The following is a 56401-nucleotide window of genomic DNA, read 5'->3' as shown; positions in this document are numbered from 1 at the left end:
CCGATGATGGCCGAAATCAGCGGCACGCGGATGTTCAGGCAGGCTTCGATGGAACGGGCGATGGCTTCGGCCTGGCCGCGCGCCTCGGCCTCGACGCCCGGATAGGCACCCGCGGTATCGACCAGGGTGATGACCGGAATACCGAAGCGGTCGGCCATTTCCAGCAGGCGCTTGGCCTTGCGGTAGCCTTCGGGCTTGGCCATGCCGAAATTGTGGCGCACGCGGCTTTCGGTATCGTGGCCCTTTTCATGGCCGATGACCATCACCGAATGGCCACGGAAACGGCCCAGGCCGCCGATGATGGCGCGGTCTTCGGCAAAGGTGCGGTCGCCGGCCAGCGGCGTGAAATCCTGCACCAGGGCAGAGACGTAATTCGAGAAATGCGGACGGTCGGGATGGCGCGCGACCTGGGTCTTCTGCCAAGGTGTCAGCTTGGCATAAGTGGCGCGCAGCTGCTTCTCCACCTTGGCCTGAAGGCGCGCGACCTCCTCAGCGATATTCATCTCATCGCTGTCGCTCAAATGGCGCAATTCCTCGATTTTGCCTTCCAGTTCGGCAATCGGCTTTTCGAAGTCGAGGAAGTTCATGACCGTCTCCTGGCGTAACTCTTCGTCCCCGAAAAAGGAACGGGGCGGCGCGGTTTATAGCACGCGCCGCCCCGAGAGCAAATGTTGCGACCAAAAATGCAGCGTCAGAATTCTCTTGTCACAGTCCATAGGCTTCGGCCAGGGCCGGATCGCGGGCCGCAACCTGCCGGGCGAGATCGACGATGACCTTGGCCTGCTTCCAGGTGGCGTCGTCCTGCATCTTGCCGTCGATCATCACCGCCCCCGTGCCGTCGGGCATGGCTTCGAGGATCTTCCGGGCGAAGCGCACTTCCTCCACGTCGGGACTGAAGACCCTCTTGGCAATCTCGATCTGCTTGGGATGCAGCGACCAGGCGCCGACGCAGCCCAGCAGAAAGGCGTTGCGGAACTGCGCCTCGCAGGCGGCATCGTCGCTGAAATCGCCGAAGGGGCCGTAGAAGGCCTTGATGCCCTGCGACTGGCAGGCATCGACCATCTTGGCGACGGTATAGTGCCACAGGTCCTGCTGGTGGAAGCCGCGCGCCCCGCCATCGCCGCGCGGATCTTCCAGCACGCCGTAGAAGGGATGGCCGCCGCCGACCCGCGTGGTCTTCATCCCGCGCGAGGCGGCGAGGTCGGCCGGACCCAGGCTCATGCCGTGCATGCGCGGGCTGGCGGCCGCGATGGCCTCGACATTCGCCACGCCCAAAGCGGTTTCCAGGATGGCGTGGATCAGGATGGGCTTCTTGACGCCGTGCCGGGCCTCCAGTTGGGCCAGAAGCTGGTCGAGGAAGTGGATGTCCCAGGGCCCCTCGACCTTGGGCAGCATGATCACGTCCAGCTTGTCGCCCGCCGCCGCGACGATCTCGGTCACGTCGTCCAGGAACCACGGGCTGTTCAGGCAATTGACGCGGGTCCACAGGCCTGTGGCGCCGAAATCGACGGAAGTGGCGACCTCGATGAAGCCCCGGCGGGCGGCTTCCTTGGCATCGGCGGGGATGGCGTCTTCCAGATTGCCCAGCAGCACATCCACCTGGGACACCATGTCCGGCACGCGGGCACGCATCTTTTCCACATGCGGCGGAAAGAAGTGGATCATCCTCTCCAGCGCCACCGGCAATTCCCGATAGGGAGAGGGCGCGCCGATGGCCAAGGGCTCGAAAAACTTCTTCGGGGGCTTGATGGTCATGAAAGGGCGCCTTCCGCTTCACGGACGAAAATAAAGTTCGCGAAATATCCAGTCAGAGAAATTATATGTCTACCGCATTGCAGCAGAGCTGTCAACCGAGGGTGAGAAAAGCTCGGGCCGGAAGGGCTGGCGCAAGCCTTCCGCCAGGTCCAGGTAGTCCGGCTCGTTCTCGGGCGTCAGATAGCCATGGCGGATCAGGAAATCGATGATCACCAGATTGACGTTGAACTTGAACGCGTCGCTGGTCCGCACGATCTCGGCCACCTTCTCGACCGGCATCAGCTCGAATCCGGTCATTTCGCCATCCCTCGGAATGGGTTCGAAATCGCGCGGCACTTCCAGGTCGTAGCAGAACATCACATCGGGCTTCAGCCCGCGCTCCGTCTCCATGCAATAGGAGATGACGCCCACCGGCTTGGCCTTGCAGGCCATCTCGCGCGGGATATCGGCTTCCTCCTGGGCTTCCTTGACAAGATTCTCGGCCAGGGACAGGCCCGAGGGCTGGCCGCCCGCCACCAGATTGTCCAGCTTGCCCGGCGCCACCGCCTTGTCCAGGGCGCGCTTGCCGATCCACAGATGCATTCCCTCGCCATAGCGCACGAAGCCGTTCACATGCAGGCCATAGGCGCGGATGCCGAATTCCTGCACCGCCGTGCGGTCGATGCGCATCACCGCCTCGGCCCCGAAGCGGGGCGCCACGTCGTAATCCTCGCCCCGCATCTTGGGCAGAACACCTTCCTGCACCAGCTTGCGCAGCACGCCGCGCACCGCTTCCGTCCGTTCCTCGGGACTGCGCAATTCCTCGTTCAGGCTCACCACATCGTCGCGGACCCGGAAGATGTCGGTGAAGGCCGCCAGGCGCAGCATGAAATCCTTCGCCACCCAGCCGACCCGCTGGCCACCCACCTCGAAGGGACGGTAATTGCCCAGGTCAAAGCGGTTACAGGCATGAATATGATCGAGATAGCTCATGACGATGTCCCTCCTTGGCCCTGCAATATGGTGCTCTGCCCCATACCGCACCAAGAGGCGGGAATCGCGTAACGGAAAAGGCCGACTCGGGCGAGGCAGCCCTTCTGTTCATCTTGTTGTTGTAGACACGAAAGATGTACCCTTTGCCCGCGAAATAAAGAGACGACTTGCGCCGTTGACGGGGAGGAACAAAAGATGGCTTCGACCATCCTGCACATGCTCGAAGAAGAGCACCGTACGCTGGGCCGTGTTCTTAGGCTGATGCGTCGGCAATTGGACAGGCTCGCCCGCGACGGCGACGCCGATTTCGAGATGCTTGGCGAGATCGCCCATTACATCCGCAATTATCCCGACCTTTTCCACCATCCCAAGGAAGACCTGGTGTTCCGCCGCCTGCGTCTGCGCGATGCCGGGGCGGCAGCGGTGGTCGAACGCCTGCTGGAAGAGCATCGCCATGTCGCGGGCATGACCGACGACCTGTCCCGGCTGATCGACGAGGCCCGCGTCCAGCCGGGCCGTCGCCCGGCGCTGCAGGCCGCCGCCGAAGCCTATATCGACTTCCAGCAGCGCCACATGGAATGCGAGAACACCGACGCCCTGCCCCGTGCCCAGGCCGCCCTCCTGCCCGGCGACTGGGAGGAAATCGCGGGTCTGGTCGAAGGGGAGGAAGACCCGCTGATGAGCAAGGCGGGGCTCGGCCAATACAGCCGCCTGCGCGACCGCATCTTCGCCGGGCATTGAACCGCCCGCACCGACAGAAAGCAGCCCTCGCCGAGGAGGGACGAAGGCCCGTGCCGGAGGGCACGGCAGGCCATTAACCTTCCCCGCTCTCGCCTTCCCCCTTCGGAATCGGCTTCACAGCCCCTATGTTGAAGCGGCCCCACCACTATTGGTTCCGCTTTTCCATGAGACGCCGTTCCCCTTCCTCCCAAGACCGCGCGGTCCAGATCGGCCCCCGCCAGGACCTCCACACCATCAAGTCGCTGCTGCCCTATCTCTGGCCCAAGGGGGAGATCGGCCTGCGGGCGCGGGTGGTGGTGGCGATGATCTTCCTGGTCGCCGCCAAGCTGATCAACGTCTATGTCCCCATGCTGTTCAAGCTGGCCGTGGACGCCCTGACCGTCGCTCCGGGGCAGGCGCTGGTCGCCGTGCCGGTGGCGCTGCTGCTGGGCTACGGCATCGCCCGCGTCGCCTCGCAGGCCTTCGGCGAGCTGCGGGACGCGGTCTTCGTCAAGGTGGCGCAACGGGCCATCCGCACGGTGGCGCTGCAAACCTTCCGTCATCTGCACGGCCTGGCCCTGCGCTTCCACCTCGACCGCCAGACGGGCGGCATCTCGCGGGCCATCGAGCGCGGCACCAAGGGCATCGAGTTCCTTCTGAACTTCATGCTCTTCAACATCCTGCCGACGCTGCTCGAAGTCCTGATGGTCTGCGGCATCCTCTGGTATTTGTTCGATTTCCGCTTCGCCCTGGTGACGCTGGTCACCATTAGCGGCTACATCGCCTTCACCCTGCTGGTCACGGAATGGCGGCTGAAATACCGCCGCACCATGAACGAGACCGACCAGGAGGCCAGCACCAAGGCCATCGACTCGCTGCTGAACTACGAGACGGTCAAGTATTTCGGCAACGAGGAGCACGAGGCCCGGCGCTACGACAAATCGCTGCAACGCTATGAAGGCGCGGCGGTCAAGAGCAAGACCACGCTGTCGATGCTCAATATCGGCCAGGGCGCCATCATCTCGGTCGGCCTGATCGTGGTGATGCTGATGGCCGCCGAGGGCGTGGTGGCGGGCCACATGACCATCGGCGATTTCGTGCTGGTGAATACCTATCTGATCCAGCTTTACCTGCCGCTGAACTTCCTCGGCTTCGTCTACCGCGAGATCAAGCAATCCCTGACCGACATGGAGCATATGTTCCATCTGTTGGGCGAGAATGCCGAGATCCGCGACAAGCCCGGCGCTCCAGACCTGAAGATGGAAGGCGCCGCCCTGACCTTCGAGAACGTGCATTTCAGCTACAATCCCGACAGGGAAATCCTGAAAGGCATCTCCTTCTCGGTGCCGGCGGGCAAGACGGTGGCGCTGGTCGGACCATCGGGGGCCGGCAAGTCCACCATTTCGCGCCTGCTGTTCCGCTTCTACGACGTCGATAGCGGACGCATCCTGATCGACGGCCAGGACATCCGGGAGGTCCGGCAGGCCTCGCTGCGGGCGGCCATCGGCATCGTTCCCCAGGACACGGTGCTGTTCAACGACACCATCGCCTACAACATCGCCTATGGCCGTCCGGGCGCGACCAGGGAAGAAGTGGAAAAAGCCGCCCATCTGGCACGCATCCACGATTTCATCACCACCCTGCCCGAAGGCTACGAAACTAAGGTCGGCGAGCGGGGGCTGAAGCTGTCGGGCGGCGAGAAGCAGCGTGTCGCCATCGCCCGCACCATCCTGAAGCGTCCGGCCATCCTGCTCTTCGACGAAGCCACCAGCGCGCTGGATACCCGCACGGAAAAGGAAATCCAGGTCTCGCTGCGCGAGGTTTCGGCCAACCGCACCACGCTGGTCATCGCCCACCGCCTGTCCACGGTGACCCATGCCGACGAAATCCTGGTGCTGGAGGCCGGCCAGATCGTCGAGCGCGGGCGGCATGAACAGCTTCTAGCCGCGAACGGCCGCTATGCCGAGATGTGGCACCGCCAGCAGGAAGCCGCCCATCACCAGGCGGAATTGGCACGGGAACAGGCGGGATGACCCCGCCCCTCCCTGTGGTGTAACATGCGACCTTCTCCATCAAAGGCTAGGGCATGTTCGGTTTCCTGAAAGACCTGTTCCTGACGAAGAAGGCCAAGGCCGCCCTGGAAAAGAAGGCCCGCGCCGAAGCGAGAGCGAAGAAGGCCAAGCCGCGCACGGAGCGCGAGGCCCGGATCGCCCAAATGCAGGACAAGGCCAAGGACCTGGTCACCCCCGACCGTGCCGAACTGATCCGCAAGGCCATGGAAGTGCAGCGGGCCAAGAAAGTGATCCTGGCCGACCTGTCCGACGAACAACGCCAGCGCCTCGTCGCCACCGCTATGAAGCGGCTGCTCAACGAAGGCCGCCAGAAAGACTAGAGACGCCGATAGCGAGAGACGACGACCGTGCTTCTGGACCCAAGCGAGCTTGCGGATAAGGTGCTGGCCGGCGACCGCCGCGCCCTGGCCCGCGCCATCACCCTGATCGAATCCACCCGCCCCGATCACCGCGAGCGGGCCGAGGCGATGCTGCAGCATCTGCTGCCCCATACCGGAAAGGGCGTGCGCCTGGGGATTTCCGGCGTGCCGGGCGTGGGCAAGTCCACCTTCATCGAGGCCTTCGGCCTGCATGTGATCGGCCAGGGCCACCGCGTGGCCGTGCTGGCCGTCGATCCCTCCAGCCCGCGCTCGGGCGGCTCGATCCTCGGCGACAAGACGCGCATGGAGGATCTGTCGCGCCATCCGGACGCCTTCATCCGTCCCTCGCCCTCGGGCGGCACCCTGGGCGGCGTGGCCCGGCGCAGCCGCGAGGCGCTGCTGGCCTGCGAGGCGGCGGGCTTCGACGTCATCATCGTCGAGACGGTGGGCGTCGGCCAGTCCGAAACCGCCGTGGCCGACATGGTGGACATGTTCCTGCTGCTGCTGGTTCCCGGCGGCGGCGACGAATTGCAGGGCATCAAGAAGGGCATCGTCGAACTGGCCGACGCCATCGTCGTCAACAAGGCCGATGGCGACCTCGCCGCCGCCGCCCAGCGCGCCCAGCGGGAATATGCCAGCGCCCTGCACCTGCTGCGCCCGGCCAGCGCCGCCTGGACGCCGCCGGTACTGCGCTGTTCGGCCCTCAGCCGCGACGGGTTGGGCGAGGTCTGGACGATGGTCGAGGAATACCGCCGGGTGATGGGCGAAAGCGGCGAGATCGACTCCCGCCGCGCCGCCCAGGCCCGCGCCTGGATGTGGAACGAGGTCAACGAGACCCTGCTCGCCCGGTTGCAATCCCATCCCGCCGTGACCGGCATCCTGCGCACGCTGGAAGACAAGGTCGCCTCCGGCAGCTGCACCCCCACCGTGGCGGCTCAGACCCTGCTGAACGCCTTCCTGGCAAGCGGCCAGGAGGGGTCCCCCGGGGCCGGAAACGGGTCTTGAATTCAAGACCCTTTCCTTCGCCGCCTCTTGCCGCTAGGCTGGCAGCCTCTAGTTCCGAGCCGAAGTGCTGATGACCCGCAATAGCGACCAAGACGACATCCTCCGCCTCCGCCAGGAACTGGTGGGATTGTTCAACCATATCCGCCAGTTCCGCCGGGAATTGGCCTCCATTCGCCGCCCCGGCTGCGAAGACGACGATCACTTCGCCAAGATGGTCGACCAGTTGGACGCCATCGTCGAAAGTACCGAAGGCGCCACCAACACCATCATGGAGCGCATGGAGGAAATCGATGAATTGGTGAACGCGACGCGCCAGCATGTCAGCGACCCGCAGGCGCTCGCCTTGCTCGACCGCATCACCGACAAGGGCAACGACATCTTCGAAGCCTGCTCCTTCCAGGACCTGACCGGCCAGCGCATCACCAAGGTGGTGCATTCGCTGAAATATGTCGAAGAGCGCATCAATGCCCTGGTGCGCATGTGGGGCCCCGACGCCCTCGCCGCCGAAGAGCCCAAGAAGGAAGAGATCGACCCCGACAAGGCCCTGCTCAACGGGCCGCAGCGCGCCGGCCAGGCTGTCACGCAGGAACAGGTCGATGCCATGTTCAGCCAGGACGATATCGACAAGCTGTTCGGGTGACTCCTTTCCCATTGACTCGCGGCCCGACTCTGCGTAGAAACGCGGCTTCCTGAGTTTTTGCCTGATAGACGAAGAGGATCTAAGGCCATGGCACGACGTTGCAGCATCACCGGCAAGGGCGTCATGAGCGGCAACAATGTCAGCCACGCCAATAACAAGACCCGTCGCCGCTTCCTGCCCAACCTGCAGGACACGTCGGTTCTGAGCGATGCGCTGGGTGGCATGGTGCGCCTGCGGGTTTCAACCCGTGGCCTCAAGACCATCGAGCACAATGGCGGCATTGATGCCTTCCTGCTGAGCACCAACGACAGCAAGCTGTCGGCTGAAGCCCTGCGCCTGAAGCGCCGCATCCAGCGCGCCATGGAAAGCAAGGCTGCCGCCTGATCCTGCTCGGCAAGGATTAGCGATAAAAAAGGCCCGCGTTCGACGCGGGCCTTTTTGTGTTGCCGGGCTAACTCACAGGGTTGAAGCCGGGAACCCCTTTTTCCTCGTCACTCCCGCGGAAGCAGGAGTCCAGGGAACCGGCAGCATCCATATCTGACGGCTCGCATCTCCATGAGCCTCAACATGGCCCCCCGCTTTCGCGGGGGTGACGATTTGCGGCCGTCTGGAGGCAGGCCCGAAGGCCCGCCTTCCTTCTATTCCAGCCCCAGCACGTCCTATTCCAGCCCCAGCACGTCGCGCATGGAATACAGCCCCGGCGGCTTGCCGTGGCCCCAGCGGGCGGCGCGGACGGCGCCGCGGGCGAAGACCGTGCGACTGGATGCCTTGTGGGTCAGCTCCACCCGCTCGCCCTCGGCGGCGAAGATGACGGTATGGTCGCCGACCACATCGCCGCCGCGCAGGGTGGCGAAGCCGATCTCGCCGCGCGGACGGGCGCCGGTCAGGCCGTCACGGGCCTTGCACCACACCTCGTCCAGAGCCACGCCCCGGCCCTTGGCGGCGGCGCGGCCCAGGCCCAGCGCGGTGCCCGAGGGCGCGTCCACCTTGTGGCGGTGGTGCATCTCGACGATTTCGATGTCGTAATCCGGGTCCAGGGCGCGGGCCACCTGTTCGACGGCCGCCAGCAGGATATTGACGCCCAGGCTCATATTGGGCGCCCAGATGATGGCGGTGCGCGAAGCCGCGTCCCGCAATTCCTGCTCCTGCTCGGCGGTCAGGCCGGTGGTGCCGATGACATGGACGCAGCGGCAATCCGCCGCCAGGGCCGCATGCTGCACGGTCGCCGCCGGGGCGGTGAAGTCGATCACCGCGTCGGAGCTGCGGAACAGCTCGTGCGGATCGGTCCCCACCAGCACGCCGGCCGCCCCGGCCCCGACCAGTTCACCGAGATCACGGCCGACGGCATCGCTGCCCTTGCGCTCCGTGCCCCCGGACAGTTCCACGCCCTCGGTCGCCAGCACTTCCTGCACCAGCATGCGTCCCATACGGCCGGCACAGCCGACGATTCCGATCTTCATGCCCTATTCCTTCAAGTCCGACCACAATTCCTTGACCTTGGCGAAGAAGCCATGGCTTTCGGGACTGTGGCTCTGGCTTTCGTCGCCAGCTTTTTCGAATTCCTTCAGCAATTCCTGCTGGCGCTTGGTCAGGTTGACCGGCGTCTCCACCTGGGCCTGGATGAACATGTCGCCGCGCGCGGGGCTGCGCAGGACGCTCATGCCCTTGCCCTTGAGACGGAACTGGTGGCCGCTCTGGGTGCCCGGCGGAATGGTGACCTTGGCCCGGCCGCCTTCGATGGTCGGCACCTCGATGGTGCCGCCCAGGGCCGCCGTGACCATGGCGATCGGCACCCGGCAATGGATATTCGCGCCGTCGCGCTGGAACAGGCGGTGCGGCCGGATGCTGAGGAAGATATAGAGGTCCCCCGACGGCGCGCCGCGCATCCCGGCTTCGCCCTCGCCCGCCAGACGGATGCGGGTCCCCTCCTCGACACCGGCGGGAATATTGACCTGAAGGGTCTTTTCCTTGCGCGTGCGGCCCGAACCGTTACAGGCGCGGCAGGCATCCTTGATGACCCGGCCCATGCCCTGGCAGGTGGGACAGGTGCGCTCGATGGTGAAGAAGCCCTGCTGGGCACGCACCTTGCCGACGCCGCCACAGGTCGGGCAGGTGATCGGCTGGGCGCCACCGGCGCCGCCGGTGCCGTGGCATTCCTCGCAGGCTTCGGAGGACGGCACCTTGATGGTGGCGGTCTTGCCGGCGAAAGCCTCTTCCAGCGTGATTTCCATGTTGTAGCGCAGATCGGCGCCCCGGCCCGAGGACTGGCCGCGCCGCCCACCCATGAACTCGCCGAACATCTCGTCGAAGATGTCGGCAAAGCCGCCCGAGAAATGGAAATCGCCGAAGCCCTGGCCGCCGCCCCCGCCGCCCTGGCTGAAGGCGGCATGGCCGAAGCGGTCATAAGCCGCGCGCTTCTGTTCATCCTTGAGGACGTCGTAGGCTTCCGAGATGTCCTTGAACTTCTGCTCGGCCTCCTTGTCGCCCGGATTCCGATCAGGGTGACACTGCATGGCCAGCTTGCGATAGGCCTTTTTCAGCTCTTCGCTGCTGGCACCGCGATCGACGCCCAGAAGTTCGTAGTAGTCCTGTTTGCTCATTCGTCACGTCCGCAACATGCGACGCGCCCCGGAGGAGGATTCTCTCCCGGAGCGCGTCCAAGGCTAGTGGCACAGACCGGCGCCACCGAAGGGCTTACTTGTTGTCCTTCTTGTCGTTGTCGACTTCTTCGAAGTCGGCATCGACAACCCCTTCCTCGGCCGGGCCCGCTTCGGTGGGACCAGCGTCCCCGCCGGGGGCCGCGCCGCCTTCCTGGGTGGACTTGTACATCGCCTCGCCCAGCTTCATGGCCGCCTGGGCCAGGGCGTCGGTCTTGGACTTGATGGCTTCGGGATCGTCCTTGTCCATCACGCCGCGCAAGTCGGTGATGGCCGCTTCGATGGCCGACTTGTCGCTGGCCGGAACCTTGTCGCCGTATTCCTGGAGATTCTTCTCCGTGGAATGGATCAGGGCGTCGGCATGGTTGCGGGCCTCGACCACTTCCTTGCGCTTCTTGTCCTCGGCGGCATGGGCTTCCGCATCCTTGACCATCTTCTCGATGTCGGCGTCGGACAGGCCGCCCGAGGCCTGGATGCGGATCTGCTGTTCCTTGCCGGTCGCCTTGTCCTTGGCCGAGACGTTGACGATGCCGTTGGCGTCGATGTCGAAGGTGACCTCGATCTGCGGCATGCCGCGCGGAGCCGGCGGGATGCCGACCAGGTCGAACTGGCCCAGCATCTTGTTGTCGGCGGCCATTTCACGCTCGCCCTGGAAGACGCGGATGGTCACGGCCGTCTGGTTGTCCTCGGCGGTCGAGAAGACCTGGCTCTTGCGCGTCGGGATGGTCGTGTTGCGGTCGATCAGGCGGGTGAAGACACCACCCAGCGTCTCAATGCCCAGGCTCAGCGGCGTGACGTCGAGCAGCAGGACGTCCTTGACCTCGCCCTTCAGAACGCCGCCCTGGATGGCCGCGCCGATGGCGACGACTTCGTCGGGGTTGACGCCCTTATGCGGATCGCGGCCGAAGAATTCCTTCACCACTTCCTGGATCTTGGGCATGCGGGTCATGCCGCCGACCAGGATCACTTCGTCGATCTCGCTGGCCTTCAGGCCGGCATCCTTCAGCGCGGCGCGGCAGGGCTCGATGGTCCGCTGCACCAGATCCTCGACCAGGGCTTCCAGCTTGGCGCGGGTCAGCTTGACGTTCAGGTGCTTCGGACCCGACTGGTCGGCGGTGATGAAGGGCAGGTTGACCTCGGTCTGCATCGAGCTCGACAGCTCGATCTTGGCCTTTTCAGCCGCTTCCTTCAGACGCTGCAGGGCCAGACGGTCCTTGCGCAGGTCGATGCCCTGCTCCTTTTTGAACTCGTCGGCCAGATAATCGATGATGCGGGCGTCGAAGTCCTCACCGCCCAGGAAGGTGTCGCCGTTGGTGGACTTCACCTCGAACACGCCGTCGCCGATTTCCAGGATCGACACGTCGAAGGTGCCGCCACCCAGGTCGTAGACGGCCACGATGCCGGACCCCTTGCGCTCCAGGCCATAGGCCAGGGCGGCAGCGGTCGGTTCGTTGATGATGCGCAGCACTTCAAGGCCCGCGATCTTGCCGGCGTCCTTGGTCGCCTGGCGCTGCGAGTCGTTGAAGTAGGCAGGAACGGTGATCACCGCCTGGGTGACCTTCTCGCCCAGATAATTCTCGGCGGTTTCCTTCATCTTCTGCAGGATGAAGGCCGAAATCTGGCTGGGGCTGTATTTCTTGTCTTCGGCCTCGACCCAGGCATCGCCGTTGTCGCCCTCCACGATGTGGTAGGGGACCAGGCCCTTGTCCTTCTGGGTCAGCGGATCGTCGAAGCGACGGCCGATCAGGCGCTTGATGGCGAACAGAGTATTGTTTGGATTGGTCACCGCCTGACGCTTGGCGGCCTGGCCGACCAGGCGCTCGCCCGATTCGGTGAAGGCCACCATCGACGGGGTGGTGCGCGCGCCTTCGGTGTTTTCGATCACCTTGGCGTTCTTGCCTTCCATGACAGCGACGCACGAATTCGTGGTGCCCAGGTCGATACCAATGACTTTGCTCATGACTTCCTCATTGCTCGCGGCAGATCTCCGCAGCCCGATGGAATAGCACCCGCAGAGACCCCCTTCGGTTAGGACGAAAGACCCCTTTGGATGGTGGGTTATTCATCACATGGCGGTTATATAAGGCGCGAAATTTTGACTGCAACCGCGCCTCGCCAGCCTGTGGGGCGGCAATTTAGCACTCTCTTCCTTCGACTGCCAAGTGCAGGCAACGAAAGAAGCGCCCCTTGCACACGGTCCCGCAACTCCCGATGCTGTCCGATCATGATGAACGGCCTCCGTATCCTGCCCGGCTATCTCGACCTTACAGCCCAACAGGCGCTGGTGAAAGAGATCCGCCGTATTGCCACCGTCGCTCCGCTTTATCGTCCGCGCATGCAGGGATCGGGGCGGCCCTTCTCGGTGCAGATGACTAATGCCGGCCCGCTGGGCTGGGTCAGCGACGAAAGCGGCTATCGCTACCAGCCCCATCATCCCGTCACCGGCCAGCCCTGGCCGCCCATCCCCGAGCCCCTTCTGGCCTTGTGGCGAAGCCTCACCCGGTATCCGGCCGAACCTGAATGCTGCCTGGTGAATTATTACGGACAGGGTGCCCGCATGGGCCTGCACCAGGATCGGGACGAAGAGGCGCGGGATGCCCCGGTCCTGTCGGTCTCGCTGGGCGACAGCGCGGTCTTCCGGGTCGGCGGCCCCGAACGTGGCGGGAAGACCACCAGCGTCAAGCTGGACTCGGGGACCGTCCTCGTTCTGGGCGGTGCCGCAAGGATGGCCTTTCACGGAATCGACCGGATCCTGTTCGGCTCGTCCCGCCTGCTGCCCAAGGGCGGCCGCATCAACCTTACCTTGCGCCGCGTGACGCACCCTTTCCTTGCTGACTAAAGAAATATATCCTACTGTATAGGCTCTTTTTTCTTATCGATAATTCAGAGCCTTCCAATGCCTTTCATGCCTTGGACGCCCGAACTTGAAACCGGCGTCGATTTCATCGACAGCGACCACCGTATCCTTGTTGACCAGATCAACATTCTGGCGGCGTCCCTGGAAGAAGACGGCGGCGGGGCCGATGTGGTGGGCTCGGTGCTGAATGTGCTGGCGGATTACACCAAGCGTCATTTCGCCCGCGAGGCCGAGGCATTCGAAGCGGCCGGCTATCCCGAAAGCCCGGCCCATAAGCGTCAGCACGACCTGTTCGTCGCCCGCATCAACAACGAAATCGTTGCCTTCCAGGAAGGCCGACTGAAGGCCGCCGCCCTGCTGGACCTGCTCAAGACCTGGCTGGGCGCGCATATCCTGAAGGAAGACAAGCGCATGGCCGCCCATCTGCGGGCAGGCCATTCCGCCATGCCCGGGTCGGTGGTGGCGCCGCAGAAGCTGGAAGGCGCAAACATCCTGATCGTCGACGACGAATTCAACTTCCGCAACCTGCTGAAGACCGTGATGCGCGCGCTTGGGATCCGCCACATGCAAGAAGCCAAGGACGGCGCCGAAGCGCTGGAATTGACCCAGACCACCCGCTTCGACGCGATCCTGCTGGACGACCGCATGCCCCTGCTCGACGGCCTCGAATTCGCCCGCATGGTGCGCGCCGGCGACGGCCCCTGCGCCCAATCCGTCATGATCCTGGTGCCCGGCTCGAACGTCACCGTTCCGCTGATCCGCCAGGCGCTGGATAACGGCGTCCATGATGTCGTCAAGAAGCCCATCTCGACCGAGGCGATCAAGAGCCGGTTGGAACGCCACCTGCTCAATCCCCTGCCCTTCCAGCGCCGCAACGGGTTGTGGATTCCCCAGCGCCCGAAGCCCCCGGCGGTGACGTCCGCCCCCGCTTCCGGCCTGCCGCCCCGGCCCAAGGTGATCACCGGCTGAGGGCCTTAGCGCTCTCCGTCATAGGTGATCCGCCACACCGTCTGGCCGGTATCGTCGGCCACCAGCAAGGCGCCGTCGGGCATGACCGCCAGGCCAACGGGACGGCCCCAGACCGAGGCACGATGCGTGCCCTCGACCCAGAAGCCGGAAGCGAAGATCTCGTAGGCGTTCTCTTCCGGCCGCCCGTCGCGGAAATTCACCCGTACCACCGTATAGGCCACCGGCTCGTCGGCATTCCACGAGCCGCGCAGGGCGACGAAGGCATCCCCGCGATAATCCTCGGGGAAATGGTCGTGATCGTAGAAGACGAATCCCATCGGCGCGGAATGGGCCTCGAACAGCACATCGGGAAGGATGGTCCGATCGATCAGGTCGCTGGGTGCCAGGGCGGCGAAATCCGGCTGGGGATTGGGGCCCAGATAGGCATAGGGCCAGCCGTAGAAGCCCCCCTCCTGCACCTGGGTCAGGTAATCGGGCACCAGCCTTTCGCCCATGCCGTCGCGCTCGTTGACGACCGTCCACAATTCCCCGGTCTGGGGATGAAAGGCCAGGCCGGTCGGATTGCGCAGGCCCGAGGCATAGGTCCGCTGCCAAGCCCCGTCGACGGAGAATTCCTGGATGGTCGCGCGCGGCTCCGGCTCAATGCCGATATTCCCGCGTGCACCGATGCCCACGAAGAAACGCGGCGCGGTGGGATGGAAGACCAGGCTGCGGGTCCAATGCCCCCCGGCATCGCCCAGGGCGCCCGGCGCCGTCACGGGCTCGAAGGCATCGGCCTTGATCTGGCCCGGCTCGTAGGGCGCCCGCCACACCCGCGCGGTATCGGCTACCCAGAAGAAGCCGTCGCGGATCGCCATGCCATGGGGCCGCGCGAATCCTTCCGCGAAGGGCTGGATCAGGTCGGCCCGGCCGTCACCGGTCTCATCCCGCAACAGCGTGATCCTGCCGCTACGCGATTCCGCTAGGAAGACGTCGCCATTCTCCGCCGCCAGCAGCCAGCGTGCATGGTTCAGGCCCTCGGCGAACAGGGTGGCGGTGAAGCCCGGCGGCAGATTCAGCCCAGCCCCGTCGGGGCGCGGCACTTCACGGGGCGGATTGGTGACGCTGTCCTCGGTTCCCGGCGGGGGCAGGGATTCCACCGTGACCGAAATCCGCTGCCCCGGCATCTGCGTCGCAGGCCCCTGGGCTGCGGCGGCGGAGGACAGCATTACGCCCGCCAGCAGCAGCGCCGGCCTCAGCCATCCTGACAGCATTTTCCGGCCTTCCGTTTCAGAATCCCGGCAAGGGCCGAAGCCCCTGCCCGATGCCGCCGCAGATCAGGCGGTGGTATCGACCTTCTGCTCGCCGCCTTCGCCCGGCCCGGGCTTGGGGCCGCCCTTGGACACGCCGACCATGGCCGGACGCAGCAGGCGGTCCTGGATCACATAACCGGCCTGCATCTCGACCACCACCGTGCCCGAAGGCTTGCTGGCATCCTCGACCTCCATCATGGCCTGATGCAGGTTGGGATCGAAGCGCTCGCCCATCGCCGGCACGCGGCGGATGCCGTGACGTTCGAAGATGTTGAGCAATTCGCGCTCGGTCATCTCGACGCCCGCGATCAGGTTCTTGGCCATGTCGCTGTCGGCCTGATCGGCAGGCAGGGCCTCCAGGGCGCGGCGCAGGTTGTCGGCCACCGCCAGCATGTCGCGGGCGAAATTGGTGACCGCGTATTTGCCGCGTTCCTCGGCCTGCTGGGTCAGGCGGCGACGCACATTCTCCGTCTCGGCGGCGGCGTAGAGCACATCCTTCTTCAGCTTCTCGATCTCGGCCTCGAGTTCCGCCTCACGAGCGGAAGGCTCCGGCGCGGGGGCTTCCGCCGCCTCCTCGGCGCCACCGCCCAGTCCCACCGTCTCGTCGCTCGAGATCGGGTTGGGCGTGGCCTGCTGTTCCGGGGCGTTGGACTGGGGATCGTCCTTCTTTTCCTGGCTCATGGAATCCTGTCTATCCGATAAGGCGCCCGATCACCTTGGAGGTGTAATCCACCAACGGAATGATGCGGGCATAGTTGATGCGGGTGGGGCCGATCACCCCGATGGCGCCGATGATCTGTTCCTGCGAATTGTGGTAAGGGGCAACGATCATCGAGCAGCCGGAATGGCTGAACAATTCATTCTCGGCACCGATGAAGATCTGGATGCCTTCGGCATTGTTGGTCAGATCCAGCAGCCGGACCAGCTGCTCCTTCGTTTCCAGGGCATCGAACAGCACCCGGATGCGCTCGAGGTCGGTGACGGCGGTCACGTCCTCCAGCAGATGGGACTGGCCGCGGACGATCAGCGAGCCGCCCTTGTCGCCGCCCGCCCAGGTCGCCAGACCGGCCTCGACCACCTTGCCGGTCAACTCGTTGAGCTGGCTGCGGTCCTTCTCCAGCTCGGCCAGAAGGGCGTCGCGGGCCTCGTTCAGAGTGCGCCCCGTCAGCCGGGCATTAAGGAAATTGGTCGCCTCCACCAGGGCCGAGGGCGGCAGGTCGCGCGGCACCTCGACCACGCGGTTTTCCACCTGCCCGTCGGCGGTGACGATGACCACCAGGGCGCGGCCGGGATTGAGCAGCACGAATTCGATATGACGCAACTGGCTCTGCGTCTTGGGCGCCAGCACCAGCCCGGCGCAGCGGGCCAGCCCCGACAGCATGGAAATGGCTTCTTCCAGCGCCTGTTCGCGGCTCTTGCCGGCGGCGCGGCACAATTCCTCGATACGCTTCTGCTCGTTGCCGCCGAGTTGGCCGATTTCCAGCAGGCCGTTGACGAAGAGACGCATCCCCGCCTCGGTCGGCATCCGCCCGGCCGAGGTATGGGGCGCGAACAGCAGCCCGGCCTCTTCCAAATCGGCCATCACGTTGCGGATGGTCGCGGGAGACAGCGAATTGGACAGCCGGCGCGAGAGCGTGCGCGAGCCGACGGGCTCGCCGGTCTCCACATATGTCTCGACGATCTGTCGGAAGACCTCGCGCGAGCGTTCGCTCAACTCGACGACGGGCCCTCCCTTGGCGTTCTTCTTCATGTCTGTCATGGCTTTCCGTCAGCGGAATCTAATTGGCCCTTCTCCCCCCGTCAACTTGACCTCTCGGCATCTCCTCTCGCGGAACTGGACGGATGGGACACGAATCGCTAGCTTCCCTCCGTTCCAGCAAGAGGATGCCGTTCCATGAGACCTTCGGGCCGTACCCCCGACGAGCTGCGCCAGATCGTGCTCGAACCCAATTTCTCGAAATATGCCGAAGGCTCCTGCCTGGCCCGTTTCGGCGATACTCACGTCCTGTGCACCGCCTCGGTTGACGAGCGCGTGCCCCCCTTCCTGCGCAACAGCGGCAAGGGCTGGGTGACGGCCGAATACGGCATGCTGCCCCGTTCGACCCATTCGCGCACCGACCGCGAAGCCGCCAAGGGCAAGCAATCGGGCCGCACCCAGGAAATCCAGCGCCTGATCGGCCGGTCCCTGCGCTCGGTCACCGACCTGAAGGCCATGGGCGAAATACAGATCAAGGTCGATTGCGACGTTTTGCAAGCCGATGGCGGCACCCGCACCGCCGCCATCACCGGCTCCTATGTCGCCCTGCATCTGGCCTTCGCCCGCCTGGTGAAGCTGGGCGTGCTGCAAAGCGTGCCGCTGACCGATCAGGTTGCCGCCATTTCCTGCGGCCTGTGGCAGGGCGTTCCGGTTCTCGATCTGGATTATGCCGAGGATTCCACGGCCCAGGCCGATGCCAATTTCGTGCTGACCGGTACCGGCGCCATCGTCGAGGTGCAGGGCACCGCCGAGGACAAGCCCTTCCAGAAGGACGAGTTCTTCTCGCTTCTTTCCCTGGCCGAGAAGGGCGTGGCCGAACTGGCCGAGAAGCAGCGCCAGGCCATCGCCCAGGTGTTGGAGGGCTAGGACCATGCGCCGTTTCACCGAGAAGAAGCTGGTCATCGCCACCCATAACGCCGGCAAGCTGCGCGAGATCGCCGAGCTGCTGGCGCCCTATGGCGTCGAAGTGGTTTCGGCGGGCGAATTGGGCCTGCCCGAGCCCGAGGAGACCGGATCGACCTTCGTCGAGAATGCCGAACTGAAGGCCCGCGCCGCCGCCATGGCCGCCAAGCTGCCGGCCCTGGCCGATGATTCAGGGATGGCGGTGGACGGGCTGGGCGGCCTGCCCGGCATCTATTCGGCGCGCTGGGCCGGGCCGTCGAAGGATTTCGGTTTGGCCATGGCCAAGGTGCATGACGCCCTGAACAGCCAGAATCCCGGCGGGGAAGCAGATCGCAGCGCCCGTTTCGTCTGCGCCCTGTCGCTGTGCTGGCCCGATGGCGAGATCATCACCTTCGAAGGTGTCGTCCATGGCGAACTGGTCTGGCCGCCGCGCGGCGAGAACGGCTTCGGCTACGACCCGATGTTCCTGCCCCAGGGCAGCAGGCAGACCTTCGGCGAGATGGATGCCGATGCCAAGCACGCCATCAGCCACCGCGCCGAGGCCTTCCGCAAGATGGTCGACGCGCTGTTCGCGTGAGTTTGCGAAGGCTTCTGGCCCGCCTTCACCTTTCGAGACGCCGCTTCGCGGCTCCTCAAGATGAGGCTAATTCTCTCCTGAATCAGACCTCATCCTGAGGAGGGCCGAAGGCCCGTCTCGAAGGATGCTTCAGCGCACCTCTCCCATGGCGCCCGGGGCTGCGGCTCCTATCTTGCCTTTCATCATGATCCAATACGGGTTTTCCCATGTCTGACAGCGCCGACGCCGGTTTCGGTATCTATGTCCATTGGCCGTTCTGCCTGTCGAAATGCCCGTATTGCGACTTCAACAGCCATGTCGCCGACAGCATCGACCAGGACCGCTGGCGCCGCGCGCTCTTGACAGAACTCGAGCATTACGCGGTGCTGACGCCGGACCGGCGGGTCAGCAGCCTGTTCTTCGGCGGCGGCACGCCCTCGCTGATGGCCCCCGACACGGTGGCCGAGATCGTGGCCGCGGTTCGGCGCCACTGGACCGTCAGCAACGAATTCGAGATCACGCTGGAGGCCAATCCCGGCACCGTCGATGCCGCCCGCTTCCGGGCCTTCCGCGAGGCCGGGATCGAGCGCCTGTCGATGGGCGTGCAATCGCTGAAGGAGGAAGACCTGCGCTTCCTGGGCCGCCGCCATTCGGTCGAGGAAGCGCTGCGCGCCATCGCCCTGGCCCGCGACACCTTCCCGCGCATGTCGTTCGACCTGATCTATGCCCGGCCGGGCCAGGACGTGCCCTCGTGGCGCGCCGAACTGAGCCGCGCGCTGGACCATGCCGCCGAACATCTGTCGCTCTATCAATTGACCATCGAGCCCGGCACCGCCTTCCATCCCGCCCATGCGCGCGGCGATTTCGTGCTGCCGGACGACGATGCCGGGGCGGCCTTGTGGGACGCCACCCAGGAAATCTGCGAACAGGCAGGCCTGCCCGCCTACGAGATCTCCAATCACGCCCGGCCCGGCGCGGAAAGCCGCCACAACCTCGTCTATTGGCGCGGCGGCGATTATGTCGGAATCGGCCCCGGCGCCCATGGCCGCCTGACCCTGGACGGCACCCATCACGCTTTGCGCCAGCACCGCGCGCCCGATGCCTGGCTGTCGCTGGTCGAATCCCAGGGCCACGCCACCCGCGAGGACACGCCCCTCTCGCTGGCCGAGCGCCGAATCGAGCTGGTGATGATGGGGCTGCGCCTGCGCGAGGGCCTCGTCCGCGAACGTTTTGTCTCCCTGGCGGGCTGTCATCCCGAGGAAGTATTGGACGCCGCCGGCTTGGCCGATATGATTTCATCCGGCTTCGTCATTGCCGACGAAGACGGAATTCGAACGAGTGCGGCCGGCCGGCCGCTGCTGAACGGGGTTTTGACGGCTCTTTTGCCGTAACAGGGGATTGCGGACCATGAACGCGCTGAGAGCCACCGGCCTTGTCCTTGCAGCAACGGCGCTGCTGGGGGCCTGTACCCTGCCTCCGGAGAGCGCAGCCCCCCCTGCCCTGCCACCCGTCGGAAGTCAGCCCCCCGCCGAAGAGGACGTGACCCCGGCCCCTGCCGCCGTCACGCCGCCGCAGGAATTGTTCATTCCCACCCCGTTGCCGCCCGATCCCTGCGACAACGAACTGCAAGCGCTGGAAAGCCTGCCGGTGGGAAATGTCAGCCCCGCCGACCTGACCCATCTGGGCGGCCGCTACGAATTGGGCGAATGCCCCGGCGGCGGACTGGACCGCGCCATTGAGCTTTACCAGCGTGCCGCCGACAAGGGCGACGGCACCGCCAAGCTGCGCCTGGGCGCGCTCTATTGGGACGGGCGCGGCCTTCCCCGCGACCAGACCCAGGCCCGGCGGCTGTTCCAGGAAGGCGTGATGGAACTGGCGGCCGAAACCGATCCGTCGCGGCTGGTCGAACGGGTGCGCCAGGTGATGGCCCGGCGTCCCGTTCCCGAGGCCCTGATGCGGGAAGCGCAAATGCTCCACGAGGTCGAATCCGGCGATGCCGCGCGCCAATACCAGGCCGCCCTGCAATTGCGCAACGGCGATCCGAGCCAGCGCAACGAGGCCCTGGCCCAGCGCTGGATGGAACAGGCCGCGCTGAAGGGCCTGCCCGAGGCGCAATATTCCCTCGCCCAGATGCTGCTGCAGCAGGAAGGCCGCCGCCAGGCCGGGCTGCGCTATCTCTACGAAGCCGCCGTGGCGGGCTATGCCCCGGCACAGAAAAGCGTCGCCGGCCAGTACCGCACCACCCGCGAGGACCAGTTCGGCGCCTTCCGCGCCTATGTCTGGCTGCTGCGCGCCAAGGCCGGCGGCCAGGATGTCGCCACCGAACTGGCGAATGTCGAGGCCCTGCTGGAAGACGACAACCGCAAGCTCGCCCGCGACTGGGCCAACGACCCCAAATTCACCCCGCCGCCCCCGTAAAGGCAGAGAAGTAGATCCTCTTCAGACACCTCTCGCTGTCAGTCTGCTCCGACAGGGAGAACAGGAATCTTCGTGCTGGATATGTGATTGCCACATTCTACACGGTTACGACCTGTTTCCTTCGCCCGGTAGAGATTCTTGTCGGCCTGTCTCAGCAGCTCATCGACATCATGTTCATCGGTAACGCTGTGACAGATACCGGCACTAAGTGTCAGCGCGAAGCTGGTGCCTTTTGTGCTGATTTGACAGCCCTCGATGGACTGACGCACCCTTTCCGCAACCTCATAAGCATCATGGGCTGATATATCGGGAAGGATAGCAGCAAATTCCTCGCCGCCGATTCGAGCGACAAAATCGGATTGGCGCAGGGTTTCGAGAAAAACCCCGGCGCATCTCTGCAATGCCGCATCCCCCGCCGCATGACCATAGCGATCATTGATGGCCTTGAAATGATCAATGTCGAACAGGACGATGGCTAATCCTTGGCCACGCTGCCCCTCAAGAACCTCTCGCAACCGTCCCTCGAACGCCCGCCGGTTATAAAGCCCGGTCAATGGATCCTGCAAAGCGATACGCCTTAGACTGATCGCAGCCCGCTCATAAGAGATGGATAGGGCGAAAGCGCCAGCCGAAACCGTATGAACCACTGCAATAAGCAAATGGATTTCCAACAATATATCCTGGGGCAGATAGCTCCCCATCTCGTCATTGAGGAAGAGGCCTTGGGCTGCTCGAAATGCAAAAGACAGCCCCATCAACAGATAGGAGCAGATCAAGCCATAGCTTGAAGGCAGATCCCTCTGCTTCTCGCCCTGGAATTCCCAGGCAATGAACATGGACTGGACGGCCAGAATGATATTCACGGCGAAATAAGCCGTTCCATAGCCGAAGATGCTTGGGAAGGCGAAAAATATCGCAGTTGGGATAGTGGCTCCCCATACAAGGAACCAAGGAGCCGGCCGGCCCGTGAACTGACGGGCTGCTCGCCAACGCAACCCAAACCCCACGACCAGCAAACAATTGGCCAGAGTGATCAGCAGCCCTGCTCGTTCTGCCGGAACGACCATGAAAATAACGAGAGCGGCGGAAAGCGCCAGATTGGCTGCGACCCACGAGATCCAATACGTCGAATCACGCTGCTTCCGCCAAGCAGAGAAAAACGCCCCTGCCATCACGACAAGAATAATGGCGTTCGCCGCGAACAAGGTAAAGCTATCGACCGCTATCGACAATGTGGCCTCGGACATTAGCAACCCTCGGCTTGGTTTTTGCCTGCAGTTCGTTTTAGCACAAACAAACTCGGCTATGTCATGTCCGCCGGCCTTTTAACACATCACCCCAGCCTTATGACTGCACATCCTCCGTGACTATGCCCTTCATAAGGGTCTTTATTTATATCTGGTGGAAAACAAAAGGGCCCTAAACCTGGGAGACCAACTTGCGTTATCCCCCTGGCATCTGTCTCACACTTCCTCGGCCTGCAGTGCATAGGCCCGCAGCAGCGTCTCGACCGCCGCCTCGACCAGATCCTCGGGGCGGCAGCCGCCTTCTTCCATGTTGAGCAGGCGGCGCATGTAGTCCTGGCCCTTCAGCATGCCGACGAACATCTCGGCCGTCAGCCGGGCATCGGGGATGGCGAGCAGCCCCTTGTCCTTCAGCTTCTGGAAATAGGCGGTGAGGCTGGCCATGGCCCGGGCGGGGCCCGAGACGTGGAAGATCTCGCCCAGTTCGGGCTGGCGGGCGCTTTCGGCGATGACGACGCGATAAAGGGCGATGGCTTCGGGCGCATAGATCAGCCTGATCATCATCAGGCCCAGGGCATGCAACTCGGTCCGCAGGCTGCGCGCATCGCCCCGGGGCACCGGCAGCTTGTCGAAGCTCTGTTCGCAGCGGTTGGTGATCATCGCGCCGAACAGGGTCTGCTTGTTCTCGAAATGCGCATAGATCGTGGCCTTGGACACGCCGGCCCGTGCCGCCACGGCGTCCATGGTGGTCGCCGCATAGCCGTATTCCAGGAATTCCTCCCTGGCCGCGGCCAGAATCTGCTCGCGCTTGCTCAGCGGGACCGTGTCGAATTCCACAGCCGGTTTCTGCTCTCTCATCCTGAACGTCTCTGTTGACCCTGGACAGCAGAACCTAGACAGACCCCCGCGGCCAATCAAGGCGGCAGAGTCCTTCCCCTTTTCGTGCGGCCTCACTCTCAAGAGGGTCATCCCCTCGCCATGTTGATCCCTTCCCCCATTGGTCCCACGTCACAATCGGGCGAAGCGACCGGAAATACGGGGTTTCTTCTCTCCTTTCCCCCGGATTTTCGGCCTCTTCGCTCAACCTTTTCACCATCAAGGGGCGCCGTCCGTGCTTTCGGGCTTGCGTCGAAGCCCCGGACGGCTGATATAGTGCCCCTGGGAGGCTGGCGGCGGACGAGTTCCTCGCCAACCCGGTCAGGTCCGGAAGGAAGCAGCCGTAACGAGTTCCGACTCGGGTCGTTTGTCGGTCTCCCACCTCTTTTCCCCCAGCGGCCACTTGGCCACCAGGGTCGATGACCGAAACCGTATCCTCTCCGCCGTACCGCGTTCTTGCGCGCAAGTACCGGCCCAGCGACTTTGCCGGGTTGATCGGGCAAGAGGCGATGGTTCGCACCCTCACCAATGCCATCCAGTCCGGGCGATTGGCGCATGCCTTCGTGCTGACCGGCGTGCGCGGCGTGGGCAAGACCACCACCGCCCGCATCATCGCCCGCGCCCTGAACTGCATCGGACCGGACGGCACCGGCGGGCCGACCATCGCGCCTTGCGGCCAATGCGACAATTGCCGCGCCATCGCCGAGGACCGGCATGTCGACGTGATGGAGATGGACGCCGCCTCGCGTACCGGCGTCAACGACATCCGCGAACTGATCGAGGGCGTGCGCTACCGCCCGACCTCGGCGCGGTTCAAGATCTACATCATCGACGAAGTCCACATGCTCTCGACGGCGGCCTTCAACGCGCTGCTGAAGACGCTGGAAGAGCCGCCCGAGCATGTGAAGTTCATCTTCGCCACCACCGAGATCCGCAAGATCCCCATCACGGTGCTGTCGCGCTGCCAGCGCTTCGACCTGCGCCGCGTCGAGATCGACACGCTGTCGGCCCATTTCGCCGCCATCGCCGAAAAGGAATCCGCCCGCGTTGCGCCCGCCGCCCTGGCGATGATCGCGCGCGCCGCCGACGGCTCGGTGCGCGACGGCCTGTCGCTGCTCGACCAGGCCATCGCCCATTGCGGCGGCGACGTGACCGAGGAACAGGTCCGCGACATGCTGGGCCTGGCCGACCGGGCGCGGGTCTTCGACCTGCTGGACGCGGTGATGAAGGGCGATATCGCCAATGCCCTGGCCCAGGTCGCCGACCAGTACAATGCCGGGGCCGATCCGGTGGTGATCCTGCAGGACATGCTGGAGCTGACCCATTGGCTGACCCGCCTGAAGGTCGCCCCCGACCAGGCCGACGGCGCGGCGGTGGGCGAGACCGAGCGGGTGCGCGGCCGCGAGATGGCGCAGGGCCTGTCGATGGCGACGCTGACCCGGGCCTGGCAGATGCTGCTGAAAGGGCTGAACGAGGCGCGTTCCGCCCCCTCGCCCCTGCAGGCCACGGAAATGGCGCTGGTGCGGCTAGCCTATGCCGCCGAGCTGCCCAGTCCCGCCGAATTGATCGAAAGCCTGCGCGGCGGGCAGAACCAGCCGCAGCCTCCCGGCGGCGGCGGAAATCCCCGCGCCACGGCACCGAGCGGCGGCGATGGCGGCGGCTATGTCCATGCCGTCTCGCAGCAGGGCGCCCCCCAGGGCGGACCGGTCCACGGCCCGCAGGCGGCGCTGCGCATCGTGCCGCCGCCCGAGCCCGCCCCGCCGCCGCCCAGCGGCCCGCGCAGCTTCGAAGAGGTCTATAAGCTTTGCGACGAAAAGCGCGAAGCCCTGATCGCCACCGACCTGATGGCGAATGTCCATCTGGTGAAATTCGAAACCGGGCGCATCGAAATCCGCCTCGGCCCCAGGGCGGCGCAGGACCTGCCCAACAAGCTGGGCCGCCTGCTCACCGAATGGACCGGCATGCGCTGGGTCGTCACGGTGTCAAGCGAGCCGGGCGAGCCCACATTGATGGAACAGCGCCTCGCCGCCGAGCAGCGCCGACGTGAAGATGCCGCCAATCACCCGCTGGTGCAGGCCGTCCTTGCGGCCTTCCCCGGCGCCAGTATCGAGAAGGTCCTGGACCTGGAAACTGAAGAACCGGCCGCCGCCCTGACGGATGCCGATGTAGAGACGGGAGACGAAGAATGAAGAATCTCGGTCAGATCATGAAGCAGGCCCAGCAGATGCAGGCCAAGATGGCGGAAATGCAGGCCAAGATGGCCGAGCTGGAAGTCACCGGCACCTCCGGCGGAGGCATGGTCAGCGTCACGCTGAACGGCAAGAGCGAACTGCGCAAGCTCAAGATCGATCCCTCGCTGGTCGATCCCAATGACGTGGAAGTGCTGGAAGACCTGATCGTCGCCGCCTTCAACGACGCCAAGACCAAGGCCGAAACCCAGATGCAGGACGAAATGTCCAAGCTGACCGGCGGCCTGAACCTGCCGGCCGGTTTCAAGCTCCCCTTCTGACACGCGCCCTTCGAGACGCGCTGCGCGCTCCTCAGGACGAGGGATATCCTCATGCTGGGGAGATCGCAGCAGCGACCGTCTCGAAGCATGCCCGCCACGCTTCTGCCGCATAGATACCGATCATGGCCGGACCAGAAATCGAACGCATGATCCAGCTTCTGGCCAAACTGCCGGGACTGGGGCCGCGTTCCGCCCGTCGCGCCGCGCTGTTCCTGGTCAAGCGCCGGGACAGCCTGCTCGACCCGCTGTCCCGCGCCTTGGCCGACGCGGCGGCGACGGTCAAGACCTGTTCGGTCTGCGGCAATTACGACAGTACCGATCCCTGCGCCATCTGCGCCGATCCCAAGCGCGATGCCAGCCAGATCTGCGTGGTCGAGGACGTGTCGGGCCTGTGGGCCATGGAACGCACCGGCCTGTTCCGCGGGCGCTACCACGTGCTGGGCGGCGTGCTGTCCGCCCTTGACGGCATCGGCCCCGAAGACCTGAACATCCCCGCCCTGCTCGCCCGCGCCCGCGACGGCCAGGTCAGCGAGGTCATCCTGGCCACCGGCGCCACGGTGGACGGCCAGACCACCGCCCATTACATCGCCGACCGCCTGAAGGATTGTCCCGTCTCCGTCTCGGGCCTCGCCCATGGCGTGCCGGTCGGGGGAGAACTGGACTATCTGGACGACGGCACCATCGGCGCCGCCCTGCGCGCCCGGCGGCCCGTCTAGAGTCCCGTTCCTTTAGGTCTGGCTTCGTATGGACCCCGCCCCATGCTTCGAGACGCCGCTTCGCGGCTCCTCGGGATGCGGCTAATCCGATAAATATCTCAATAGGTTAAGTCTCCTGCTGTAGGCGAGACATTCGCCCCCTGGATAGCCGTATTGTTTGTATGGTTTAATGCCCACTCCAGAACGGAGGGACGCATGGCCGAGACATGGGACGAGGAATGGCTGAACAACCGTCGCTTCTTCGACGAGGACATTCCAGCCGAAGCCGAGCGGGCGTTACATCTGGTAGCCCATTACTGGCACGACACGGACGAGGCGGAAGCCTATCTCCACGCCGCCCTGGGACTGGCGCCCAACCATCTCGCCATCAGCATCTCGGCCTATAAATTCTTCTTCTATAAGAACCGGCTGGAAGATGCCCTGCCCCATGCCGAAGCCTGCCTGGGCCATGCCCTGCGCCGCTTGAACCTGGGGCCGGACTGGCAGGCCCTGGAACCGGAGGATGCGGACTTCACCTCCTGGAAGCCCGAAGCGCGCTTCCTGCTCTTCGTGCTGAAAGCCTATGGCTATGTACTGGTGCGATTGGGCCGGGTGGCGGAAGGCCGTGCCCCCGTCGCCAAGGCCGTGCAACTGGACACCGCCGACCGCACCGGCTCGAACCGCCTGCTGAACGTCATCGACCGGGGCGGGCTGGACGAGGAAGAGGAAGAAGAGGTGCGCCGCGATTCTCCACCATCAGTCATACGGACATTGCACCCGTCTGACACCTTTGGCTTGTTGCCGCCGTGCCGCGAAAACGTGTTTCATCTCCCCCGCAAAACAACAAGACAAACAAGCAAGAAGGAGGGAAGGCACCGATGACCGAGGAAGTCCTTTATCACGTCCGTCTGCAAAGACGGGCCGACGGGTGGGCGGTATTCGACCCCGCGCATCCCGAAGAGGCCACCAGCTGCGATGTCCAGCCCGATTCCATCGAGCAGGCATTGACCCGGCACCTGAACCGGGCGTCCCAGCGGACGACAGTGAATCGCTGACCGCATCGGCGGTCGGAAGACCTGCGGGGGCGGCACGAGCCGCCCTTTTTCCTGTTGTACCCCTTTTCCCCATTCCGCCTCCTTGTGGTGAGTGCCGCGTGACGAGAGGGCCCCGGCGCCCTATATCTTTCAGCTAGAGGTTTCCGAAACGGTCACGCTCTTCAGCAAGGAGAGTCCCATGTTCCGTCATCTTTTCGTCGTCGCCGCCCTCGTGTTGGGGCTTGCCGCTTGCGGGCCGCGCATGGTGACTTCCGATGTCACCCGCTTTCATGCCTTACCGACGGCCCAGGTGGCGGGACAAAGCTTCACGATCATGCCGGTGGGCGAACAGCAAGGATCGCTGGAATTCCAGACATATGCGGAAATGGTCGCCGCGCAGCTGGAAGCGCAGGGCATGCTGCCCGTGGCCCCCGGCACCGGCCAAGCCGATTACGTGGTGACCCTGGATTACGGCCAGGGCGGACAGCGCACCCACATCTCCTCGCAGCCCTTCTACGGCAGCGCCGGCTACGGCTTCGGCTCGCGCAGTTGGTACGGCCTGGGGGCGACAATCCCGCTGGGCAGCGACACCCGCAGTACCACCTATTACACCCAATACCTGGAGGTCTCGCTGAACGACGGGAGGGTCTGGCAGACCGGCCAGCGCCGCGCCTTGTGGCAGGGCCGTGCCGTGGCCGAAACGGGTGTGCGGGAGCTGAACCCGGCCATGCCCTATCTCACCCGCGCCTTGTTCGAGCAATTCCCAGGCCCCAGCGGCCAGACCGTGCGGGTCCGCATTCCCACGGCATGAAAGGCGGGCGGATCGAGGGCCTCGTTCCTATTTCTCCCCAGACCCGGGCGCGCCATCCGCGCTATAGTTGCGCCGCCTGAGGAATCCGAGGGAGAACATGGTCGATTTCATTCCAAAGCTGAGCCCGTCCAACCTGCTGACCAGGAAGATCGAGTTGGGCGTGACCGGCTTGGCGCGGGCGGGCAAGACGGTCTTCATCACCGCCCTGCTGCACGATCTTCTGCGGGCCGAGACCACGGCGGCGAAAAGCCCCTTGCGCGGTTTCGGCCCCTTCGACGAAGGCCGATTGGTCGGCGCGGTGCTGCGCCACGACGCCAACGCCACCGTCCCCGAATTCCCCTACGGCCAGACCCTGCGCGCCCTGACCGGCGAGACTCCCTCCTGGCCCCAGCCGACCGAAGGCATTTCGCGCATCCGCGTGGAGCTGCGCTACCGCCGGGGCCGAGGCCTGCGGGCCGTCGCCGCCGGGCGCGGCCTGGGATCGGGCGAATCCCTCCTCACCCTCGATATCATCGATTATCCCGGCGAATGGCTGGTCGACCTGCCCATGCTGGAGCAGGATTTCGAGACATGGTCCCAGGCCATGCTGGATCAGGCGCGCCTGGGACCACGCGCCGAACTGTCCCGCGACTGGCTGTCCTTCGTCACCCAACGCGCGCCCGACACCGCGCATGACGAGGAATATGCCGCCGAGGCGGCCCGGCTTTATACCGAGTACCTACGCGCCTGCGCCGAACGCGGCCTGCGCTTCCTGCAGCCGGGCCGCTTCCTGACGCCGGGCAGCCTGCGCGGTGCTGCGGTGCTGCGCTTCTGCCCTTTGCCCGGGGCGCAAGCGGGGGCCAAGCCCGGGCGCGGCTCGCTGCACGAGGCCTTCCGCGCCAAATACCGGGATTATCAGGACAAGGTGGTACGCGATTTCTACCGCCGCCATTTCACCGCCCTCGACCGCCAGATCGTGCTGATCGATGCCTTGCGGGCCTTGGATGCCGGACCGACGGTGTTCGAGGACATGAGCCAGGCCCTGGCCGCCATCCTGGGCAATTTCCGCCATGGCCGCAGCGGCCCGCTGTCCTGGCTGACAGGACGGCGCGGCATCGACAAGGTATTGTTCGCCGCCACCAAGGCCGATCACGTGATTCGCGGCGACCGCCTGCATCTGGAGAACCTGACCCGGCGCATGCTGCATGTGGTCGACGAATCCAACCGCATCAAAACCAGTGCCGAGATCCAGGTTGCCGCCATCGCCGCGATCCGCTGCACCGAGGACATGCGGCGCTCCGATACGGGGCGGGAAATCCTGTTCGGCAGGCGCCCGGGCGATACCGAGGAACAGGCCTTCGATCCCGGCGCGGTGCCGCTGGACTTCCCGCCGCGCTGGGATGCCTTCCGCTATCGCTTCTGGGATTTCCAGCCGCGCAACGATCCGGCTTGGCGCCATGGCGGCTTCCCCGCCATCAAACTGGCCGAGGCGCTGGACTTTCTCATCGGCGAGGACATGACATGACCGACAAACGTCCCCCTCACGAGCCCGGCCCCGTCGATCCCTCGCTGGTGACGCGCCCCGCGCCCGAGGAAACCGCGCCGCCCGGTGCCGAACCCGGAATCGTCTCCTCCCCTGTCGAGGCTCTGGACGAGGAACCGCCGCCGGAGCCCTTGACCCGTCGCCCCTCGCCCTGGGGGCGGGTGCTGGCGCTGCTGGTCCTGACCATCGGCGCCTTCCTGATCTATGACACCACGATGTGGCTGTCGGGGCTGTTCACCCGCGATCCCGTCGGGGCGGGGCTGCTGGGCCTGCTGTTCGCGGCGCTGCTGGTCTCGCTCGCCTTCGCCTCGTGGCGGGAGGTCCGCGCCCTGCGGCGGCTGGGCGAGGTGGACAAGTTCCGCCGCGCCCTGGCCGAGGCCGAGGAAAGCAACTCCCCCCGCCGCCTGGAACAAGCCCTGACTCCGGTGCTGACGATGGTCGGCGAAAGGCGGCCGGAACTGGTGCGCAACTTCCGCCACCGCAGCCAGGGGCTGAACGACACCGCCGCCATCCTGCGCCAGTTCCACGGCGCGGTGCTGACGCCGCTGGATGCCGAGGCCCGCCGCGTGGTGCGCCTGACCGGCTATGGCGTCATGGGCGCCACCGCCGTCAGCCCCCATCCCGCCCTGGATGTCGCCATCGTCGTCTGGCGCAGCTTGGCGATGATCCGGCGTATCGGCGAAATCTACGGCTTCCGCCCCAGCAGCCTGTCCACCCTGGTCCTGGCCCGTTCAGTCATCACCAGCGCCGCCCTGGCCGCCGCCGCCGATCCCGCAGGCCAGGCCATGGCCGACGCCCTGGGCGGCAGTCTCCTGGAAAAGCTCTCCGCCCGCTTCGCCGAAGGCGGCATCTCCGGCTTGCGCGCCCTGCGCGTCGGCCTGCGCGCCATCGACCTCTGCCGCCCGATCCCCTTCGAGGCGGAGGAACGCAAGGGAATGCTGCGGACTTTGGTGGAGATGTGAAGGTATTTATAGAGACACAGACGGACCAAGCCATCTTCCTTCTCGTCACTCCCGCGAAAGCGGGAGCCCATGGAGCCGCAACATCCCTATCTGGCGGCTCACATCGTCCTAAAGCCCCAACATGGACCCCCGCTTCCGCGGGGGTGACGGATGGATAAGGGGGCGACGTCTTTGTCAGCAGTCCGGAATAATAAGAATCATCCGTGTTTATCTGTGTCCATCTGTGTCTCGAGCCAGTATCACCTTGGCCGCCGCCACAGATGGTCCGGCCGCAGATGGACGCCGCCGATCCAGCGGTCGATGCCGTTGGCCGCGATCCAGTCGGCTTCCCCGGCAAGCAAGGACTCACCGAAAGGCGTCAGGGTCAGGCCTTCGCCCCGGCGGACCACCGCCGCCTGCCGCCCGTTCATCAGGTCGTAAAGATGCGCCCGCCACATGGCAAAGCCCAGATAAGGCGCCCCTTCCTTGTCCTGCACCGCCTGGAAGCAGTCTTCTTCCTTGGCACAGCCCTCGGCGATGGCCTGCAAGGTCAGGGCGGCGGTCAGGCCCAGCCCGGTGGCATCGGGGAATTCGGCGAGATGACGTTCCAGCGCCGCTTCCAGGAACGGCAAGGCGGAAAGATCCTGATCCAGCAGGGCCACCACCCGGCGCGGATCGGGCGAACGAAGGGCGTTCCAGGCCACTTGGCCCAGGATGAATTGCGCCGTTGTCACCGCCTTGCGCTGGGGAAAGAGCGCTCTCAGTTGCTCGGGCGAAAGCTGCTCAAGGCCGAGAAAGCGGGGAACGGCCGGATGCTTGCCGATGCAGACAAGCGACAGGCGGTTGCAGGGATGGCGAGCGAACCAGGACAACAGGCGGACCAGGATGGCCTGGTCGAACAGATCGTGCTCGAACCACAGCACGACCTCTTCCTGATCGACCGAGGCTTCGAGCTCGGCCTGTTCGGCGGCCAGCATAGCGGCGATTTCGGCTTCGTCGGCACCATAGCGGCGAGCGATGAAGCGGGCGCGCAGGGAATGCCATTCCCTCCCCTCCACGCCCTGGGGCAAGGGACCTTCGCAGACGGGATCGATCGAGCGCAGGCGGTCTCCAGGCAGAGCGGCAAGCATGTCCATAATGTCATCGCCGCATCTGATATGGAGCATCGGCTGTCCTACTCCACGGGTTCCTGCTGCATCAGTTCCACCCGACGGGCGGAGAAATTGGGCGGCACCAGGATGGTGTTCTGCGGGGGCGCGATCGGATCGGGCTCGGGGAAGTCCAGCGTGTAATGAAGTCCCCGGCTTTCCTTGCGGTCCAGGGCCGAGCGGATGATCAGCTTGGCCACCACGGTCAGGTTGCGCAGTTCCAGCAGGTCCGAGGTGACGCGGAAGCTGGAATAATATTCGTGGATCTCGTCCTGCAGCAGCTTGATGCGGTGCTTGGCGCGTTCCAGCCGCTTGGTGCTGCGCACGATCCCCACATAATCCCACATGAAGCGGCGCAACTCATCCCAGTTATGGGAGACCACCACCTCTTCGTCGGAATCGGTGACCCAGCTTTCGTCCCAGGCGGGCAGCGGCGGCGGGACGGGGATGGTCTCCAGCCGCTCGCGGATGTCCTGGGCGGCGGCGGCGCCATAGACCAGGCATTCCAGCAGCGAGTTCGAGGCCATGCGGTTGGCGCCGTGCAGGCCGGTGAAGGCGACCTCGCCGATGGCGTAGAGCCCCGCCACATCGGTCCGCCCATGCCGATCGGTCATCACCCCGCCGCAGGTGTAATGGGCAGCAGGCACCACCGGGATCGGCTGCCTGGTGATGTCGATGCCGTATTGCAGGCAGGTCTGGTAGACGGTGGGGAAATGACCGCGCACGAAATCCGGATCGCGGTGGCTGATATCCAGATGCACGCAATCCAGGCCCAGCCGCTTCATCTCGTGGTCGATGGCCCGCGCCACGATGTCGCGCGGGGCCAGTTCGCCGCGCGGGTCGAAGCGCTGCATGAACCTTTCACCGTCGGGCAGCAGCAGCCTTGCCCCCTCGCCGCGCAGGGCCTCGGTCACCAGGAAGGTCTTGGCCTGCGGGTGATAGAGGCAGGTCGGATGGAACTGGCTGAATTCCATGTTGGCGACACGGCAACCGGCGCGCCAGGCCATGGCGATGCCGTCGCCGGTGCTGCCGTCGGGATTGCTGGTATAGAGATAGACCTTGCTGGCCCCGCCGGTGGCCAGCACCACCACGCGGGCACGGAACAGCTTCACATGGCCGTCCGCCACGTCCAACGCATAAGCCCCGACACAGCGCCCCAGCCGCTTGCCCGGCAGCTTCTCGCGGATCAGGTCCACCGCGACATGGTTTTCCAGCAGAATCGCGCCGCTTTCACGCACCCGGTCGGCCAGGGTGGTCTCGACCGCCATGCCGGTGGCGTCGGCGGCGTGGATGATGCGGCGATGGCTGTGGCCGCCCTCGCGGGTCAAGTGATATTCCAGGCCGCTGCCGTCGGGGGATTCGGCGCGGGTGAAGGGCACGCCATAGCCGATCAGGCGCTGGATGGCCTCCTTGGCATTCTCGACCACGAAGCGGACGGCATTGCGGTCGCACAGCCCGGCCCCCGCGACCAGCGTGTCTTCGATATGGGATTCGACGGTGTCGGCATCGTCCAGCACGGCGGCGATGCCACCCTGGGCATAGAAGGTGCTGCCCTCGGTCAGGTCCTTCTTGGACAGCACCGCGACGCGGGCATGGGGCGCCAGCTGCAGCGCCAGGGTCAGTCCGGCGGCGCCGCTGCCGATGATCAGGACGTCAAAGACCTGCCCGTTATCCAGTTTAGGCACCCCCATCGCCCTTGCTCCTAGTGCCAGTCCAGCCCGATATCGACGGAACGGGCCGATTGGGTGATGCGTCCCACCGAGACGAAATCCACGCCGCTTTCGGCAATGGCGCGGATGGTATCGAGAGTGACCCCGCCCGAAGCCTCGGTGCGGCAGCGTCCCGCCACGATCGCGACGGCCTGGCGCAGCATCTCGGGAGGCATGTTGTCGAGCAGCACGATATCCGCCCCGGCCTCGACCACCTCGGCCACCTGCTCCAGCGTATCGCATTCCACTTCGATATTGGGAAGGTTTCGCGCCTTGGCGGCGGCGACGGCGGCGGCGACCGAACCGCAGACGGCCAAGTGGTTGTCCTTAATCAGCACGCCGTCATAGAGGCCCATGCGATGGTTGCGCGCGCCGCCGATGCGGGCGGCGTATTTCGCCATCTGGCGCAGGCCGGGAACGGTCTTGCGGGTATCGAGCAGGGTGCAGCCGGTGCCCGCGATCCGCTCGACATAGCGGCGGGTCTCGGTGGCGATGCCCGACAGGTGCTGAAGCAGGTTCAGCGCCGTGCGTTCCGCCGTCAGCAGGCCGCGCGCCGGACCTTCCAGCTGGGCGATGACGGCGCCGGGGGCGATCTTCTCGCCATCGACGCAATGGGCCGTCCACACCGCTTCGGGCACCACATGGGCGAAAACGGCCTGGGCGATGGGCATACCGGCGACGACCATCTCCTCGCGCGCGACCATCACGCCGGTGAAGCGCAGATCGGCGGGGATCACCGCTTCCGAAGTGATGTCCCCGACACCGCCCAGATCCTCGGCCAGGGCCGCCGCGATGACGCGGGCGACCTCTTCTGCGCTCAGGCCTTGGGGCAAGGAATAGCTGGTCATGGTCAGGACGCCGCCGGGCGGGCCGCCATCGAGGCGCCGATGCCCTTGGACATTTCCAGCATCCGCTCCAGCGGGCGCTTGGCGGCCAGACGCAAGTCTTCGGGCAGTTCCAGCGCCGGGGCCTCGTTGACCAGGGACAGGTACAGCTTCTCCATGGTGTTCAGCTCCATGAAGGGACAGTTCGAGCAATTGCAGCCTTCGTCCAGCCCCGGCACCGGGATGAAGGTCTTTTCCGGAGCCGATTTCTGCATCTGGTGGATGATATGCGGCTCGGTGGCGATGATGAATTCCTTGGCGTCGCTGCCCAACACGTAATCGAGGATCGAGCGGGTCGAGCCGACATGGTGGGCATGGCCGAGGATGGTCTGCGGGCATTCCGGATGGGCGGCGACCCGGGCCTCGGGATGATGCACGGTCAGCTTGACCAGTTCGCGTTCCGAGAAACGCTCATGCACGATGCAGCTGCCCTGCCACAGCGTCATCTGCCGCCCGGTCTTGCGCTGCAGCCAGGCGCCGAGATGGCGGTCCGGCGCGAACAGGATCGGCTGGTCCGGCGGCAATTGGTTGATGATCGCCTCGGCATTGGACGAGGTGACGATGATGTCCGACAGCGCCTTCACCTCGGCCGAGCAGTTGATATAGGTGACGGCGATATGGTCGGGATGGGCTTCACGGAACTTGCGGAAGGGCTCGGGCTGGCAGGAATCCTCCAGCGAGCAACCGGCCTCGGCATCGGGAATGATGACCTTGCGGTCGGGGCTGAGGATCTTGGCGACCTCGCCCATGAAGCGCACGCCGCAGAAGACGATCATGTCGGCATCGGTCGCCGCCGCCTTGCGCGACAGGTCCAGCGAATCGCCCACGAAATCGGCGATGTCCTGGATTTCGCCGTCCTGATAGTAATGGGCCAGGATGACGGCGTTCTTCTCGCGCTTCAGCCGTTCGATCTCTGCGGCCAAGTCGAGAGTCGGGTCGATCCCCTTTTCGGTCAAGGCATCGGGGCCCGGCGGCACGATCCTATCCTCAAGGATCTGACTCGTCTGCGTCTGGGTCATCACTCGAACACTCCTCGCGCCCGGCCTTTTGGGCTGGCCTTGGCAAAGCGCCATTTTGTCGCGGAATTGGGCGACCTTGGCAAGGGCTGTGGCAGATTTTCAGCCCCGGAAGCGGTCCGGAAAACCGGCGAGCCCCCTCCGGGCGGCGGCCCATTCCCCTCTTTTCCGGCATATAAAAGGGCCCCCTCCGGCCGCAACGCCCCACCAGAGAGAGCCCTGCCCTCACGCCGTCCGGGGATTGCCCCCGGCCGCCTTCATGGCCTTCTTCTTCGCCCTTTCGCCCAGCCAGACACCGGCCAGGACCAGGGCCATTCCGGCCCAGGCATTGGCCCCCACCGTCTCGCCCAGGAACAGTACGCCGCAGGCCACCGCCACCAGCGGCACGAGGTAGTTCGTCAGTGACAGGAAGGCCGGCCCCGCCGAGGCGACGATGCGGAAATAGAGGATCGAGGCGCCGCCGGTAGCGAACAGCCCCAGCATCACCGCCAATCCCCAGCCGCGCCCGGTCGCCTCCCGCACCGGCGTCCAGCCCTCGACAAGCAAGGCAAGCGGCACCGCCGCCGCAGCGGCAGCAAGCATCGCCCCTGATGCGGTGACGAGGGGCGGCAGGTCATCGGGCAGTCGTGCCGACAGGATGGCGGTCAGGGCGAAGCAGGCCGCCCCCAGCAGGACGGCGAACAGGCGCATGGGCTGGGCGTCTTCGCCGGTCATGCCGGGCGCCAGCAGCACCACGATCCCGGCGAAGCCGACGGCAAATCCCAGCAGCCGCCCGCGCGTCATCCTTTCCCCGCGCACCAGGAAATGGGCCATCACCAGGGTGATGGTCGGCGCGGTGGCGATGATGATGCCCGCCAGGGAACTGTCGATGCCTTCCTGCCCCCAGGTGATGACGTAGAAGGGCAGCACATTGCCGATCAGGCCGATGGCAAGGAAATGCCCCCACAGCCCAGGCGCGCGCGGCAGGCGATGGCCCCAGGCCAGCGCCAAGGCCGTGACCGCCAGCGCCGCCACCGCCATCCGCAGCCCGGTCACCGTGGCCGGCGGCAGGGTCTTCACCGCCAGGTCCTGGAACATGTAGGACGAGCCGAGGAACAGGCTGAGCAGAGCCAGCAGCAGCCAATCCGCCGCGCGATGCCCCAGGAAACGCACTATTTGCGCGACCGGCCCAGCCTGCGGGCATTGGCCGTTACCCGCTGCCGCCACGGCGCCAACCCGCCCAGCGCGGCCGCCGTCGAGACCGCCGCCGTCTCGGCGGTAATGCGCCAGAAACCCTGCCACATGGCAAGATAGCCGATCCACAAGGTCTCGGCCGCCGCCGCCCATTTCTCGGCGACCATGCGGTACATTTCCGGCATGTCCGTCTTGGAGGGGTCGACCATGCCCTGCCCCATGAGATTGAGCCGATGCCCCACGCAGATGGCCGCCGCCGGTCCCATCTCCTGCCAATGCAGTTGACAGCGCTGCGCCTTGCGCGCGCTCGCCACCAGAGTACGGGCGGTGCGGAAATCGGGGCTGGGAAAGACGCGATGACGATGATGCATGACCCCTCCGTTCGTTGCGGAAGAGTAACATTCAGGAGGGAGGAATGTTCCCAAAGGCGGCAGAGCCTCAGGCCCCCTTTTTCTCAGCCGCCGAAGACTTCCCGCGCCCGATAGGCCAGGCCGGTCGCCACCGAGACGAACTCGCCGCCGGCGCTGATGCGGTCCTCGCCGAAGCGGCGGGAGAAGATGGCGCGGACGGCGGGGACGAGGGAGGAGCCGCCGGTCATGAAGACGCGGTCCACCTTATGGGCGGGGATGCCGGTCTTCTCCAGCAGGCCTTCGACGCAGGTCTCGATCTCGGTCAGTTCCGGTTCGATCCAGCCTTCGAACTCGGCGCGCGTGACGGTGCGGGTAATGTCGATGGGGTCGAAATCGAAGCGGAACACGCTTTCCCCCGCCCGCGACAGGTCCAACTTCACCTTCTCGACGGCGCGGTAGAGGTGATAGCCGAGATTATGCTCGATCAGCGTCAGCAGATTCTCGATCCGGTCCGGCGCATCGGCGAAGCGCTGGATGTCGCGCAGCATGCGCAAGGTGGGCGGGGCATTGAGGAAGCCGATATGGTGCCAGCGTTCGAACTTGCCGAAGATCCAGGCCGGAACCGGCAGGGTCTTGCCGTCGCTGCGGTAATTGGCCTTCTTGCCGAAGAAATCGGCGATGCCGTGCTCGACGATGCGGCGGTCGAAGGCATCCCCGGCGATGCCGACGCCGTTGGTGCCGATGATGGCCTCTTCCGGGCGGTCCAGCCCAGCACGACCGGGACCCAGGCGGACCAGACAGAAATCGCTGGTGCCGCCGCCGAAATCGGCGACCAGCACGGTCTGGTCGTGGTCGAGGCCCTGTTCATAATAATAGGCGGCGGCGATGGGCTCGTATTCGAAGGCGAGATCGGCAATGCCCGCCTTGGCGAAGGCCTCGCGCAGCCGTCCCACCGCGAAATCGTCCTCGGCCCGCCCATCCTCGGCGACGAAGCACACCGGGCGTCCGGCGACCAGGCGCTCGATCTTCCCGCCCGCCTGGACCTCCGCCGTCTCGCGCAGGCGGCGCACCACCAGGGCGATCAGGTCTTCCAGGCTATAGGTGGCGTTGAAGATGGAGGCCGAGGTGAAGGAACGGCTGGTCAGGTAGCTTTTGAAGGATTGCAGCAGCCGGGCCTCGCCGTCGCCTTCGAGATAGGCCTCGATGGCTTCCTGGCCGATCCGGGCGATCGGACGGCGGCGTTCGTCGCGGTGACCGTCCTCGAAGGCCAGCATGGAGCGCATGGTCTCCGCCCTGGCCTGACCGAACACCATGGGGACGACGGCGGCGCGCCCCTGTCCGTCCACCAGGCTGACGGCGCTGTTGGTTGTGCCGAAATCCATTCCCGCGAACATGGTGCCTCTTCTCTTTCCGGAAATCCGGCCCAGAAACGACGAAGCCCCGCCAGTGGCGGGGCTATCGTGGGGCCTCCTGCTCTGCCCGAGCAGAAGAAGAGTGGCGCACCCGGAAGGACTCGAACCTCCAACCCCCAGATTCGTAGTCTGGTGCTCTATCCAGTTGAGCTACGGGTGCTTTCTCGTTAGCGGCGTCAGCGCCGCCGTTGAGGTGGCGGAACTTACTGGAACCCCCACCCCTGTGCAAGCAGAAACTTTCGTCTCATGTCACTTTTTTTTCGCCGCTGCCCGAAGCCACATTTCGGCCAAAGGTCTTAACCAAAAGCGGCTTGTCCGGGAATTGACCTTTGGGGTAAACTCCCCCCACAATTTGCATGGTCGGATTACCGAAAATGCAGGTTGTCGTGCATTGATAACCGTCCCAGACGCCGAGTGCCTGCTCGAACCGGATCAAGGTAACCTGTCCTGATGGCCTTCAAGAAGACCCACGCCGCAGTCATGAGCGCGGTCCTGTTCGCAGGCGGTTGCTCCTTCGCCGAAGATGTGTTGCGCCCCCGGCCGGGTGATGACCTGACCGGCCGTCCGGCTGTCGAGGTGGTTCCCAGCCAAGTTGCCTCGAGCAATGGCGCGACCATTTCCGAAATGGCCTCCACCGGCACCTTCGTCGGCCAAAAGGTTTCTTCCCTGCGCAACGACCTGCAGCAGCTGCAAGAGACCCTGGCCCGCCACAACCAACAGCTGGTCGACATCCGCAACCAGACGACCGAGGATAGCCAGCGCTACCACGGCACCGTCGCGGCGGTGAACGCCCGCCTGCAGGTCGGCACCACGCCCGGCAACCCGATCCTGGTGCAGCAGTGGAATGTGGCGCAGAGCGAGCTGGACCAGATCAATGCCGACGTGCTGCAGATGAACCAGCTGGCCAACGAGGTCACCTCGTCCTCGGCCCTGGCCGCCTATCTGCTGGAAAGCGTGCGCGCCGCCCGCGCCCTGTCGGGTGCGGTCGAGGAAGACCACCGCCAGCTGCGCGTCCTGGAAGACGAAACCAACCGCACCATCGTGATGATCGAGCGGTTGCTGACCGAATTGTCCCAGGACATCTCGCGCCAGCAGCAATATGTCGCCAACGAGCGCAACAACCTGAACACCCTGGCCGTGGCCATCAAGAACGGCCAGCTCTACGGCACCAGCCTGGCTCTCTCCGCCGCCTCGGCCGCCGCCGGTTCCGAAGCCGCGGCCCAGCAATTCGGCCAGGCCGGCACCTCGGACCGCCCGCTGGTGGTGATCCGCTTCGACCAGCCCAACGTAAATTACGAGACGCCGCTCTACAACGCGGTGAAGAGCGCGCTGGACCGTCGTCCCTCGACCGTCTTCGACGTGGTCGCCGTGGCCCCCACCGCCGGAACTCCGGGCGGGGCCGCGCTCAGCACCACCGCCGCCCGCCGCAATGCCGAGGCGGTGGTCCGCTCGCTCAACAATATGGGCCTGCCGTCCAACCGCATCCGCCTGTCCGCCATCACCAGCAGCGGCGCCCAGTCCGGCGAAGTCCACATCTTCGCCCGCTGATCGAGGTCTTACAGAAAAAAGCCCCGCTCTTTCGAGCGGGGCTTTTTTGTTTCCGGGCAGGAGCCTTGCGGATCAGAAGGCGGCCACGGCGCCGTCCGAGCGGGGGTCGGACGCCCCTTCCAGCAGGCCTGATTCATGGCGCACGATCGCCCCGGCATGGCCCATCAGGCTGTCGAAGGCAGGGATCACCTCGACCGCATGCCCGGCGCGGCGCAGGGCCTCGATCACCGCCGGGTCGAAGCGGTCTTCCAGCTTCAGATCGCTGGTGGGCTTGCCCCAGCTGCGCCCCAGGGCCCAGCGCGGCGCGGTGACGGCCCGCTGCAAATCCTGCCCGAACATGGCATAGCGGGTGAAGATGGCGGCCTGGGTCTGCGGCTGGGCGTCGCCGCCCATCGAGCCATAGACCATGACGCGCCCATCGCGCAGCCGCGCCATGGCCGGGTTGAGGGTATGGAACGGCTTGCGGCCCGGACGCAGGAAATTCTGCGCGTCCTCCTCCAGGCGGAAGCTGAGGCCGCGATTCTGCAGCAGGATGCCCGTCTGCCCCAGCATGACCCCGGACCCGAAGCCGTAATACAGGCTTTGGATGAAGCTGACCGCCCGTCCCTGGCCGTCGATCACGCCCAGCCACACGGTATCGCCGTCCTGCGCCCGATGGGGCCAGGGCTGCGCCTGCTTGGGCGGAATGGAGGCCGCCATGCGGTCGAGCAAGGCATCACTGAGATAGGTGGTCGAATGGATGGCCATATAGGCCGGGTCGGTAACATGGGTGTTACGCACGACGAAGGCCTGCTTGGTGGCCTCGACGATGCCGTGGATATGGGCGAAGCCTTCCGCCTCCTTGACGCCCAGGCGGTCGAACAGGCCCAGGATCATCAGCGAAGCCAGGCCCTGGGTCGGCGGCTGGAGGTTCCAGACCGTTCCGGCCGAGATATTGATCGACAGCGGACGGCGGCGGATCGAACGATGGCGGGCGTAATCGCCCCCGCTCACCGGGCAGCCCAACCCCTGCATCTCGGCCGCCATGGCCCGCGCCACACCGCCGCGATAGAAATCATCCAGCCCGAACTGGGCGAGGCTTTCCAGCGTTTCGGCCAGGGCGGGCAGCTTCATCCGGCTGCCGGCCTTGGGCACTTCTCCGTCGGGAAGGAAATGCTCGGCGAAATTCGGCTGCTGGCGCAGGGAATCGAGATTACGCGCCGCCGCGTCCACCTGCTGCTGGGTGATCGCGAAGCCGTTGCGGGCATACCAGATCGCTTCTTCGAGCAGCCGCGCCAGCGGAATGCGTCCGCCCCAGCGGGTACTGATGTCCAGGGCCGCCTGCCAGCCCGACACGGTTCCCGCCACGGTATTGGCCGCCAGGGGGCCATGGACAGGAACGGCGGACAGTCCCGCCTGACGATACAGTTCCGGCGTCGCATTGGCGCCCGCCGCGCCCGAAGCGTCGATGGAAACGGGCATGATCGCGTTGGGTTCGGAGATCAGCCAGAATCCGTCCCCGCCCAACCCATTCATATGGGGATAGACCACCGAGAGGGTGGCCGCGGCGGCGATGGCGGCCTCGATGGCATTGCCCCCTTCGCGCAGCACCGCCAGACCGGCCTGGGAAGCAAGATGATGAGGCGCGGTAACCATGCCGCGAAGCGCCGTAGGAGTATTCAGCATTCCGTCCTACTTTAATGGTCCAGCCGAATTCTCCCTTATCCGAAGGCTTCCGTAAAGTCTGACGGGCTGTAAATTGAGTCGGAACTCGGCGGATGCTACGCATGAAAGTGCAACGGGCCATTGCAGCCACCGGGCAGTTTCTGGTAAATGCCTCGCTTTCCGCCAGGGAGGGTTTCCGTGAACCACCATGACTACACCGCCGCCAAGTCGCTGCCGCTGAGCTGGGAGGATATCCACCGCGATACCCACCGTCTCGCCGATAAGATTTCCGGCCTTGGCCCGTTCAAAGGCATCGTCGCCGTCGCCCGCGGCGGCCTGGTCCCCGCCTGCATCATGGCCCGGATCCTGAACCTGCGCCTGGTGGAAACCATCTGCATCGCCTCCTACGACGACCGCACCCAGGGCGCGGTGTCGGTGCTGAAGGGCCTGAGCGAGGACGGCGAAGGCTGGCTGGTCGTGGACGATCTGGTCGATAGCGGCGTCACCGCCCGCGAGATCAAGAAGATGATGCCCAAATGCCACTACGCCACCGTCTATGCCAAGCCCCAGGGCCGGCCGGACGCCGATACGGTAGTGGTGGATGTCGGCCAGGACGTCTGGCTGGTCTTCCCCTGGGACGTCGATCCCGCCGACCGCCGCCCGGCCTGAGAAAGCCCTGTTCCCGCCAGCGCGGGAATGACGGAACAAGGAAGGGGCAAGCCCCTTCCTTCCTCTATTCGTATTCGGCGGCAGCCACCGCGACATTGTCGATCAGCCGCGCCCGGCCCAGACGGGCGGCGGCAAGCAGGCGGCCGGGCCTCTCGGCGCGCGCCAGCGGCTCCAGATTGTCCGCCGCACGCAATTCCAGATAATCCACCGATTCGAAACCGGCGGCGACAAGCGCGGCCTTGGCGTTGTCCAGCAGCGGCGTGGTTCCGGCACCGGCGGCCAGATCCGCCGCAGTCTCCGACAGGATCCGGTAGAGGGCGGGGGCGACCGAGCGTTCCTCGGCCGAGAGATAGGCATTGCGCGAGGACATGGCCAAGCCGTCGGCTTCGCGCATCGTCGGCTCGCCCTGGATCTCGACCGGGATGTCGAGATCGCGGACGACGCGGCGGATGACCTGCAATTGCTGCCAATCCTTCTCGCCGAACAGCGCCAGGTCCGGCAGGGCCTGGAGCAGCAGCTTGGTCACCACCGTGGCCACGCCGTCGAAATGGCCGGGGCGGACCGCGCCGCACAGGCCTTCGCTGACGCCGCTGACCGAAATATTGGTGGCGAAACCCGCCGGATACATCTCTTCCACCGCCGGTGCATAGAGCAAGTCGCATCCCACCGAGGCCAGGGCGGCGGCATCCTGGGCCTCCTGGCGCGGATAGACGGAGAAATCCTCGGCCGGTCCGAATTGCCTGGGATTGACGAAGATGCTCACCACCACGCGGTCGGCCCGGCTCTGGGCGAAGCGCACCAGGGAAAGATGACCCTGATGCAGGGCGCCCATGGTGGGCACCAGGGCGACGCGCTGCCCTTCGCGGCGCCAGGCACGGACGCGGGCGCGCAGGTCGGACGTATTACGGACGATGGAAAGCGGAGCCGAGGAGGCGTTCATCACGATGGTCTCTTACTTCTTGACGCCGAAGCAGTGTTCGGGGCCGGGGAAGCTGCGCGCGCGCACTTCCTCCGCATAGCTGGCGGCGGCCTGGGAGACGAGTTCCCCCAGATTGGCGTAGCGTTTGACGAATTTCGGCTGGAACTCGGCGAACAGGCCGAGGATATCCTCGCTCACCAGCACCTGGCCGTCGCAGGCAGGCGAGGCGCCGATGCCGATGGTGGGAATGCTGATCTCGGCGGTCAGGGCGCGGGCCAAGGGCTCGACCGTGCCTTCGACCACCACGCTGAAGGCGCCGGCCTCGGCGACGGCCAGGCTATCGGCGCGAATCTGGGCCGCTTCCTCCTCCGCCCGGCCATGGGCGCGGAAGCCGCCTGCAGTATGGACGGCCTGGGGACGCAGGCCGACATGGGCCATGACCGGAATGCCGCGCTCGACCAGGAAGCGGATGGTTTCGGCCATCTCCACCCCGCCTTCCAGCTTGACCGCCGCACAGCCCGTCTCCCGCATGATCCGGGCGGCGTTGCGGAAGGCCTGTTCCTTGCTTTCCTGATAGCTGCCGAACGGCATGTCCACGACGACGCAGGCCCGGCGCGAGCCGCGCATGACCGCCTTGCCGTGCTCGATCATCATGTCCAGCGTGACGCCCAGGGTGGTGTCCATGCCATAGAGCACCATCCCCAGGGAATCGCCCACCAGTAGAAGATCCACATGAGGATCGAGGAACCCTGCCATCGGCGCCGTATAGGCGGTCAGGCAGACCACCGGCTCGCCCCCTTTTCGGGCTCGGATATCGCGGGTGGAGATACGCTTCGTCGTGACCTGAGTGCTCACTCTTTCCTCCCTCGTGGCGAGCGAGCCTTCCTTTTGGCGCGTGGCGCGGCGGAAATCAACCGCCCTCGGCAATCTGCCGCAACAGCTCCGGCTGACGCATCACCACATGCCCCAAATCAGGGAGGCCGATGATGTTCTCTTTCTTGAACTGGGTCAGGACGCGGCTCACCGTCTCGATCGTCAGCCCAAGATAATCCGCGATGTCGGACCGGCTCATGGACAGGGGGAGGCTGGGGCCGGTACGGCCGCGCTTCTCGCAGCGTTCGGCCAGCATGATCAGGAAGGACGCCACCTTCTCTCGCGCCGTCTTGCGGCCCAGCAGCAGCATCTGATCCTGCGCCGAGGCCAGTTCGGCGATGGTCAGCTTCAGCAAGCGCTTTTCCAGCGTCGGCACTTCCTCCAGCAGGCCTTCCAGCTTGCGGCGGGGGAAGCGGCACAGCGTCACCGGCGTCACCGCCTCGGCGGTATAGGCATAGCCGCCGCCCAGCGGCAGGCCGAAGAAATCGCCCGGGAACATGAAGGCCGTGATCTGCCGCCGTCCGTCCGACAGCAGCTTGTACAGCTTCACCGTCCCCGCACCGACGGAATAGAGGTGCAGCGCCGGGTCTCCCTCGCGGAAGATGGTGTCGTGGGCCGGCAAATGGGTCTGGCCCAGTATCGAGGACAGGCGGCGGATGTCGCCCTGGGTCAGGCCGGAACAGAAAGCCAGATCCCCGAGATCACAATGATCGCAGGGTTGCGCAGCAGGACAGCCCTCTGCCTTGTCGCGGTCGATGATGTGATCGTATGGAGCCATTGCGTCGCCTATCCGGTGGCGCTTTCCGCGCCACATTAGTCCCTTCGTCTAGCCCAAGTCCAGTGTTGCCAAAGCTAGCCCTGGCGCGGTCGGTCGTCGTCGTCGAACAGGATGCGATTGGCCGCTCCGTCCAGGTCGTCGAACTGGCCCGAACGTAGCGACCACAAGAAGGCTGCCAGTCCCAGGGCGCCCAGGATCAGCGCGACGGGAATCAGCAACAGCAGGTTGGTCATAGGGTCTTCCTCCGCGACAGGCGCATGGCATTGGCGATCACCACCAGCGAAGAGGTCGACATGGCAATAGCGGCGATCAGCGGTGTCACCAGCCCGGCGACGGCGATCGGAATGGTGCCCACATTATATAGGAAGGAAAGACCGAAATTCTGCTTCACCAGGCGCCCCGATTTCTCCGCGACCTCGATCGCTTCGAGCACCGGGCCGAGGCGATGGCCCTGGAACACCACGTCGGCGGTGTTCTGGCTGACATCGGCGGCCGTCGAGGGCGACATCGAGACATCCGCCGCCGCCAGGGCCGGGGCATCGTTCAGCCCGTCGCCGACCATGAAGACATGCCGGCCCTCGGCGGCCAGTTCGGCCAGGCGGGCGCATTTGTCGGCGGGCGTGCAGGCGGCGCGCCAGCGTTCGATACCCAGGCTGGCCGCGACCCGGGCAACCGTGGCCTCGCGGTCGCCCGACAGCAATTCCACCTTCAGGCCGCGCTTGCGCAAGGCGGACACCACCTCGGCCGCATCCTGGCGCAGTTGGTCCTGGAAGGCGAAGCGCACCGGCTTGCGGTTGGGACGCTCGAACCACAATTCCGGCCCCTGGGCGGTATCGTCCTCGGCCACGCCCAGCCAGCGGCGGCTGCCCAGGCGCAGGTCGCCCGCCTTGAGGCCGCAGCCGGGCACTTCCTCGACATTCGCCGCCACCGCCACTTCGGGCGCCTGGCGCACCAGGGCGCGGGCCAGGGGATGCTTGCTGGCCATCGCCAGGGCGGCGGCCTCGGCCAGATCCTCCTTGCTCCAGGCGCCGTCCTCCAGCAATTCCGGCTGTCCGAGCGTCAGCGTGCCGGTCTTGTCGAAGACCACCGTATCGATCAGGGCCAGACGTTCCAGCGCGGTCGCCGATTTCAGCAGGATGCCCTGGCGCATCAGCCGCCCGCTGGCGATGACCTGGACCACCGGCACGGCCAGAGCCAGGGCGCAGGGACAGGTGATGATTAGCACGGCGACGGCATAAAGCAGCGCCGTCTGCCATTCGATCGTGCTGAACATTACCCAGCCCAGGAAGGTCAGCGCCGCTAGGCTGTGGACGACGGGGGCATAACCGCGCGCAACGCGGTCGGCGACGGCGATGTATTTCGCCCGCCCCTGCTCCGCCGTTTCCATCATGCGCACGATCTCGGCCAGCAGCGTTCGCTCGCCCACCGCCGAGACCTTGATGCGCAAGGGCGCCAGCAGGTTCAGCGTTCCGGCGAAGACGCGGTCGCCCACCCGCACCGTGCCGGGCATGGTTTCGCCGCTGATCAGGCTGGTATCGATATCCGAGGCGCCCTCGATCACCACGCCGTCGACGCCGATGCGCTCGCCCGCCGCCACCAGGGCGGTCATGCCCTCCTCCACCTTGTGGGGCGGCAGCAATTGGCGCGAGCCGTCCTCGGACAGCACGGTGACGGCCACCGCCGACAGGCCGACCAATTCCTCGGCCGCCGACCGGGCGCGGCCACGGGCGCGGCTGTCGAGATAGCGGCCCACCAGCAGGAAGAACAGCAGGGTGATGGCCGAATCGAAATAGGCATGGGGGCCGTCGCGCATGGTCTCGAACAGACTCATGGCCGAGGCCAGGGTGACGCCGATAGTGATCGGCACGTCCATGTTGGTCCGCCCCGAACGCAGGGCATTGACCGCCGAGCGGAAGAAGGGACGCACGCAATAGACCGTCGCCGGCAGTGCGATCAGGGCGGAAATCCAGTGGAAGAGCGAGCGCGTGGCCCAGTCCATGCCGCTGAAATGGCCGGCCCAGACCGATACCGACAGCAGCATCACATTGGCGGCGGCAAAGCCCGCCACGGCCATGCAGCGCAGCAATTCCTGCTCGTTGCGGATGGTCTCGGCCCCCAGCTGGGCCGGATCGTAGGGGATCAGGCGGTAGCCCACCTGCAGCACCGGCGCGACGATCTCCTCCGGCGTCGTCTCCTCGGGATTCCAGCGCAGCACCAAGCGGCGGGTGGTCATGTTGACGCGGGCCGAACGCACGCCCTTCTGGCGCGACAGCAGGCTTTCGATCAGCCAGATACAGGCCGCGCAATGCACCCCCTCGACCATCAGGTGAAGTTCGGCGCTGCCGTTTTCCGCCTGCCGCACATGGACCGAATAATCGGGCGCCAGGGCATCGTCATCCGGACGAAGGGGACGCACCGTGGGATCGATGCTCCGCCACTCGTAATAGCGCGACAGCCCCACCCCCTGCAGCAGTGAATGGGCCGCCGCGCAACCCCGGCAGCAGAATTGCGGTCCCACCGGGCTGCTGGCAGGGACCTCGGAACCGCAGTGCTGACAACTTTCCATTACGCCCCGGACTTCGTGATGCGTCGTATTGCTGGCGTCCGCCTCAGCGCACGATGACGCGCGTGACCAACTGATGCTGCTCTTCGCCGCGCGAACCGATCAGGCGCAATTCCCATTGCCCGTACAGCGGCAGTTCGACCGGTGCCACATAACGGCCTTCGCCCACATGGGTCAGGACCCGGCTGACGTCGTAACCTTCCGCCGTAGGGCGGAACAGAAGGGCATTCACCGTCAGGTCCGACAGCGGCTGTCCGTCGCGATCGAGGAAGGTCGCCGAGACTTCGGCGAAGCGCGACTGCTGCTCGGCAGAAGTCGGGGGCGAGGCCTCGACCCCGAACTCCACCTGCCAGCCCCGCTGGCGCTGAATCTCCGCCGCGGCCAGGGTCTTGTTATAGGCCAGCCCGTCTTCGAAGGCCTGGGTCGTCGTCAGGCCGGTGAAGGTGGAACTGGCGTAATAGAACATGATCCCGTTCACCCCAACCACCACGGCGAATCCCGCAACGAAGATATAGGGATACCACCAGCCGGGCTTGCGGGGCTGTTTCGTCGTGCCGTTCACGGTTTGATTCATGCTGCTCACTGTCTGGGTCCTGCGAAAAGAGACTTGCTCAGGGTGCTGTGGCCATCCGGATCCGTCAGTTCGAAATACAGATCGGTGGTCCGGCCGTTCAGCGCGGAAGGCGGCGCGGTGACATAGATGCGGAAGTTGCCGATGGTGTCGGGATTGACGGGCAGGCGGATGGCGGCATCGGGGCTGTCGGGCGAATCGATGCCGATGACCGAGACCGTGGCGCCCTCCAGATTCTTCACCCGCAGGGTATAGACCCGCTCCTCGCGCACCATGTTGAGGATCTTGTAGGTATAGGCGTTGCGGATGTTGCCGTCGGAAAGCTGCACGTAAAGCGGGCTGCGTTCGTGCTGGATGCTGACTTCGGTGGTGTCGCGCGTCGCCAGGACGAAGGCCATCAAAGACCCAACCACCAGCAGCAGCACCGCATAGGCCACCGTGCGCGGACGCACCCACTTGACCTTGGCCACCGGCCGGCCCTGTTCGCGCGCCAACTGATTGGTGGCCGAGTCGAAGCGGATCAGGTCGCGCGGCAGGTTGAAGCGGTCCATCACGCTGTTGCAGGCATCGATGCACAGGCCGCAGCCGATACAGCCCATCTGCGAGCCTTCGCGGATATCGATGCCGGTGGGGCAAACCTGCACGCACATGCGGCAGTCGACGCAATGGCCGCGCCCCTCGAAGCCGGTATCTTTCTTGGCGAAACCGCGCGGCTCGCCGCGCCATTCCTCATAGGTGACGATCATCGAATGCTCGTCCACCATCGCCGCCTGGAAACGCGGCCAGGGGCACATATAAAGGCAGACCTGTTCGCGCGCCCAGCCTGCCAGCAGATAGGTCGTCGAGGTGAAGATGGCGAGGAAGGTATAGACGCCCCATCCGGCCTGGCCGGTCACGATCTCGCCGATCACCGTCATGGCGTCGTTGAAATACAGCACGAAGGCGCCGCCGGTCAGCAGGGCGATCACCATCCAGACACTGTGCTTGCCCAGCTTGCGCAGCAGCTTATTGGCATTCCAGGGCTGGCGATCAAGCTTGATGCGCTCGTTGCGGTCGCCCTCGAACTTGCGCTCGACCCAGATGAACAGGTCGGTCCAAACAGTCTGCGGGCAGGTGAAGCCGCACCAGACGCGGCCCAGCAGGGCGGTCGCCAGGAACAGGCCGATGGCGCCCATGATCAGCAGACCGGTGAGGTAATAGACCTCCTGCGGCCAGATTTCGATCATGAAGAAATAGGCCCGCCGGCCGACCATATCGATCAGAACGGCCTGGTCCGGCGCGTCCGGCCCCCGGTCCCAACGCAGGAACGGCACCAGATAGTAAAGCGCGAGAAGCACCCCCACCAAGACGGTCTTCATTGACCGGAAACGGCCCTTGACCGTGCGCGGGTACACCTTTTCATAGGCGTATAGCGGCACTTTCTCCGGCTCTTCGGGCTTCTTGCTGGACGCCGGGCTGCTGCCGACAGCGGCTTCCTTGACTGTAGCCATTGCTGCCTAGTTCCTAGAATTGTTTGGGAAATGCGGGCAGTCTAGCGACCGGGCTCACGCCACGCCCGGCCAAGAACGCATATCTGACATGCAGCATCCGCATGACTGACTCCGCCTCTCTCCCCCCTCTTATATATCCTTTAAGGACAGGGTGCATTACCGGAGTCGGCGAATCCCTACGCGATTTGGGGGCAAATTGAAAAAACCTCGCCGCGGCAACGATTTTCCGGCCCTCTCCTCATGAAAAAAGCGCGGAACGGTCGCCCGTTCCGCGCCTTTAGAAGCGACGCTTCAGCCGGCTTATTCGCCGCCGCCCAGCGAGTGGACGTAGACGGTCAGCAGCTTGATGTCGTTTTCGCTCATGCGCAGGCCCCAGGCCGGCATGCTGCCATGCCGGGGATTGGTGATCTGAGCGACCACGCCCTCCTTGGTGCCGTTGAAGAGCCACAGATTGTTGTTCAGCGGCGGAGCCCCCAGTTCGCGCATGCCGGAGCCGTCATCCATGTGGCAGGCGGCACAGTTCTCGAGATAGATCTCTTCACCGTTCCTGGCCGCCGCCGCATCGGTGGCATTGCCCGAGAGCGACAGCACGTATTCGGCCACCAGGTTGATTTCCTGGGTGGACAGGATGCCGTCGCGGCCGAAGGCCGGCATTTCGCCGATGCGGGCCTCGTCGGTCTCGTTCCGCACGCCATGAGTGATGGTGTACTGGATGTCCTCGAGCGAACCGCCCCAGATCCACTGGTCGTCCACCAGCGCCGGATAACCAAAGGCGCCGACGCCGCCCGCGCCGTGGCAGGGAGCGCAGTTCTCGCCGAACAAAGCACGGCCGCCGGCCATGGCATAAGTCAGCAGCTCACGGTCCGCAGCGATCTCTTCGACCGAAGCGTTGGTGAAGCGGCCTTCCCAGCTGGCGCGGGCCTCGCGGGCCTTCTCCATCTCGCCGACCAGCTGGCCGCGCGAGCTGTAGCCGAAAGCACCCTTGGTATAGGAATTGAGGGTCGGCCAGGCGGGATAAACGAACCAGTAGCCCACCGACCACAGGATGCAGGCGAAGAACACATAGACCCACCACTTCGGAATGGGCGTGTTCAGTTCCTTGATGCCGTCCCACTCATGACCAGTCGTATCCTGGCCACTGACGTGGTCCTTTTCCACAGAAGCCATTATCGGCGCTCCTCGTCATCATCATCCCTCAAGGGCATGTCGCCGTAGCGTTCGAGCCGGTCCTTGTTGCGCGGCCAGAATGCGTAGGCGACGATCCCGAGGAAGAGAATCATCAGCCAAAGCCCCCAGAGGGAGCGGAAGAACTCGGATAGAGCTTGGAGATCCACTCCGCCCCCTTAGCGCTGTGCCTGCGAGGCATCGAAGGTCGAGAAATCGACCAGCGTACCCAGCATCTGCAGGTAAGCAACGAGAGCATCCATCTCGGTGATCTGCGACGTACCACCGAAGTTATCGACACGGACATTGGACTGACGCGCATCGGCGTAGCGAGCGATCAGGCCGGAGCTATCCGCATCGGGGTCGGCCTGGGCTTCCAGGTCGGCCTTGGCATTGGCGATGTCCTCGTCGGTATAGGGAACGCCGACAATCCGCAGGGTGCGCAGATGGTCGCCGATATCGTCATATTTCAGCGGCCGCATCAGATGGGCATAGCTCGGCATGATCGAACCCGGCACGACTTCGCGCGGATCGATCAGGTGACGGACATGCCATTCGTTCGAATACTTGCCGCCCACGCGCGCCAGATCGGGGCCGGTACGCTTCGAGCCCCACTGGAACGGATGGTCGTACTTGGATTCGGCCGCCAGGCTGTAATGGCCATAGCGTTCGACCTCGTCACGGAACGGACGGATCATCTGGCTGTGGCAGTTGTAGCAGCCTTCCTTGATGTAGATGTTGCGGCCCGCCAGCTCGAGAGGGGTGTAGGGCCGCATGCCCTGCACCTTCTCGATAGTGGACTGGATGGTGAAGAGCGGGATGATTTCCACCAGGCCGCCGATGATGACCGTCACGAGCATGCCGATCAGCAACAGGGCGACGTTGGTTTCCAGCTTCTTGTGTTTCTTGACCAAAGACATGGATCGCTCTCCTTAACCGCGCGCTGCCACGGCGGCCGTGGTCTCGTACGGGGCTTCCTTACGGACGTCGCCGCGGATGGTCCGGAAGAAGTTGTAGACCATGACCAGGGCGCCAGCGAGGAAGAGGACGCCACCAATGCCGCGGATCACGTAGTACGGATGCATGGCCTCGACGGTCTCGATGAAGGAGTACTGCAGGAAGCCGTACTCGTCATAGGCGCGCCACATCAGGCCCTGCATGATCCCCGAGATCCACATCGCGGTGATGTAGAGAAGGATGCCCAGGGTCGCGATCCAGAAGTGCAGGCTGACCAAGCGCATGGAGTAGAGCGACTTGCGCTTCCACAGCACGGGCACCAGGTAGTACAGGGCGCCGAAGCTGATGAAGGCAACCCAGCCCAGGGCGCCGGAATGCACGTGGCCGACGGTCCAGTCGGTGTAATGCGACAGCGAGTTGACCGACTTGATCGACATCATCGGACCTTCGAAGGTCGCCATGCCGTAGAAGGCCACCGCCGTGACCAGGAAGCGCATCACCGGGTCGGTGCGCAGCTTGTCCCAGGCACCAGACAGGGTCATCAGGCCGTTGATCATGCCACCCCAGGACGGCATCCACAGCATCACCGAGAAGGTCATGCCCAGGGTCTGCGCCCAATCCGGCAGCGCGGTGTAGTGCAGGTGGTGCGGGCCGGCCCAGATATAGAGGAAGATCAGGGCCCAGAAGTGCACGATCGACAGGCGGTAGGAATAGACCGGGCGATTGGCGCGCTTCGGGATGAAGTAGTACATGATCCCGAGGAAGCCGGCGGTCAGGAAGAAGCCCACCGCGTTATGGCCGTACCACCACTGGATCAGCGCATCCTGGACGCCCGAGAACAGGCCGTAGCTCTTCATGCCGAAGAGGGACACCGGCACCGCCAGGTTGTTGCCCAGGTGCAGCATGGCCACGGTGACCATGAAGCCCAGGTAGAACCAGTTGGCGACGTAGATGTGGGGCTCTTCGCGCTTCAGCAGCGTACCGACGAAGGCGGTGATATAGGCCACCCACACGATCGTCAGCCACAGGTCGACGATCCATTCGGGTTCCGCGTATTCCTTACCGTCGGTGTAGCCCAGCACGTAGCTGAGCGCCGCCAGGACGATGAAGAGCTGATATCCCCAGAAGATGAAGTTCGCCAGCCCCCTGCCACCGAACAGCGAAGCCCGGCAGGTGCGCTGCACCACGTAGAAAGAGGTGCCGATCAGCACGTTGCCGCCGAACGCAAAGATCACGGCGGAGGTATGAACGGGACGCAAGCGACCGAAAGAGGTCCACTCGAGGCCCAGGTTCAAGACCGGATAGGCCAGCTGGAAGGCAATGTAAACGCCTGCCAGAAAGCCGACGATGCCCCAGAAGGTCGCCGCCAGGACGAACTTCTTGATGACATCTTCATAATAGACAGGCGCCGCGGCCCGCTGGGCTCCGTGCGCCATGGTCGCTTGGGTCATGCCGAACTCCTGTTTCGACCAAAATGTTTGTGGGCGGCCCATTCCGCCCTGCCGCCTGATGCCGCCGTCGGGTCGTTTTCGCCCCCTCCCGCCATGCGGCGCGGCAAGACTACCTTCCTCCAAAGCACTATGCCCCGAAGGCCGAGTCCAGGTTCGCCGGAATATGCCGGAGTGGCAGCCCCCGGCCATTGATCCAGATCAAAACCATACAAGTTTTAGAGAGATGGACCACCCCCTATCCAAAAGAGGGAACCTACTCTGAAATTAGACTAAAGAAAAAGCTGCTTCTTCGCTTGCCCCCTTTGCTCGCCACGCTAGACTGCGCCCCCATGAACAACCTCCAAGACAGCCTCTCCCGTCCGCGTGTCACCTTTCAGTCCGGCCGCTCGAAACGGTTGCGCACCGGTCATCCCTGGGCTTTTTCAAACGAAGTCCAGATGACGCCCGAAGCCAAGGCCCTGCCGCCGGGCAGCCTCGTCACGCTGATGGATGCCGGCGGCCAGACCCTGGGCGTCGCCAGCTTCAATCCGCATTCGCTGATCGCCGCCCGGCTGATCGACCGCGACGCCGAGCAGATTATCGACCGCGACTATCTGGTCCGGCGCCTGCGCGCCGCCCTTTCCCTGCGCGAGACGCTGTTTGCCGCTCCTCATTACCGCCTGATCCATTCCGAGGCCGACGGCCTGCCCGGCTTGGTGGCCGACCGCTACGGGGATGTGCTGGCCCTGCAGATCAACACGGCGGGGATGGAGCTGCTGCTGCCCCTGCTGCTCGACGCCCTGGACGAAGTGCTGTCGCCGCGCGCCGTGGTCCTCCGCAACGACAGCCCGGTGCGCAAGCTCGAAGGGCTGGAGCTTTATCACAAGGTGGCACGGGGAGAATTGTCCGGCCCGGTGGAACTGGTCGAGAACGGCGCCCGCTTCCTGGCCGACCTGACCGAGGGGCAGAAGACCGGCTGGTTCTTCGACCAGCGCGACAACCGCGCCTATGCCGCCCGCTTCGCCGGCAGGCGCCGGGTCATCGACTTCTACACCTATGCGGGGGGCTTCGCCGTCCAGGCGGCGCTGGGCGGTGCCTCGGAAGTGATCGCCGTGGACCGTTCGGAAAGCTCGCTCGCCCTGGCCGAGGCCTCCGCCCGGCTGAACGGCGTCGCCGAACGCTGCCGCTTCGAGCGGGCCGAGGCCTTCGGCGAGATGACCCGGCTGGCCGCCGCCGGCGAACGCTTCGGCCTGGTCATCGCCGATCCGCCGGCCTTCGTCAAATCCAGGAAGGATCTTGCCGCGGGCGCCAAAGGCTACCGCAAGATGGCCCGCCTCTGCGCCCCGCTGGTCGAACCCGGCGGCTTCCTGCTGGCCGCCTCCTGCTCCCACCACATGGCCCCGGACGCCTTCGCCGAGGAAATCCGCCAGGGCCTGTTCTCGGCGGGCCGCACCGGACGCATCCTGCGCGTCTCGGGCGCGGGTCCGGACCACCCCCTGCATCCCTTCCTGCCGGAATCGGCCTACCTTAAGGCTCTCTTCATCCAGTTGGATTAGGCTCCGCGGGAACCGGAAAAAGCCTCACCCCGGTTCCCGCCCCGCCTGCATGCCCCATGCAATCACAGTAGAGAACGCTAATACCTTCGTTTAAGGTATTAGCGATCGGCTAATGTCGCCTGGAAACCGCCTGATGAGCCTCTTCCGCAAGCTTCGCCTGACCACCAAGATCGCCGCCATCGCCATCGCCGGCCTGCTGGGCCTGGCGGCCGCCACGACCGTCACCGTCACCCTGACGCTGCAAAGCGAATTGGGGGAGATGGCCGTGGAAAAGCAGAATTCCAGCATGGCCGTGGCCTGGGCCCTGCTCAAACGCCTGGGTAGCGAGTTCCGCATCGAGGGCGACAAGTTCTATGCCGGAGACGTGCCCCTGAATGGCGATTACCGGGTGGTGGACGAGGTCGCCGAGCTGATGGGCGGGGTGGCGACCATTTTCATGCGCGACACCCGCATCGCCACCAACATCAAGCATGACGACGGCAGCCGCGCCGTCGGCACCAAGCTGGCCCCCGGCCCCGTCTACGACACGGTGCTGGGCGCCCGCAAACCCTATCGCGGCGAAGCCGATATCCTGGGCCAGCCCTATTACGTCGCCTATGACCCGATCCTGTCGCGCTCCGGCGAGGTGATCGGCGTCCTGTTCGTCGGCCTGCCGCGCGCCGATTTCATCGCCATCGTCAACAACATCCTGTGGAAGACGGCGCTGGTCGTCGTGCTGTCCACCCTGGCCATCGGCGCGGTGGTCATCCTCTTCCTGCGCCGCAACTTCGCCATCCTGGGCAAGATGCAGGCCGTCATGGCCCGCCTGTCCGGCCGCGACACCGACGTCTCCATCGAAGGCACCGAGCGCGGCGACGAGATCGGCGAGATGGCCCGCGCCCTGCAGGTCTTCCGCGACAATATCGTCGCCGCCGACCGCCTGGCCCAGGAACAGGAGGCCGAGCGCCAGGCCCGCGAGGAACGCGCCCGCCGCATCGAATTGCTGACCCAGGATTTCGACGGCAAGGCCGCCCGCGCCCTGGAGACCGTCGCCTCCGCCGCCACCGAGTTGCGCGCCACGGCGTCCAGCATGTCCGGCACCGCCGACCTCACCGCCCAGCGCTCGACCAATGTCGCCGGGGCGGCCGAACAGGCCACCGCCAATGTCCAGGCCGTGGCCACCGCCGCCGAGGAGCTGTCCGCCTCGATCGGCGAGATCGCGCGCCAGGTCGCCCATTCCAGCACCATCTCGACCAGTGCCGCCGAACAGGCCACCCGGACGGACCAGATCGTGCGCAGCCTGTCCGATGCCGCCGACCGCATCGGCCAAGTAGTGGGCCTGATCACCGACATCGCCAGCCAGACCAACCTGCTGGCGCTGAACGCCACCATCGAAGCGGCGCGCGCCGGGGAAGCCGGAAAAGGCTTCGCCGTCGTCGCCAACGAGGTGAAGAGCCTCGCCAACCAGACCTCCAAGGCGACCGAGGAGATCGCCGCCCAGATCGGCGGCGTCCAGGACTCGACCCGTCAGGCGGTGGAGGCCATCAGCGCCATCGGCCAGACCATCGCCGAAATCAATACCATCGCCGGCACCATCGCCGCTGCCGTCGAGCAGCAGAGCGCCGCCACGCAGGAAATCTCGCGCAACGTCCAGCAGACCGCCGCCGGCACCGCCGACGTCACGGTCAATATCGTCGCCGTGACCCAGGCGGCCACAGAAACCCAGGAAGCCTCGGTCCAGGTGCTGAACGCCGCTCAGGAACTCTCGCAGCAGGCTGAAACCATCCGCAGCCTGGTCGCCCGCTTCCTCGGCGACGTGCGGACGGCGTAAGGGAGAGTTGCGTTACGCAGGGCGCGCGTATTCATGCTTCGAGACGCCCCTGCGGGGCTCCTCAGCATGGAGACCTTTGCGCGGGGGAGGATCGGCCTTTTAGGTGGCAAATCGAGGCTGCTTTGCCCTTAAAAAAACCGCCGCCAGAGCTTGATCTCTGGCGGCGGTCTACGT

General features: G+C 65.2%; 55 protein-coding genes, 1 tRNA gene and 1 other RNA gene (1 of these 57 cut by a window edge). 25 read left to right on the top strand and 32 right to left on the bottom strand.

The features are described 5' to 3' along the window. The 3 genes from EPD66_RS14790 to EPD66_RS14780 all read right to left on the bottom strand — a co-directional run. On the bottom strand, positions 1-587 hold the 5' portion of the coding sequence (locus EPD66_RS14790; protein ID WP_142849292.1) for an acetyl-CoA carboxylase carboxyltransferase subunit alpha. 367 nt of this gene lie to the left of the window's left edge; only the first 587 of its 954 coding nucleotides appear in the window; its start codon is at positions 585-587; its stop codon lies beyond the left edge, outside the window. A gap of 118 nt (positions 588-705) precedes the next feature. Further along, entirely contained in the window at positions 706-1755 is a 1050-nt protein-coding gene (locus EPD66_RS14785) for a CoA ester lyase (RefSeq protein ID WP_185961429.1), read from the bottom strand. Between the two features lie 69 nt (positions 1756-1824). Beyond that, positions 1825-2727 carry a DUF4743 domain-containing protein gene (locus EPD66_RS14780; RefSeq protein WP_142849291.1) on the bottom strand — a complete coding sequence of 301 codons (903 nt, stop codon included), beginning with the start codon at positions 2725-2727 and terminating at the stop codon, positions 1825-1827. 195 nt (positions 2728-2922) lie between these two features. On the opposite strand from EPD66_RS14780, the gene EPD66_RS14775 reads away from it, so the two are divergent. The 6 genes from EPD66_RS14775 (at position 2923) to rpmB (ending at position 7907) form a co-directional block, all read left to right on the top strand. After that, complete coding sequence (locus EPD66_RS14775; RefSeq protein WP_142849290.1) at positions 2923-3468, top strand: hemerythrin domain-containing protein; 546 nt, start codon at positions 2923-2925, stop codon at positions 3466-3468. A gap of 164 nt (positions 3469-3632) precedes the next feature. Next, the gene (locus tag EPD66_RS14770) at positions 3633-5480 is read left to right on the top strand and encodes an ABC transporter ATP-binding protein/permease (protein WP_142849289.1); all 1848 of its coding nucleotides are present in this window, start codon (positions 3633-3635) and stop codon (positions 5478-5480) included. A 53-nt stretch (positions 5481-5533) separates the two neighbouring features. Further along, positions 5534-5839: a hypothetical protein gene (locus EPD66_RS14765; protein ID WP_142849288.1), complete on the top strand. Its 306-nt coding sequence runs from the start codon at positions 5534-5536 to the stop codon at positions 5837-5839. Positions 5840-5866: 27 nt separating this feature from the next. Then, on the top strand, positions 5867-6883 hold the full coding sequence (gene meaB / locus EPD66_RS14760; protein ID WP_142849287.1) for a methylmalonyl Co-A mutase-associated GTPase MeaB: 1017 nt from the start codon (positions 5867-5869) through the stop codon (positions 6881-6883). Between the two features lie 70 nt (positions 6884-6953). Further along, complete coding sequence (locus EPD66_RS14755) at positions 6954-7523, top strand: protein phosphatase CheZ (RefSeq protein WP_142849286.1); 570 nt, start codon at positions 6954-6956, stop codon at positions 7521-7523. A gap of 87 nt (positions 7524-7610) precedes the next feature. Beyond that, positions 7611-7907, top strand: coding sequence for a 50S ribosomal protein L28 (gene rpmB, locus EPD66_RS14750; RefSeq protein WP_142849285.1), 297 nt, complete (start codon positions 7611-7613; stop codon positions 7905-7907). A gap of 275 nt (positions 7908-8182) precedes the next feature. Here rpmB and dapB read toward each other — a convergent pair whose 3' ends face one another. From dapB to dnaK, 3 genes are all read right to left on the bottom strand, one after another. Continuing rightward, positions 8183-8983, bottom strand: a complete 801-nt coding sequence (gene dapB, locus EPD66_RS14745; RefSeq protein ID WP_142849284.1) for a 4-hydroxy-tetrahydrodipicolinate reductase — start codon at positions 8981-8983, stop codon at positions 8183-8185. Between the two features lie 3 nt (positions 8984-8986). Then, entirely contained in the window at positions 8987-10123 is a 1137-nt protein-coding gene (gene dnaJ / locus EPD66_RS14740) for a molecular chaperone DnaJ (protein WP_142849283.1), read from the bottom strand. Between the two features lie 94 nt (positions 10124-10217). Then, positions 10218-12140 carry a molecular chaperone DnaK gene (gene dnaK / locus EPD66_RS14735; RefSeq protein ID WP_142849282.1) on the bottom strand — a complete coding sequence of 641 codons (1923 nt, stop codon included), beginning with the start codon at positions 12138-12140 and terminating at the stop codon, positions 10218-10220. Positions 12141-12404: 264 nt separating this feature from the next. On the opposite strand from dnaK, the gene EPD66_RS14730 reads away from it, so the two are divergent. After that, the gene (locus EPD66_RS14730) at positions 12405-13019 is read left to right on the top strand and encodes an alpha-ketoglutarate-dependent dioxygenase AlkB (RefSeq protein WP_142849281.1); all 615 of its coding nucleotides are present in this window, start codon (positions 12405-12407) and stop codon (positions 13017-13019) included. Between the two features lie 57 nt (positions 13020-13076). Further along, positions 13077-14006, top strand: coding sequence for a bacteriohemerythrin (locus EPD66_RS14725; RefSeq protein WP_142849280.1), 930 nt, complete (start codon positions 13077-13079; stop codon positions 14004-14006). Positions 14007-14011: 5 nt separating this feature from the next. On the opposite strand, the gene EPD66_RS14720 is transcribed toward EPD66_RS14725, so the two are convergent. The 3 genes from EPD66_RS14720 to hrcA form a co-directional block, all read right to left on the bottom strand. Beyond that, complete coding sequence (locus EPD66_RS14720) at positions 14012-15259, bottom strand: sorbosone dehydrogenase family protein (RefSeq protein ID WP_142849279.1); 1248 nt, start codon at positions 15257-15259, stop codon at positions 14012-14014. A gap of 63 nt (positions 15260-15322) precedes the next feature. Beyond that, the gene (grpE, locus tag EPD66_RS14715; protein ID WP_142849278.1) at positions 15323-15979 is read right to left on the bottom strand and encodes a nucleotide exchange factor GrpE; all 657 of its coding nucleotides are present in this window, start codon (positions 15977-15979) and stop codon (positions 15323-15325) included. Positions 15980-15989: 10 nt separating this feature from the next. After that, entirely contained in the window at positions 15990-17048 is a 1059-nt protein-coding gene (gene hrcA, locus EPD66_RS14710) for a heat-inducible transcriptional repressor HrcA (RefSeq protein ID WP_142849356.1), read from the bottom strand. A 144-nt stretch (positions 17049-17192) separates the two neighbouring features. Between hrcA and rph the strand changes: the two genes are divergently transcribed. The 4 genes from rph (at position 17193) to EPD66_RS14690 (ending at position 20931) form a co-directional block, all read left to right on the top strand. Beyond that, positions 17193-17921, top strand: a complete 729-nt coding sequence (gene rph / locus EPD66_RS14705; protein ID WP_142849277.1) for a ribonuclease PH — start codon at positions 17193-17195, stop codon at positions 17919-17921. 4 nt (positions 17922-17925) lie between these two features. Then, the gene (rdgB, locus tag EPD66_RS14700; protein ID WP_142849276.1) at positions 17926-18534 is read left to right on the top strand and encodes an RdgB/HAM1 family non-canonical purine NTP pyrophosphatase; all 609 of its coding nucleotides are present in this window, start codon (positions 17926-17928) and stop codon (positions 18532-18534) included. 206 nt (positions 18535-18740) lie between these two features. Beyond that, positions 18741-19904: a radical SAM family heme chaperone HemW gene (gene hemW, locus EPD66_RS14695; RefSeq protein WP_142849275.1), complete on the top strand. Its 1164-nt coding sequence runs from the start codon at positions 18741-18743 to the stop codon at positions 19902-19904. A gap of 16 nt (positions 19905-19920) precedes the next feature. Next, a complete protein-coding gene (locus EPD66_RS14690) occupies positions 19921-20931 on the top strand; it encodes a tetratricopeptide repeat protein (RefSeq protein ID WP_142849274.1) in 1011 nt (336 codons plus the stop codon). 38 nt (positions 20932-20969) lie between these two features. On the opposite strand, the gene EPD66_RS14685 is transcribed toward EPD66_RS14690, so the two are convergent. Then, positions 20970-22178 (bottom strand): GGDEF domain-containing protein, encoded by a 1209-nt coding sequence (locus EPD66_RS14685; protein ID WP_142849273.1) that lies wholly within the window; start codon positions 22176-22178, stop codon positions 20970-20972. Positions 22179-22394: 216 nt separating this feature from the next. Further along, positions 22395-23033: a TetR/AcrR family transcriptional regulator gene (locus tag EPD66_RS14680; protein WP_185961428.1), complete on the bottom strand. Its 639-nt coding sequence runs from the start codon at positions 23031-23033 to the stop codon at positions 22395-22397. 303 nt (positions 23034-23336) lie between these two features. Here EPD66_RS14680 and ffs point away from each other — a divergent pair. From ffs to EPD66_RS14640, 9 genes are all read left to right on the top strand, one after another. Further along, an RNA gene (ffs, locus tag EPD66_RS14675) (signal recognition particle sRNA small type) lies at positions 23337-23433 on the top strand. Positions 23434-23470: 37 nt separating this feature from the next. Continuing rightward, positions 23471-25240, top strand: a complete 1770-nt coding sequence (locus EPD66_RS14670) for a DNA polymerase III subunit gamma/tau (protein WP_142849271.1) — start codon at positions 23471-23473, stop codon at positions 25238-25240. Then, positions 25237-25560 carry a YbaB/EbfC family nucleoid-associated protein gene (locus EPD66_RS14665; protein ID WP_142849270.1) on the top strand — a complete coding sequence of 108 codons (324 nt, stop codon included), beginning with the start codon at positions 25237-25239 and terminating at the stop codon, positions 25558-25560. The genes EPD66_RS14670 and EPD66_RS14665 overlap by 4 nt, the downstream gene beginning before the upstream one ends. Positions 25561-25682: 122 nt before the next feature. Further along, complete coding sequence (gene recR / locus EPD66_RS14660; protein WP_142849269.1) at positions 25683-26276, top strand: recombination mediator RecR; 594 nt, start codon at positions 25683-25685, stop codon at positions 26274-26276. 195 nt (positions 26277-26471) lie between these two features. After that, positions 26472-27137: a hypothetical protein gene (locus tag EPD66_RS14655; RefSeq protein ID WP_142849268.1), complete on the top strand. Its 666-nt coding sequence runs from the start codon at positions 26472-26474 to the stop codon at positions 27135-27137. After that, entirely contained in the window at positions 27134-27310 is a 177-nt protein-coding gene (locus EPD66_RS24090) for a hypothetical protein (protein ID WP_185961427.1), read from the top strand. The genes EPD66_RS14655 and EPD66_RS24090 overlap by 4 nt, the downstream gene beginning before the upstream one ends. 178 nt (positions 27311-27488) lie before the next feature. Further along, positions 27489-28100, top strand: coding sequence for a DUF4136 domain-containing protein (locus EPD66_RS14650; protein WP_142849267.1), 612 nt, complete (start codon positions 27489-27491; stop codon positions 28098-28100). Between the two features lie 97 nt (positions 28101-28197). Further along, on the top strand, positions 28198-29604 hold the full coding sequence (locus tag EPD66_RS14645; RefSeq protein WP_142849266.1) for a YcjX family protein: 1407 nt from the start codon (positions 28198-28200) through the stop codon (positions 29602-29604). Next, positions 29601-30584 (top strand): TIGR01620 family protein, encoded by a 984-nt coding sequence (locus EPD66_RS14640; protein WP_142849265.1) that lies wholly within the window; start codon positions 29601-29603, stop codon positions 30582-30584. The genes EPD66_RS14645 and EPD66_RS14640 overlap by 4 nt, the downstream gene beginning before the upstream one ends. Positions 30585-30823: 239 nt before the next feature. On the opposite strand, the gene EPD66_RS14635 is transcribed toward EPD66_RS14640, so the two are convergent. From EPD66_RS14635 to EPD66_RS14600, 9 genes are all read right to left on the bottom strand, one after another. Then, positions 30824-31729, bottom strand: a complete 906-nt coding sequence (locus EPD66_RS14635) for a hypothetical protein (protein ID WP_142849264.1) — start codon at positions 31727-31729, stop codon at positions 30824-30826. A gap of 8 nt (positions 31730-31737) precedes the next feature. Beyond that, on the bottom strand, positions 31738-33396 hold the full coding sequence (nadB, locus tag EPD66_RS14630; protein WP_370511888.1) for an L-aspartate oxidase: 1659 nt from the start codon (positions 33394-33396) through the stop codon (positions 31738-31740). A gap of 17 nt (positions 33397-33413) precedes the next feature. Further along, complete coding sequence (gene nadC / locus EPD66_RS14625) at positions 33414-34268, bottom strand: carboxylating nicotinate-nucleotide diphosphorylase (protein ID WP_142849262.1); 855 nt, start codon at positions 34266-34268, stop codon at positions 33414-33416. 2 nt (positions 34269-34270) lie between these two features. Beyond that, complete coding sequence (gene nadA, locus EPD66_RS14620; RefSeq protein WP_142849261.1) at positions 34271-35323, bottom strand: quinolinate synthase NadA; 1053 nt, start codon at positions 35321-35323, stop codon at positions 34271-34273. Positions 35324-35545: 222 nt separating this feature from the next. Further along, positions 35546-36526 (bottom strand): DMT family transporter, encoded by a 981-nt coding sequence (locus EPD66_RS14615; protein WP_185961426.1) that lies wholly within the window; start codon positions 36524-36526, stop codon positions 35546-35548. Next, positions 36472-36864 carry a hypothetical protein gene (locus EPD66_RS24085; protein ID WP_185961425.1) on the bottom strand — a complete coding sequence of 131 codons (393 nt, stop codon included), beginning with the start codon at positions 36862-36864 and terminating at the stop codon, positions 36472-36474. The genes EPD66_RS14615 and EPD66_RS24085 overlap by 55 nt, the downstream gene beginning before the upstream one ends. Before the next feature lie 83 nt (positions 36865-36947). Further along, on the bottom strand, positions 36948-38237 hold the full coding sequence (locus tag EPD66_RS14610) for an Hsp70 family protein (RefSeq protein ID WP_142849259.1): 1290 nt from the start codon (positions 38235-38237) through the stop codon (positions 36948-36950). Between the two features lie 101 nt (positions 38238-38338). Next, positions 38339-38415, bottom strand: a tRNA-Arg gene (locus EPD66_RS14605). Between the two features lie 84 nt (positions 38416-38499). After that, complete coding sequence (locus tag EPD66_RS14600; protein ID WP_142849258.1) at positions 38500-38691, bottom strand: hypothetical protein; 192 nt, start codon at positions 38689-38691, stop codon at positions 38500-38502. 14 nt (positions 38692-38705) lie between these two features. Between EPD66_RS14600 and EPD66_RS14595 the strand changes: the two genes are divergently transcribed. After that, complete coding sequence (locus tag EPD66_RS14595) at positions 38706-39803, top strand: hypothetical protein (protein WP_142849257.1); 1098 nt, start codon at positions 38706-38708, stop codon at positions 39801-39803. 72 nt (positions 39804-39875) lie between these two features. On the opposite strand, the gene EPD66_RS14590 is transcribed toward EPD66_RS14595, so the two are convergent. Continuing rightward, positions 39876-41468, bottom strand: a complete 1593-nt coding sequence (locus EPD66_RS14590; RefSeq protein WP_142849256.1) for a gamma-glutamyltransferase family protein — start codon at positions 41466-41468, stop codon at positions 39876-39878. A gap of 177 nt (positions 41469-41645) precedes the next feature. Between EPD66_RS14590 and gpt the strand changes: the two genes are divergently transcribed. After that, complete coding sequence (gene gpt / locus EPD66_RS14585) at positions 41646-42116, top strand: xanthine phosphoribosyltransferase (protein WP_255448506.1); 471 nt, start codon at positions 41646-41648, stop codon at positions 42114-42116. A gap of 64 nt (positions 42117-42180) precedes the next feature. Here gpt and panC read toward each other — a convergent pair whose 3' ends face one another. From panC to ccoN, 11 genes are all read right to left on the bottom strand, one after another. Continuing rightward, the gene (panC, locus tag EPD66_RS14580) at positions 42181-43056 is read right to left on the bottom strand and encodes a pantoate--beta-alanine ligase (RefSeq protein WP_142849355.1); all 876 of its coding nucleotides are present in this window, start codon (positions 43054-43056) and stop codon (positions 42181-42183) included. A 12-nt stretch (positions 43057-43068) separates the two neighbouring features. Further along, positions 43069-43890, bottom strand: coding sequence for a 3-methyl-2-oxobutanoate hydroxymethyltransferase (panB, locus tag EPD66_RS14575; RefSeq protein ID WP_142849254.1), 822 nt, complete (start codon positions 43888-43890; stop codon positions 43069-43071). A gap of 55 nt (positions 43891-43945) precedes the next feature. Continuing rightward, the gene (locus EPD66_RS14570; RefSeq protein ID WP_142849253.1) at positions 43946-44686 is read right to left on the bottom strand and encodes a cyclic nucleotide-binding domain-containing protein; all 741 of its coding nucleotides are present in this window, start codon (positions 44684-44686) and stop codon (positions 43946-43948) included. 74 nt (positions 44687-44760) lie between these two features. Then, positions 44761-44919 (bottom strand): cbb3-type cytochrome oxidase assembly protein CcoS, encoded by a 159-nt coding sequence (gene ccoS, locus EPD66_RS14565; protein WP_142849252.1) that lies wholly within the window; start codon positions 44917-44919, stop codon positions 44761-44763. Further along, on the bottom strand, positions 44916-47252 hold the full coding sequence (locus EPD66_RS14560) for a heavy metal translocating P-type ATPase metal-binding domain-containing protein (protein WP_142849251.1): 2337 nt from the start codon (positions 47250-47252) through the stop codon (positions 44916-44918). Before EPD66_RS14560 ends, ccoS begins: the two co-directional genes overlap by 4 nt. 43 nt (positions 47253-47295) lie before the next feature. Beyond that, positions 47296-47823, bottom strand: a complete 528-nt coding sequence (locus EPD66_RS14555) for a FixH family protein (RefSeq protein ID WP_142849354.1) — start codon at positions 47821-47823, stop codon at positions 47296-47298. Between the two features lie 5 nt (positions 47824-47828). Then, positions 47829-49310: a cytochrome c oxidase accessory protein CcoG gene (gene ccoG / locus EPD66_RS14550; protein ID WP_142849250.1), complete on the bottom strand. Its 1482-nt coding sequence runs from the start codon at positions 49308-49310 to the stop codon at positions 47829-47831. 300 nt (positions 49311-49610) lie between these two features. Then, complete coding sequence (ccoP, locus tag EPD66_RS14545) at positions 49611-50477, bottom strand: cytochrome-c oxidase, cbb3-type subunit III (protein WP_142849249.1); 867 nt, start codon at positions 50475-50477, stop codon at positions 49611-49613. Next, entirely contained in the window at positions 50477-50644 is a 168-nt protein-coding gene (locus tag EPD66_RS14540) for a cbb3-type cytochrome c oxidase subunit 3 (RefSeq protein WP_142849248.1), read from the bottom strand. The genes ccoP and EPD66_RS14540 overlap by 1 nt, the downstream gene beginning before the upstream one ends. A 9-nt stretch (positions 50645-50653) precedes the next feature. Then, entirely contained in the window at positions 50654-51394 is a 741-nt protein-coding gene (gene ccoO, locus EPD66_RS14535) for a cytochrome-c oxidase, cbb3-type subunit II (RefSeq protein WP_142849247.1), read from the bottom strand. 12 nt (positions 51395-51406) lie between these two features. Next, on the bottom strand, positions 51407-52882 hold the full coding sequence (ccoN, locus tag EPD66_RS14530; RefSeq protein WP_142849246.1) for a cytochrome-c oxidase, cbb3-type subunit I: 1476 nt from the start codon (positions 52880-52882) through the stop codon (positions 51407-51409). Positions 52883-53211: 329 nt separating this feature from the next. Between ccoN and EPD66_RS14525 the strand changes: the two genes are divergently transcribed. Together EPD66_RS14525 and EPD66_RS14520 are read left to right on the top strand one after the other, a co-directional pair. After that, positions 53212-54417 carry a class I SAM-dependent rRNA methyltransferase gene (locus EPD66_RS14525; protein WP_142849245.1) on the top strand — a complete coding sequence of 402 codons (1206 nt, stop codon included), beginning with the start codon at positions 53212-53214 and terminating at the stop codon, positions 54415-54417. A gap of 133 nt (positions 54418-54550) precedes the next feature. Beyond that, a complete protein-coding gene (locus tag EPD66_RS14520) occupies positions 54551-56227 on the top strand; it encodes a methyl-accepting chemotaxis protein (RefSeq protein WP_185961424.1) in 1677 nt (558 codons plus the stop codon). Positions 56228-56401 lie beyond the last annotated feature (174 nt).

Source organism: Telmatospirillum sp. J64-1 (assembly GCF_006980715.1).
Classification (GTDB): Bacteria; Pseudomonadota; Alphaproteobacteria; order Rhodospirillales; family Magnetospirillaceae; genus Oleiliquidispirillum; species Oleiliquidispirillum nitrogeniifigens.
Note: the sequence above shows the minus strand (reverse complement) of the source record. Positions and strands in the feature narration are given on the sequence as shown.

Bases quoted from the DNA above. Each gene is read 5' to 3' on its own strand.
- EPD66_RS14725 (WP_142849280.1), top strand. From the start codon at position 13,077: ATGCCTTTCATGCCTTGGACGCCCGAACTTGAAACCGGCGTCGATTTC.
- EPD66_RS14635 (WP_142849264.1), bottom strand. From the start codon at position 31,729: ATGCTCCATATCAGATGCGGCGATGACATTATGGACATGCTTGCCGCT.
- ccoN (WP_142849246.1), bottom strand. From the start codon at position 52,882: ATGACCCAAGCGACCATGGCGCACGGAGCCCAGCGGGCCGCGGCGCCT.
- recR (WP_142849269.1), top strand. From the start codon at position 25,683: ATGGCCGGACCAGAAATCGAACGCATGATCCAGCTTCTGGCCAAACTG.
- EPD66_RS14555 (WP_142849354.1), bottom strand. From the start codon at position 47,823: ATGAATCAAACCGTGAACGGCACGACGAAACAGCCCCGCAAGCCCGGC.
- EPD66_RS14525 (WP_142849245.1), top strand. From the start codon at position 53,212: ATGAACAACCTCCAAGACAGCCTCTCCCGTCCGCGTGTCACCTTTCAG.
- grpE (WP_142849278.1), bottom strand. From the start codon at position 15,979: ATGAGCCAGGAAAAGAAGGACGATCCCCAGTCCAACGCCCCGGAACAG.
- EPD66_RS14720 (WP_142849279.1), bottom strand. From the start codon at position 15,259: ATGCTGTCAGGATGGCTGAGGCCGGCGCTGCTGCTGGCGGGCGTAATG.
- EPD66_RS14785 (WP_185961429.1), bottom strand. From the start codon at position 1,755: ATGACCATCAAGCCCCCGAAGAAGTTTTTCGAGCCCTTGGCCATCGGC.
- EPD66_RS24090 (WP_185961427.1), top strand. From the start codon at position 27,134: ATGACCGAGGAAGTCCTTTATCACGTCCGTCTGCAAAGACGGGCCGAC.
- panC (WP_142849355.1), bottom strand. From the start codon at position 43,056: ATGAACGCCTCCTCGGCTCCGCTTTCCATCGTCCGTAATACGTCCGAC.
- ccoG (WP_142849250.1), bottom strand. From the start codon at position 49,310: ATGGCTACAGTCAAGGAAGCCGCTGTCGGCAGCAGCCCGGCGTCCAGC.
- EPD66_RS14680 (WP_185961428.1), bottom strand. From the start codon at position 23,033: ATGAGAGAGCAGAAACCGGCTGTGGAATTCGACACGGTCCCGCTGAGC.
- rpmB (WP_142849285.1), top strand. From the start codon at position 7,611: ATGGCACGACGTTGCAGCATCACCGGCAAGGGCGTCATGAGCGGCAAC.
- EPD66_RS14730 (WP_142849281.1), top strand. From the start codon at position 12,405: ATGATGAACGGCCTCCGTATCCTGCCCGGCTATCTCGACCTTACAGCC.
- EPD66_RS14670 (WP_142849271.1), top strand. From the start codon at position 23,471: ATGACCGAAACCGTATCCTCTCCGCCGTACCGCGTTCTTGCGCGCAAG.
- EPD66_RS14665 (WP_142849270.1), top strand. From the start codon at position 25,237: ATGAAGAATCTCGGTCAGATCATGAAGCAGGCCCAGCAGATGCAGGCC.
- hemW (WP_142849275.1), top strand. From the start codon at position 18,741: ATGTCTGACAGCGCCGACGCCGGTTTCGGTATCTATGTCCATTGGCCG.
- rdgB (WP_142849276.1), top strand. From the start codon at position 17,926: ATGCGCCGTTTCACCGAGAAGAAGCTGGTCATCGCCACCCATAACGCC.
- EPD66_RS14770 (WP_142849289.1), top strand. From the start codon at position 3,633: ATGAGACGCCGTTCCCCTTCCTCCCAAGACCGCGCGGTCCAGATCGGC.
- EPD66_RS24085 (WP_185961425.1), bottom strand. From the start codon at position 36,864: ATGCATCATCGTCATCGCGTCTTTCCCAGCCCCGATTTCCGCACCGCC.
- ccoS (WP_142849252.1), bottom strand. From the start codon at position 44,919: ATGACCAACCTGCTGTTGCTGATTCCCGTCGCGCTGATCCTGGGCGCC.
- EPD66_RS14690 (WP_142849274.1), top strand. From the start codon at position 19,921: ATGAACGCGCTGAGAGCCACCGGCCTTGTCCTTGCAGCAACGGCGCTG.
- dnaJ (WP_142849283.1), bottom strand. From the start codon at position 10,123: ATGAGCAAACAGGACTACTACGAACTTCTGGGCGTCGATCGCGGTGCC.
- nadC (WP_142849262.1), bottom strand. From the start codon at position 34,268: ATGACCAGCTATTCCTTGCCCCAAGGCCTGAGCGCAGAAGAGGTCGCC.
- EPD66_RS14755 (WP_142849286.1), top strand. From the start codon at position 6,954: ATGACCCGCAATAGCGACCAAGACGACATCCTCCGCCTCCGCCAGGAA.
- EPD66_RS14520 (WP_185961424.1), top strand. From the start codon at position 54,551: ATGAGCCTCTTCCGCAAGCTTCGCCTGACCACCAAGATCGCCGCCATC.
- rph (WP_142849277.1), top strand. From the start codon at position 17,193: ATGAGACCTTCGGGCCGTACCCCCGACGAGCTGCGCCAGATCGTGCTC.
- EPD66_RS14560 (WP_142849251.1), bottom strand. From the start codon at position 47,252: ATGGAAAGTTGTCAGCACTGCGGTTCCGAGGTCCCTGCCAGCAGCCCG.
- EPD66_RS14590 (WP_142849256.1), bottom strand. From the start codon at position 41,468: ATGCTGAATACTCCTACGGCGCTTCGCGGCATGGTTACCGCGCCTCAT.
- EPD66_RS14650 (WP_142849267.1), top strand. From the start codon at position 27,489: ATGTTCCGTCATCTTTTCGTCGTCGCCGCCCTCGTGTTGGGGCTTGCC.
- nadA (WP_142849261.1), bottom strand. From the start codon at position 35,323: ATGACCCAGACGCAGACGAGTCAGATCCTTGAGGATAGGATCGTGCCG.
- EPD66_RS14595 (WP_142849257.1), top strand. From the start codon at position 38,706: ATGGCCTTCAAGAAGACCCACGCCGCAGTCATGAGCGCGGTCCTGTTC.
- dnaK (WP_142849282.1), bottom strand. From the start codon at position 12,140: ATGAGCAAAGTCATTGGTATCGACCTGGGCACCACGAATTCGTGCGTC.
- EPD66_RS14685 (WP_142849273.1), bottom strand. From the start codon at position 22,178: ATGTCCGAGGCCACATTGTCGATAGCGGTCGATAGCTTTACCTTGTTC.
- EPD66_RS14780 (WP_142849291.1), bottom strand. From the start codon at position 2,727: ATGAGCTATCTCGATCATATTCATGCCTGTAACCGCTTTGACCTGGGC.
- dapB (WP_142849284.1), bottom strand. From the start codon at position 8,983: ATGAAGATCGGAATCGTCGGCTGTGCCGGCCGTATGGGACGCATGCTG.
- EPD66_RS14645 (WP_142849266.1), top strand. From the start codon at position 28,198: ATGGTCGATTTCATTCCAAAGCTGAGCCCGTCCAACCTGCTGACCAGG.
- ccoP (WP_142849249.1), bottom strand. From the start codon at position 50,477: ATGGCTTCTGTGGAAAAGGACCACGTCAGTGGCCAGGATACGACTGGT.
- ccoO (WP_142849247.1), bottom strand. From the start codon at position 51,394: ATGTCTTTGGTCAAGAAACACAAGAAGCTGGAAACCAACGTCGCCCTG.
- EPD66_RS14610 (WP_142849259.1), bottom strand. From the start codon at position 38,237: ATGTTCGCGGGAATGGATTTCGGCACAACCAACAGCGCCGTCAGCCTG.
- EPD66_RS14640 (WP_142849265.1), top strand. From the start codon at position 29,601: ATGACCGACAAACGTCCCCCTCACGAGCCCGGCCCCGTCGATCCCTCG.
- EPD66_RS14765 (WP_142849288.1), top strand. From the start codon at position 5,534: ATGTTCGGTTTCCTGAAAGACCTGTTCCTGACGAAGAAGGCCAAGGCC.
- EPD66_RS14570 (WP_142849253.1), bottom strand. From the start codon at position 44,686: ATGGCTCCATACGATCACATCATCGACCGCGACAAGGCAGAGGGCTGT.
- EPD66_RS14655 (WP_142849268.1), top strand. From the start codon at position 26,472: ATGGCCGAGACATGGGACGAGGAATGGCTGAACAACCGTCGCTTCTTC.
- EPD66_RS14775 (WP_142849290.1), top strand. From the start codon at position 2,923: ATGGCTTCGACCATCCTGCACATGCTCGAAGAAGAGCACCGTACGCTG.
- hrcA (WP_142849356.1), bottom strand. From the start codon at position 17,048: ATGAAGAAGAACGCCAAGGGAGGGCCCGTCGTCGAGTTGAGCGAACGC.